The organism is Microtetraspora fusca (genome assembly GCF_001570365.1).
GTDB classification, from domain to species: Bacteria; Actinomycetota; Actinomycetes; order Streptosporangiales; family Streptosporangiaceae; genus Microtetraspora; species Microtetraspora fusca.
Map to the genome: position 1 here is coordinate 167,638 of NZ_BBYK01000044.1, position 54,656 is coordinate 222,293.

Annotated in this window: 57 protein-coding genes and 2 pseudogenes; 28 read left to right on the plus strand and 31 right to left on the minus strand. The window is 69.8% G+C overall.

Features of this window, described 5'->3' with window-relative positions; all coding sequences use genetic code 11:
• Window positions 1–328 precede the first annotated feature (328 nt).
• The 5 genes from AWQ68_RS46160 to AWQ68_RS13345 all read right to left on the minus strand — a co-directional run bounded on the left by AWQ68_RS46160 (window position 329) and on the right by AWQ68_RS13345 (window position 3,075).
• The gene (locus tag AWQ68_RS46160; protein ID WP_373281520.1) at window positions 329–610 is read right to left on the minus strand and encodes an aromatic-ring hydroxylase C-terminal domain-containing protein; all 282 of its coding nucleotides are present in this window, start codon (window positions 608–610) and stop codon (window positions 329–331) included.
• Window positions 586–792: a hypothetical protein gene (locus AWQ68_RS13330; protein WP_066939911.1), complete on the minus strand. Its 207-nt coding sequence runs from the start codon at window positions 790–792 to the stop codon at window positions 586–588. Before AWQ68_RS13330 ends, AWQ68_RS46160 begins: the two co-directional genes overlap by 25 nt.
• A 151-nt stretch (window positions 793–943) precedes the next feature.
• Complete coding sequence (locus AWQ68_RS13335; protein ID WP_066939914.1) at window positions 944–1,555, minus strand: TetR/AcrR family transcriptional regulator; 612 nt, start codon at window positions 1,553–1,555, stop codon at window positions 944–946.
• Window positions 1,556–1,598: 43 nt separating this feature from the next.
• Window positions 1,599–2,528, minus strand: a complete 930-nt coding sequence (locus tag AWQ68_RS13340; RefSeq protein WP_066939917.1) for an MFS transporter — start codon at window positions 2,526–2,528, stop codon at window positions 1,599–1,601.
• A gap of 46 nt (window positions 2,529–2,574) precedes the next feature.
• Window positions 2,575–3,075, minus strand: coding sequence for a DUF6653 family protein (locus AWQ68_RS13345; RefSeq protein ID WP_066939920.1), 501 nt, complete (start codon window positions 3,073–3,075; stop codon window positions 2,575–2,577).
• Window positions 3,076–3,713: 638 nt separating this feature from the next.
• Between AWQ68_RS13345 and AWQ68_RS13350 the strand changes: the two genes are divergently transcribed.
• From AWQ68_RS13350 to AWQ68_RS44875, 7 genes and pseudogenes are all read left to right on the plus strand, one after another.
• On the plus strand, window positions 3,714–4,421 hold the full coding sequence (locus tag AWQ68_RS13350) for a ubiquinone/menaquinone biosynthesis methyltransferase (protein ID WP_084463969.1): 708 nt from the start codon (window positions 3,714–3,716) through the stop codon (window positions 4,419–4,421).
• A gap of 183 nt (window positions 4,422–4,604) precedes the next feature.
• Complete coding sequence (locus tag AWQ68_RS13355) at window positions 4,605–5,180, plus strand: DinB family protein (RefSeq protein WP_066940270.1); 576 nt, start codon at window positions 4,605–4,607, stop codon at window positions 5,178–5,180.
• A 192-nt stretch (window positions 5,181–5,372) separates the two neighbouring features.
• Complete coding sequence (locus tag AWQ68_RS13360) at window positions 5,373–6,785, plus strand: sigma-70 family RNA polymerase sigma factor (RefSeq protein ID WP_174554103.1); 1,413 nt, start codon at window positions 5,373–5,375, stop codon at window positions 6,783–6,785.
• A gap of 125 nt (window positions 6,786–6,910) precedes the next feature.
• Complete coding sequence (locus AWQ68_RS13365) at window positions 6,911–7,501, plus strand: dihydrofolate reductase family protein (protein ID WP_066939925.1); 591 nt, start codon at window positions 6,911–6,913, stop codon at window positions 7,499–7,501.
• 236 nt (window positions 7,502–7,737) lie between these two features.
• The gene (locus tag AWQ68_RS13370) at window positions 7,738–8,727 is read left to right on the plus strand and encodes a lysylphosphatidylglycerol synthase transmembrane domain-containing protein (RefSeq protein ID WP_281217631.1); all 990 of its coding nucleotides are present in this window, start codon (window positions 7,738–7,740) and stop codon (window positions 8,725–8,727) included.
• Between the two features lie 165 nt (window positions 8,728–8,892).
• Window positions 8,893–9,399 carry a hypothetical protein gene (locus tag AWQ68_RS13375; RefSeq protein ID WP_157545264.1) on the plus strand — a complete coding sequence of 169 codons (507 nt, stop codon included), beginning with the start codon at window positions 8,893–8,895 and terminating at the stop codon, window positions 9,397–9,399.
• 383 nt (window positions 9,400–9,782) lie between these two features.
• Window positions 9,783–10,154 (plus strand): annotated as a pseudogene (locus AWQ68_RS44875) (HTTM domain-containing protein); the annotation flags it as partial.
• Window positions 10,155–10,229: 75 nt separating this feature from the next.
• Here the strand turns inward: AWQ68_RS44875 and AWQ68_RS40780 are convergent.
• From AWQ68_RS40780 to AWQ68_RS13400, 4 genes are all read right to left on the minus strand, one after another.
• On the minus strand, window positions 10,230–10,625 hold the full coding sequence (locus AWQ68_RS40780) for a thiol-disulfide oxidoreductase DCC family protein (protein ID WP_084463970.1): 396 nt from the start codon (window positions 10,623–10,625) through the stop codon (window positions 10,230–10,232).
• A gap of 108 nt (window positions 10,626–10,733) precedes the next feature.
• On the minus strand, window positions 10,734–11,567 hold the full coding sequence (locus AWQ68_RS13390; protein WP_066939938.1) for an isocitrate lyase/PEP mutase family protein: 834 nt from the start codon (window positions 11,565–11,567) through the stop codon (window positions 10,734–10,736).
• A gap of 178 nt (window positions 11,568–11,745) precedes the next feature.
• On the minus strand, window positions 11,746–12,960 hold the full coding sequence (locus AWQ68_RS13395; RefSeq protein WP_066939941.1) for a sensor histidine kinase: 1,215 nt from the start codon (window positions 12,958–12,960) through the stop codon (window positions 11,746–11,748).
• On the minus strand, window positions 12,960–13,613 hold the full coding sequence (locus AWQ68_RS13400) for a response regulator transcription factor (protein WP_066939944.1): 654 nt from the start codon (window positions 13,611–13,613) through the stop codon (window positions 12,960–12,962). The genes AWQ68_RS13395 and AWQ68_RS13400 overlap by 1 nt, the downstream gene beginning before the upstream one ends.
• Before the next feature lie 269 nt (window positions 13,614–13,882).
• On the opposite strand from AWQ68_RS13400, the gene AWQ68_RS13405 reads away from it, so the two are divergent.
• From AWQ68_RS13405 to AWQ68_RS13425, 5 genes are all read left to right on the plus strand, one after another.
• Window positions 13,883–14,431, plus strand: a complete 549-nt coding sequence (locus AWQ68_RS13405) for a hypothetical protein (protein ID WP_157545266.1) — start codon at window positions 13,883–13,885, stop codon at window positions 14,429–14,431.
• Window positions 14,428–15,564, plus strand: a complete 1,137-nt coding sequence (locus AWQ68_RS13410; protein ID WP_084463944.1) for a peptidoglycan-binding protein — start codon at window positions 14,428–14,430, stop codon at window positions 15,562–15,564. The genes AWQ68_RS13405 and AWQ68_RS13410 overlap by 4 nt, the downstream gene beginning before the upstream one ends.
• Complete coding sequence (locus AWQ68_RS13415) at window positions 15,561–16,298, plus strand: ABC transporter ATP-binding protein (RefSeq protein WP_084463945.1); 738 nt, start codon at window positions 15,561–15,563, stop codon at window positions 16,296–16,298. Before AWQ68_RS13410 ends, AWQ68_RS13415 begins: the two co-directional genes overlap by 4 nt.
• Window positions 16,295–17,506 (plus strand): ABC transporter permease, encoded by a 1,212-nt coding sequence (locus tag AWQ68_RS13420; protein ID WP_066939950.1) that lies wholly within the window; start codon window positions 16,295–16,297, stop codon window positions 17,504–17,506. Before AWQ68_RS13415 ends, AWQ68_RS13420 begins: the two co-directional genes overlap by 4 nt.
• A gap of 342 nt (window positions 17,507–17,848) precedes the next feature.
• Window positions 17,849–19,345, plus strand: a complete 1,497-nt coding sequence (locus tag AWQ68_RS13425; RefSeq protein WP_218006868.1) for an alpha/beta hydrolase — start codon at window positions 17,849–17,851, stop codon at window positions 19,343–19,345.
• A gap of 217 nt (window positions 19,346–19,562) precedes the next feature.
• Here AWQ68_RS13425 and AWQ68_RS13430 read toward each other — a convergent pair whose 3' ends face one another.
• Complete coding sequence (locus tag AWQ68_RS13430) at window positions 19,563–20,423, minus strand: MinD/ParA family ATP-binding protein (RefSeq protein WP_066939953.1); 861 nt, start codon at window positions 20,421–20,423, stop codon at window positions 19,563–19,565.
• 571 nt (window positions 20,424–20,994) lie between these two features.
• Between AWQ68_RS13430 and AWQ68_RS13435 the strand changes: the two genes are divergently transcribed.
• Window positions 20,995–21,519: an Imm21 family immunity protein gene (locus tag AWQ68_RS13435; protein ID WP_066939956.1), complete on the plus strand. Its 525-nt coding sequence runs from the start codon at window positions 20,995–20,997 to the stop codon at window positions 21,517–21,519.
• Window positions 21,520–21,703: 184 nt separating this feature from the next.
• On the opposite strand, the gene AWQ68_RS13440 is transcribed toward AWQ68_RS13435, so the two are convergent.
• Together AWQ68_RS13440 and AWQ68_RS13445 are read right to left on the minus strand one after the other, a co-directional pair.
• Complete coding sequence (locus AWQ68_RS13440; protein ID WP_066939959.1) at window positions 21,704–21,994, minus strand: hypothetical protein; 291 nt, start codon at window positions 21,992–21,994, stop codon at window positions 21,704–21,706.
• 34 nt (window positions 21,995–22,028) lie between these two features.
• On the minus strand, window positions 22,029–22,481 hold the full coding sequence (locus tag AWQ68_RS13445; protein WP_066939962.1) for a carboxymuconolactone decarboxylase family protein: 453 nt from the start codon (window positions 22,479–22,481) through the stop codon (window positions 22,029–22,031).
• A 63-nt stretch (window positions 22,482–22,544) separates the two neighbouring features.
• Here AWQ68_RS13445 and AWQ68_RS13450 point away from each other — a divergent pair, with 63 nt between their 5' ends.
• Window positions 22,545–25,430 carry an AfsR/SARP family transcriptional regulator gene (locus AWQ68_RS13450; RefSeq protein WP_066939965.1) on the plus strand — a complete coding sequence of 962 codons (2,886 nt, stop codon included), beginning with the start codon at window positions 22,545–22,547 and terminating at the stop codon, window positions 25,428–25,430.
• 160 nt (window positions 25,431–25,590) lie between these two features.
• Window positions 25,591–25,812, plus strand: a complete 222-nt coding sequence (locus AWQ68_RS13455) for a hypothetical protein (protein WP_157545268.1) — start codon at window positions 25,591–25,593, stop codon at window positions 25,810–25,812.
• A 125-nt stretch (window positions 25,813–25,937) separates the two neighbouring features.
• Here the strand turns inward: AWQ68_RS13455 and AWQ68_RS13460 are convergent, their stop codons facing one another.
• Window positions 25,938–26,909 carry a quinone oxidoreductase family protein gene (locus tag AWQ68_RS13460; protein WP_066939971.1) on the minus strand — a complete coding sequence of 324 codons (972 nt, stop codon included), beginning with the start codon at window positions 26,907–26,909 and terminating at the stop codon, window positions 25,938–25,940.
• A gap of 114 nt (window positions 26,910–27,023) precedes the next feature.
• Between AWQ68_RS13460 and AWQ68_RS13465 the strand changes: the two genes are divergently transcribed.
• Window positions 27,024–27,683, plus strand: a complete 660-nt coding sequence (locus AWQ68_RS13465) for a TetR/AcrR family transcriptional regulator (protein ID WP_066939974.1) — start codon at window positions 27,024–27,026, stop codon at window positions 27,681–27,683.
• Between the two features lie 129 nt (window positions 27,684–27,812).
• Entirely contained in the window at window positions 27,813–28,826 is a 1,014-nt protein-coding gene (locus tag AWQ68_RS13470) for a P1 family peptidase (protein WP_066939978.1), read from the plus strand.
• Window positions 28,827–28,950: 124 nt separating this feature from the next.
• Here the strand turns inward: AWQ68_RS13470 and mltG are convergent, their stop codons facing one another.
• The 6 genes and pseudogenes from mltG to AWQ68_RS46165 form a co-directional block, all read right to left on the minus strand.
• Window positions 28,951–29,889 (minus strand): endolytic transglycosylase MltG, encoded by a 939-nt coding sequence (gene mltG, locus AWQ68_RS13475; protein ID WP_066939981.1) that lies wholly within the window; start codon window positions 29,887–29,889, stop codon window positions 28,951–28,953.
• Window positions 29,886–30,398 carry a SigE family RNA polymerase sigma factor gene (locus AWQ68_RS13480; RefSeq protein WP_066939984.1) on the minus strand — a complete coding sequence of 171 codons (513 nt, stop codon included), beginning with the start codon at window positions 30,396–30,398 and terminating at the stop codon, window positions 29,886–29,888. The genes mltG and AWQ68_RS13480 overlap by 4 nt, the downstream gene beginning before the upstream one ends.
• A gap of 267 nt (window positions 30,399–30,665) precedes the next feature.
• Complete coding sequence (locus AWQ68_RS13485) at window positions 30,666–31,121, minus strand: MarR family winged helix-turn-helix transcriptional regulator (protein WP_066939987.1); 456 nt, start codon at window positions 31,119–31,121, stop codon at window positions 30,666–30,668.
• Window positions 31,122–31,380: 259 nt separating this feature from the next.
• Window positions 31,381–32,298: an alpha/beta fold hydrolase gene (locus AWQ68_RS13490; protein WP_066939990.1), complete on the minus strand. Its 918-nt coding sequence runs from the start codon at window positions 32,296–32,298 to the stop codon at window positions 31,381–31,383.
• Between the two features lie 195 nt (window positions 32,299–32,493).
• A complete protein-coding gene (locus tag AWQ68_RS13495; RefSeq protein ID WP_084463948.1) occupies window positions 32,494–32,961 on the minus strand; it encodes a class I SAM-dependent methyltransferase in 468 nt (155 codons plus the stop codon).
• A 31-nt stretch (window positions 32,962–32,992) separates the two neighbouring features.
• Window positions 32,993–33,337: pseudogene (locus AWQ68_RS46165) on the minus strand (erythromycin esterase family protein); the annotation flags it as partial.
• A gap of 77 nt (window positions 33,338–33,414) precedes the next feature.
• On the opposite strand from AWQ68_RS46165, the gene AWQ68_RS13500 reads away from it, so the two are divergent.
• From AWQ68_RS13500 to AWQ68_RS13510, 3 genes are read left to right on the plus strand one after another with little or no spacing between them, the layout of a single operon-like run.
• A complete protein-coding gene (locus AWQ68_RS13500) occupies window positions 33,415–33,957 on the plus strand; it encodes a hypothetical protein (protein ID WP_066939994.1) in 543 nt (180 codons plus the stop codon).
• On the plus strand, window positions 33,954–34,487 hold the full coding sequence (locus AWQ68_RS13505; protein ID WP_066939997.1) for an RNA polymerase sigma factor: 534 nt from the start codon (window positions 33,954–33,956) through the stop codon (window positions 34,485–34,487). Before AWQ68_RS13500 ends, AWQ68_RS13505 begins: the two co-directional genes overlap by 4 nt.
• Window positions 34,487–35,482, plus strand: a complete 996-nt coding sequence (locus AWQ68_RS13510) for a CU044_5270 family protein (RefSeq protein ID WP_066940001.1) — start codon at window positions 34,487–34,489, stop codon at window positions 35,480–35,482. The genes AWQ68_RS13505 and AWQ68_RS13510 overlap by 1 nt, the downstream gene beginning before the upstream one ends.
• Before the next feature lie 254 nt (window positions 35,483–35,736).
• Here AWQ68_RS13510 and AWQ68_RS13515 read toward each other — a convergent pair whose 3' ends face one another.
• The 6 genes from AWQ68_RS13515 to AWQ68_RS13540 form a co-directional block, all read right to left on the minus strand.
• Window positions 35,737–36,033 carry a hypothetical protein gene (locus tag AWQ68_RS13515; protein ID WP_157545270.1) on the minus strand — a complete coding sequence of 99 codons (297 nt, stop codon included), beginning with the start codon at window positions 36,031–36,033 and terminating at the stop codon, window positions 35,737–35,739.
• 4 nt (window positions 36,034–36,037) lie between these two features.
• Window positions 36,038–36,232: a hypothetical protein gene (locus AWQ68_RS13520; protein WP_066940007.1), complete on the minus strand. Its 195-nt coding sequence runs from the start codon at window positions 36,230–36,232 to the stop codon at window positions 36,038–36,040.
• A gap of 218 nt (window positions 36,233–36,450) precedes the next feature.
• The gene (locus AWQ68_RS13525; protein ID WP_066940010.1) at window positions 36,451–37,344 is read right to left on the minus strand and encodes an SAM-dependent methyltransferase; all 894 of its coding nucleotides are present in this window, start codon (window positions 37,342–37,344) and stop codon (window positions 36,451–36,453) included.
• 67 nt (window positions 37,345–37,411) lie between these two features.
• Window positions 37,412–38,482, minus strand: a complete 1,071-nt coding sequence (locus tag AWQ68_RS13530) for an isocitrate/isopropylmalate family dehydrogenase (RefSeq protein ID WP_066940013.1) — start codon at window positions 38,480–38,482, stop codon at window positions 37,412–37,414.
• Window positions 38,483–38,528: 46 nt separating this feature from the next.
• Complete coding sequence (locus AWQ68_RS13535) at window positions 38,529–39,059, minus strand: EF-hand domain-containing protein (RefSeq protein WP_066940016.1); 531 nt, start codon at window positions 39,057–39,059, stop codon at window positions 38,529–38,531.
• 520 nt (window positions 39,060–39,579) lie between these two features.
• The gene (locus AWQ68_RS13540) at window positions 39,580–40,245 is read right to left on the minus strand and encodes a hypothetical protein (protein WP_066940018.1); all 666 of its coding nucleotides are present in this window, start codon (window positions 40,243–40,245) and stop codon (window positions 39,580–39,582) included.
• Window positions 40,246–40,341: 96 nt separating this feature from the next.
• Between AWQ68_RS13540 and AWQ68_RS45955 the strand changes: the two genes are divergently transcribed.
• Window positions 40,342–42,696, plus strand: coding sequence for a GH1 family beta-glucosidase (locus tag AWQ68_RS45955; RefSeq protein ID WP_066940021.1), 2,355 nt, complete (start codon window positions 40,342–40,344; stop codon window positions 42,694–42,696).
• 22 nt (window positions 42,697–42,718) lie between these two features.
• Here AWQ68_RS45955 and AWQ68_RS13550 read toward each other — a convergent pair whose 3' ends face one another.
• On the minus strand, window positions 42,719–43,207 hold the full coding sequence (locus AWQ68_RS13550; RefSeq protein ID WP_066940024.1) for a thyroglobulin type-1 repeat-containing protein: 489 nt from the start codon (window positions 43,205–43,207) through the stop codon (window positions 42,719–42,721).
• A gap of 148 nt (window positions 43,208–43,355) precedes the next feature.
• Between AWQ68_RS13550 and AWQ68_RS13555 the strand changes: the two genes are divergently transcribed.
• From AWQ68_RS13555 to AWQ68_RS13565, 3 genes are read left to right on the plus strand one after another with little or no spacing between them, the layout of a single operon-like run.
• Window positions 43,356–43,961: a TetR/AcrR family transcriptional regulator gene (locus AWQ68_RS13555; protein ID WP_084463950.1), complete on the plus strand. Its 606-nt coding sequence runs from the start codon at window positions 43,356–43,358 to the stop codon at window positions 43,959–43,961.
• Window positions 43,961–44,713, plus strand: a complete 753-nt coding sequence (locus AWQ68_RS13560) for a maleylpyruvate isomerase family mycothiol-dependent enzyme (RefSeq protein ID WP_066940027.1) — start codon at window positions 43,961–43,963, stop codon at window positions 44,711–44,713. The genes AWQ68_RS13555 and AWQ68_RS13560 overlap by 1 nt, the downstream gene beginning before the upstream one ends.
• 26 nt (window positions 44,714–44,739) lie before the next feature.
• On the plus strand, window positions 44,740–45,414 hold the full coding sequence (locus tag AWQ68_RS13565) for a hemerythrin domain-containing protein (protein ID WP_084463951.1): 675 nt from the start codon (window positions 44,740–44,742) through the stop codon (window positions 45,412–45,414).
• 226 nt (window positions 45,415–45,640) lie between these two features.
• On the opposite strand, the gene AWQ68_RS13570 is transcribed toward AWQ68_RS13565, so the two are convergent.
• Together AWQ68_RS13570 and AWQ68_RS13575 are read right to left on the minus strand one after the other, a co-directional pair.
• The gene (locus tag AWQ68_RS13570) at window positions 45,641–47,605 is read right to left on the minus strand and encodes an FHA domain-containing protein (protein ID WP_084463952.1); all 1,965 of its coding nucleotides are present in this window, start codon (window positions 47,603–47,605) and stop codon (window positions 45,641–45,643) included.
• A 233-nt stretch (window positions 47,606–47,838) separates the two neighbouring features.
• Window positions 47,839–48,693 (minus strand): hypothetical protein, encoded by an 855-nt coding sequence (locus tag AWQ68_RS13575; protein ID WP_066940029.1) that lies wholly within the window; start codon window positions 48,691–48,693, stop codon window positions 47,839–47,841.
• A 148-nt stretch (window positions 48,694–48,841) separates the two neighbouring features.
• Here AWQ68_RS13575 and AWQ68_RS13580 point away from each other — a divergent pair, with 148 nt between their 5' ends.
• Window positions 48,842–49,921 carry a DUF5685 family protein gene (locus AWQ68_RS13580; protein WP_066940032.1) on the plus strand — a complete coding sequence of 360 codons (1,080 nt, stop codon included), beginning with the start codon at window positions 48,842–48,844 and terminating at the stop codon, window positions 49,919–49,921.
• Window positions 49,922–50,080: 159 nt separating this feature from the next.
• Here AWQ68_RS13580 and AWQ68_RS13585 read toward each other — a convergent pair whose 3' ends face one another.
• The 3 genes from AWQ68_RS13585 to AWQ68_RS13595 are packed head-to-tail and all read right to left on the minus strand — an operon-like array spanning window position 50,081 to window position 52,805.
• Window positions 50,081–50,632: a hypothetical protein gene (locus AWQ68_RS13585; RefSeq protein ID WP_066940035.1), complete on the minus strand. Its 552-nt coding sequence runs from the start codon at window positions 50,630–50,632 to the stop codon at window positions 50,081–50,083.
• Window positions 50,629–52,116, minus strand: a complete 1,488-nt coding sequence (locus AWQ68_RS13590; RefSeq protein ID WP_245655897.1) for an ATP-binding protein — start codon at window positions 52,114–52,116, stop codon at window positions 50,629–50,631. Before AWQ68_RS13590 ends, AWQ68_RS13585 begins: the two co-directional genes overlap by 4 nt.
• Entirely contained in the window at window positions 52,113–52,805 is a 693-nt protein-coding gene (locus tag AWQ68_RS13595) for a response regulator (protein ID WP_169808913.1), read from the minus strand. The genes AWQ68_RS13590 and AWQ68_RS13595 overlap by 4 nt, the downstream gene beginning before the upstream one ends.
• Window positions 52,806–52,985: 180 nt before the next feature.
• Here AWQ68_RS13595 and AWQ68_RS13600 point away from each other — a divergent pair, with 180 nt between their 5' ends.
• From AWQ68_RS13600 to AWQ68_RS13610, 3 genes are all read left to right on the plus strand, one after another.
• Entirely contained in the window at window positions 52,986–53,309 is a 324-nt protein-coding gene (locus AWQ68_RS13600) for a hypothetical protein (protein WP_066940038.1), read from the plus strand.
• A 1-nt stretch (window position 53,310) separates the two neighbouring features.
• Entirely contained in the window at window positions 53,311–53,976 is a 666-nt protein-coding gene (locus AWQ68_RS13605; protein WP_066940041.1) for a class F sortase, read from the plus strand.
• 153 nt (window positions 53,977–54,129) lie between these two features.
• The gene (locus tag AWQ68_RS13610) at window positions 54,130–54,612 is read left to right on the plus strand and encodes a MarR family winged helix-turn-helix transcriptional regulator (protein ID WP_174554104.1); all 483 of its coding nucleotides are present in this window, start codon (window positions 54,130–54,132) and stop codon (window positions 54,610–54,612) included.
• Window positions 54,613–54,656: the final 44 nt, after the last annotated feature.

Consider the following 54,656-nt stretch of genomic DNA (forward strand, 5'->3'; position numbering starts at 1 on the left):
AGAGACAGTGAGGACGGGCTTGCCTCTCCCCCGCCGGCCCGTTGCCGCTTCGCGGTAGGTCGCGGCAGACGGGATGGGATCTCGATCTCCTGTCACGACCGCTTCCCAGCAGCAGCCGCATGAACGCGAAGGTGGTCGTCACGGCGAGGTGGACCAGACGCGGCAGCATGACGGATCATCATGCCTCGGCGGCGTAAGTCGTGCGGCCCCCAAGATCGAACCATGTGATCATCGATCGATACCTGACGTGCACGGATGGATTTCCGGCACCCGCGGTGCGCGCGGCATCTCTCCGTAGTACGTGACAGAGCCGGGAGATGGTGGAGCCTCAGCCCGGGCTGAACCAGCGGGTGAGGGCTTTCTTCAGGCTGTCGGGGTCCGCGCCTGCCCAGGCGACGTAGCCGTCGGGTCGGATGAGCAATGCGGGTGCCGGGAAGTCGTCGGCGGTCGCGGTCACGCGGTGCACTCGGTCATTCCAGGACTCTGCGGTGGCGGCGAGGTCGTTCCCGCCGGTGAGGTCAAGGAGCAGGGGGCGGGCGTCGCGCAGGAGCTCGGCCAGGCGCCGCGTGTGCCCGTCGTCGGTGGTCAGGTTGATGGTGGCACGAACCAGCCGGTGGGGGCAGCGGGGTTTTCCTCGCCCATGTCGTAGCGGACATCTGCGCCCGCCATCAGGGCGGCGACCATGTGCATGTTCTCGGGGCGCTCGAGGAGTTCTGCGAAGAGCTGTCGTAGCGCGATGACATCGCCTCCCGGTGCCATCAGAGCGGTCGCGGCCTGGGTATGCATGAGCACGCGTTCGCCGCTCGCGTGGCGTTCGGTTTCGAGCTTCGGGCCAGCAGCAGCCGCCCTCCGAAACCGGCAGAGTCGATCTTGTCCGCCTCATCGTCCAAGGGCCCCCTGCAGGTACAGGCAGTCGGGGTTGTGCGGACCGTTTATGCGCGGGTCACTTTTGCTGGGTGAGACCTGAGGCGACGATGTCGACGAGCAGGTCGAGGGTCTTGCGGTAGAGATCGGGGTCACCGAGCCGGTCGGCGAACATCGGCACCAGCAGCACGCACTGCAGTACGCCGATGATCACGGCCGGGTCGGCGGGGACGAGCTCACCGCGACCGGAGCGGTCGGCGACGAACTCCGTCAATGCCGTGACAGGGTTGTCGCTCATGGCGGTGACACGTGCCGGGTCGAGCTTGCGAGCCACAGCCTGCATCTCTTCCGGGTGGGTCATCAGGCGGCGCCACAGCGGGTTCGCCGACAGCTCGGCGAGGGTGGCGTGCAGAAAGCGGCGCAGCCCCTCGCGCGGGTCGTCGGTGCTCAGCAGGCCGCCGTCGATGACCCGGCGCTTGACCTCGCCCGACTGGCGGATCATCAGCTCCAGATACAGCGCTTCCTTGGAGTCGAAGAAGACGTAGAAGCTGCTCTTGGCCACTCCGGTGGGGGCCATCAGCTCCTCCAACGAGGTCTTGCGCAGCCCTTGGGCGGTGAAGAGCTTCTCTCCGGTCTCCAGGAGCAGGGCGGTGATGTGGGCCTTTTCCTCGGCGGTGAACGCGGGCGGCATCGGAGACAACCTTCCTTCAAGCGAACGCTTTGTTCATATGTTTTCACGGTTGCGTGCGGACGTGGCCTTTGGAATGGGGACGTGGGCTGCGGCGGGCCGGGCCCGGATCAGGGACAGTGCGAGGACCGCGGCCGCCACCGACAACGCCGCACCGACCGCCATGCCCACGGACATCGACCCGGTGAAGGCCGCCCGCGCGGCGACGCAGCATCGGGGCGGGCGCCCGCAGTTCCCAGACCACGAAGACGGCCATGACTCCGAGCCCGAACGCCAGCACGCCCATGGTGGCGAGGCCGTCCCAGCCGTGCTCGGACGCGGCGATGACCGCGTACGCCACGGCCACCATCCCCACCGTGCACAACACTGCGCCGAGCACGTCGGCACGGCCGGCCCTACCGGTGGACTCGGGCATCAGCCACGCCGCGGCGGCGATCGCCACGACGGCGACGGGCACGTTGACCAGGAACACCGACCCCCACCAGAAATGCTCCAGCAGGAAGCCGCCCAGCGACGGCCCGATCAGGATGCCGGCCAACGAAACCGCGCTCCAGGCGGCGATGGCCTTGCGCCGCTCGCTCTCGTCGAAGACGGTGACCAGGATGGACAGGGTGGCAGGCATGACCAGCGAGCCGCCGACGCCCATCAGCGCCCGCCCGGCGATCAGGATGGCGGGCGAGGTCGCCCGCGAGGCCAGCAGGGACGCGACGGCGAACACGGCCAGGCCGGTGATCAGCATTCGCTTGCAGCCGTAGCGGTCCGCCAGTCCTCCCGCTGTCAGCAGCAGGCCGGCGAAGGCGAGCGTGTAGGAGCTGATGATCCACTGGATGTCCTGCGGGGACGCGCCGAGTGCGCTCATCAGCGAGGGGATGGCCAGGTTGAGAATGGTGTTGTCGATCACCAGGACGAGCAGGCTCAGGCAGAGCGCCGCCAGGATCCACCAGCGGCGCGGGTGCGCCGTCCCAGGGGTGTGCATGATGGTCTCTCATCTTCTTTCGGGCACGGTGCTGCGGTAGCAGGGGTTACGCAACGTCGCCCTCTGCGGCGGCCCGCCGCAGGCCCTCTTCATAGATGGCGACGAATCGGTCGATCTGCCACAGCTGGGAGATGAAGACGAGCGCCCAGCCGAAGACGGCGGGCCAGGCCTCGACGCGGACCAGGCCGTACACCATGATCGCGGCACCGACGGCGGCCATGGCGATCAGCCACCGAATCGCGGGCCGGTGCGCCTCGGCCGCCAGTGACCGGTCGGCGGCGTACATCTTCTCGCCGTAGATGCCCTTCTCCGCCCAACTGCGCGGCTCGTGGACCGGCTTGAACGCATGCGGGTTGATCCACATCCAGATCACGCCCGCCACGATCGGCGCCAGCGCCCACCAGCCGAGCTCGTCACGGAAGTAGATCGGCAGCAGGATCGGCGCCAGCCCGGCCATCCGAGTCCACACGCTCCAGGCGTTGGCGTGCCGCTTCCAAGAGTCGTCGTTGAGTCCGAACGTCGCAGCGGCGGCCTGGGTGAGCTTCATCGTTGCTCCTCGAAGGGGGGAATCGGCCGGGCACCTCCCGGCCATGCGTCCATAAAATCAGGTTGGAAATTTGTTTTCAAGCGACCATCCCATGCCGAACGCGCCCTGCTGGGCCAGAGAGTCTGCCTGCCGGGTCGCCGGGAAGAAGTCTCACCCCCGGCCACTTCTCCCCCACCCCGAGCCGGTCCAGCGCCGCCTGCGCGGTGGGATGGATGCCGAAGGCGGTGCCGTACCGCTCCACCTCGGAGCGCCGTTCAAGGACCCTCGTCGGCCGCGGGGTGGTGGTGCCCGCCGGAATCGGCTGGGGCCTCGCGGCGTGGTGTGTGGTGGGCGGCGTCCCTTCTCGTGCCGTTCCCGTTCTTCGCCGGAACGATCTCCGGGGCACTCATCATCGTGGCGGCGCGGAAGAAGGATCGGCCGGGAGCGGCCCGAGACCAGGAGACGGCCCCTGCGTGATTCGCCCGCCCCGCCGGGGGCTCCCGTTCAGAGGGTGGTCAACAATAGGACCCCTGCTGGGCCTGGAGGGACTGGCCGTCGTCGAGGTCAACACAGCCCCACCTTCGGGCCGGTGAGAGCGAGTCGCCGTCTCGCCCAGGCCGAGTCGACATTGAGCATTCCTGATGGAGGAGGTCTTAGAGGTGACGAATGACCGCACGCCCCGCGGCAAAGGCTCACAGGTACACGGGATCTTCGAGAAGATCGCCGGATACTACGACCGGATGAATTTCGTCATGACTCTCGGCCGCCATGGACAATGGTGCCGCGAGGTGGCCGCGCGTGTCGCGCCTGCCGCTGGCGGACAGCTCTTGGACCTGGCCACAGGGACAGGTGTGATCGCTTTGGAGGCGGCACGGAGATATCCTGCCGCCACCGTGACGGGCGTCGACTTCTCCGAGGAGATGCTGAGTCGTGCGATGGCCAAGCCCGGGGCGGACGCGGTTCGATGGCAGCATGCGGATGCGGCCCGCCTGCCGTTCGAGAACGAGTCTTTCGACGGGATCACCGTGGGTTATCTCCTCAGGAACGTCGAAGACCTGGACGGAGTGCTTCGCGAACAGTACCGAGTTCTCAAGCCTGGCGGCCGGATCGTGATCCTCGAAACGTGCCCCCCGAGCGGCCTGGTGAAGCCGGTCATGGAGTGGGGAGTTCGCGTTCTTGTTCCGCTGCTGGGGCAGGTCGTGGCTCGCGACCGATCGTCTTACAGCTATCTCGAATCCAGCACGCTCGCCTTCAAATCACCACAACATATCGCCGGCATTCTGCGTGGACTCGGGTTTCAGAACATCGGATGGCGCAAGAAGTTCTTCGGCACGAACGTCATACTGTGGGCCGCCAAGCCGAGGTGACGGAGTCGACGGGCCGAACCGAAATGCGGCCCTGACCTTCCCCGAGCGTCACCGTCCTTAAGCGGTTTCATTTCCGGGATCATCCCTGCCGGGCTGCTCATCCCGGCGAACATCACCGCCAGACGACAAGGTCTCCGACACAAGACCCCATAACGGGTGCAGTGACGCATGTACGCTGACGCCATGGCCGACAGCGACGCGAAATGGACACAGCCTCCATGGGAGCCGCCGCTCGCCGGCACGGAGGCGGAGCACCTCGCCGGTGCGCTGGACCGCCTGCGCTCGACCTTCCGGTGGAAGGTCGACGGCCTCGACTCGGCCGGGCTACGGGCCCGCGTCGGCGCTTCGTCGCTGACCCTCGGCGGCCTGCTCAAGCACCTCGCGTGGGTCGAGGAGCAATGCTTCAGCACCAAGCTCAGCGGCACACCGCTCGGCGCCCCGTGGGACGCTGTGGACTGGACGGCCGACCCGGACTGGGACTTCGCATCGGCCGCCGAGGACGCTCCCGCACAGCTCTACGCGCTCTGGGACGGCGCCGTCGCACGCTCCAGGGCGAAGTTCGACGCCGCCCTGCTCGACGGCGGGCTCGACCAGCTCGTCCACCTGGCCTGGCCCGATGGTCGACGGGCCAGCCTGCGGCGCATCGTGTGCGACCTGATCGAGGAGTACGGCCGGCATACCGGCCACGCCGACCTGCTGCGCGAGGCCGTGGACGGGCGCGTCGGGGAAGACCCGCCGCTCGCATGGCGCCCGGTCTGACGGGGCGTCCACGGAACGCGCCCGCCATCTCTGGTCGATCCGCAGGTCAAGCACCCTACGACGACTTCTGACTCGGCACAGTCCCATGGCAGGCCTGAAACGTCTCGGCGAAAGCCCGTAACGTATTAGCGCTTGCTGGGCGCGAGGGTTGATCGTAACGCCCACCCGGCGTGACGTAATGGAGTGCTGAGAATGTCCGAGGACGTGTGCCGCAGCTGCGGCAAGCCGCTGCCGAGCCGGATGGGCAAACCGGGTCGGTCGTCGGTGTACTGCTCGGGCGCATGCCGGCAGAGGGCGCACCGGTCGCGGCAGGCCGCACCAGGAGAGCAGGCGGTGCGCGAGCTGATCGCCGAAGTCCAACGGCGGGTCCAGCTGCTGGTTCCGCAACCACCGGAGGTGTTCTATTCCGAGGTGACGGCATTGTCGTCCTCGATCGGCAGGTTGCGCCGCATCGCCCGGAGCGCCCATGACGCCGCCCGGATCGCCGTGGTCGGGCGGAGGCCGCGTACGGCCGTCGAAATCGTCACGCCGGAAACGGTGACGAACTCGACGAACGACTCCGGGCCGCACATCCGACCGGACGAGGAGCAGGCCGCCGCGGCTTTCTCCGCCGTTCGCTCGGGGGACGAGTCGATGTTCGCCCAGGTGGTCGAGCCGTACCGGCCGGAGCTGCAGGTGCACTGCTACCGGATGGTCGGCTCCTACGACGACGCCGAGGACCTCGTGCAGGAGACGTTCCTCAAGGCCTGGCGCAGGCGCGACGGCTTCGAGGGGCGGTCCACCGTACGCGCGTGGCTGTATCGGATCGCCACCAATGCCTGCCTCGACTTCCTGCGGCGACACACGCGCCGGCCGCAGCACTACGAGGCGCTGCCGGGAATGGAGCACGGCAGCGGGGAGCCTCCCGCGCGCGTCACCTGGTTGCAGCCCTACCCCGACCGGCTCCTGGAAGGGGTGGTCGCGGACGAGGTGGGGCCGGACGCGGCGGTGGTGTCCAAGGAGACGATGGAGCTGGTGTTCCTGACCGCGATCCAGCATCTGCCGCCCCGCCAGCGTGCGGTACTGATCCTGCGGGACGTGCTCGGTTGGCCGGCCACCGAGACGGCGGAACTGCTGAAGCTCTCCGTCCCCGCGGTGAACAGCGCGCTGCAACGGGCTCGGCCGACGATACGCGGGCATCTCCCCGAACGCCGTACGGAATGGACGGCCTCGGAGACGCTCGGCCGTGAGGAACGCGCGATCGTGCGACGCTACATGGCGGCCGCCGAACGGGGCGATATCAGCGCGATGGCCGAGTTGCTCAGCGAGGACGCGCGGCTGACGATGCCGCCGAACCCGCTGTGGTTCGTGGGCCGTAGCGCGATCCTGTCCTTCGTCGCGCCGGTGTTCGATTCCGGCTCGCCTCAATATCTCGGACGCTGGCGGCACCTGCCGACCCGAGCCAACGGGCAGCCGGCCCTGGCCGGCTACGTGCAGCGGCCGGGCACGACGGTTTACCGCGCGCAGAACCTCGATGTGATCCGGATCGCCGACGGGAAGATCGTGGAGATCACCACGTTCGAGCCTCACCTGCTCCCCGCGTTCGGCCTGCCGCTGAAGTTGTGAGCTACGCCGCGGCGGCCGACACGACAGCGGACCGATGAGTTCTCCGGACCGGATGCGTCTCAACGTTCGACCTTCGCCCGCGGGGGGCACCTGTCACCCGCGGCACGTGAGAACGGAGAGACACCATGGCCACAGTGATCGCCAACATGTCGATGTCGCTGGACGGCTTCGTCGCCCACCCCTCCAGTGGGGTGGAGCGCCTGTTCGGCTGGTACTTCAACGGTGACGTCGCCGTCCCGACGGCCGTCCCGCAGTTCACCTTCCAGATGTCCGAGGCGAGCGCGGGTCTGTTGCGCGACGCGACCGCCGGGGTCGGCGCGCTGGTCTCCGGCCGCCGCACCTTTGACGACGCGAAGGGCTGGGGCGGCAAGCACCCGATGGGCGCCCCGGTCTTCGTCGTCACTCACACGGTGCCGGACGGCTGGCCGCAGGACGACCCGAACATCATCTTCGTCACGGACGGCGTCGAGAGCGCCGTCGAGAAGGCGAAGGCCGTCGCCGGCGAGAAGATCGTCGCGGTGGCGAGTGCCGACATCACCCAGCAGTGCCTCAACGCGGGCCTGCTGGATGAGGTTCACGTGGACCTGGTGCCCGTGTTTCTCGGTGAGGGCACCCGCTTCTTCGACAACCTCGACGGCATCATCGAACTGGAGGACCCGCTGACCGTCGCAGGGACCGGTGTGACACACCTGCGTTACCGGCTGAAGGGCCGCTGAGCGTCCCCGGATGGGTGGTCCTGCCCGCTCCCGAACTCCGGCGGGCAGGACCGCCACCACCTCTTTGGTTCCCGCCGCGTTGGGATCATTGCTCAAATGCGCAAGTCTGCGAGTATCCTTCCTTGAGACGCGACGGTGGATCGGCCCGGCGAATTGGGGACAGGGGCGGAGAATTGGCCTTGGAGACCATGCCGGCGGAGGTGACAGCGAGCCGCTCGTCTCTCCGCCGGACTGTGATGTCGCTGATCTCTTTGACTTTGGCGGCGACGCTCATCTTCTTCCTGCCGCACATCGCCGGAGTCACGTGGCAGGAGCTCTACCACCGCTTCTCGCGGATCGGCTGGGGCACGATGGCAGCGCTCACCGGACTGTGGGTGACCGGGCTGTGCGCCTACTCGGTTGTGCTCAGCGGCTCCCTGCCCGGGTTGAGCAAGCGTCGGGCGCTTCTGGTCAACTGTGTCGGCAGCGGTGTCAGCAACGTACTGCCCTTCGGCGGAGCCGTGGGCGTCGCCATGACGTTCACGATGACGGCCGGATGGGGCTTCAGACGGCGGCCCGTAGTGGTCTCGACCGTGGTGACGGGTGTGTGGAACATGCTCGCACGGTTCCTCCTCCCCGCCGTGGGGCTCATCTGCCTGGTCGGTACGGGGCGGGTGCCGGACAACCGGCTGGCCGTGGCCGCCGGCACCGGCGGCGCACTGCTCCTCGGTGTCGTGGTCGCCATGTCGGCCGCCCTCTACCGGGAAGGCGTGGCCGACATGCTGGGCAGGGGGCTGGATCGGGTGGTCGGACGGCTGCCGATCAAGTCCAAGCCCAGCCTGCGGGACGGCCTGATCGACCTGCGCCGCTCCACCATCGAGATCACCCGCACCAAGTGGCCACAGCTCACGCTCGGCATGATCGGCTACATGGCGCTGCAGTGCGTCCTGTTCATCGGCTGCCTGGAGGCGACCGGCGCCAGGATCCCCATCCCCGAAGCGGTCGCCGCCTTCGCGATCAATCGGGTGCTGACCACCGCCGTCATCACACCCGGAGGCTCGGGGATCAGCGAGTCGGCGACCGTGTTGGCACTGCTCGGCTTCGGCGTGGCACCCGGGGTGGCCACGGCCGCCGTGCTGCTGTTCTGGTTCTTCGCCCACCTGATCGAGATTCCGGTCGGCTGGCTGTCCTGGACCCTCTGGTCGCTGACCGCGCGGGCACAGCGGGTGACTCCGCAGGAGACTTAATAAGCGAGTTCCGCCTTCGCGGCGATCTGGAAAACGTCTCCAAAATTTCAACCTGGCTGCTTCTGCGAGCACTCACCCGCCGAGGAACTTGCCCGGAATTCACGCGTTTGCCGAGAAAGGTAAAGACGCGGCGCGTTCAGAACCGGCTGGGTAAACTCACCACTCATGATCACGCGAGGCGAACGGCCCGCCATGCCCCCCTCCGCCGAGCCCGCCGGCCCGCCCGTCACCAGGCAAACCTCCCTTTCCGCCCGAGCCAAGGGCGTACGGCTGATGGCTGCCGTGGTCGGTGTCGCGCTGCTCTGCGTCGGGACCTTCTGGGGGGACGACGACGCCTTCCCCTTCGGACCGTTCCGGATGTACTCCACCAGCACCCCGCCCAACGGGAACATCCATGTGATGGCGCTGGAGGCCCGGATGCCGGACGGCTCATGGCGGGAGGTGCCGCTCGACGCGCCCGTCGTGGGCGTGAACCGGGCCGAAGTGGAGGGCCAGGTCCCGCGTTTCCAGGCCGATCCCGCGCTCGTGGGCAAGCTCGTCGAGGCTCACGACCGGCTGCGCCCCGCGGAGCCGCGCTGGACGGGCGCCCGGCTCGTGATGCGCTATCTCAAGCTCCGCGACCGTAGGTTCGTCGGCACCGAGGAAAGGGTGGTGGCCCAGTGGCTGCGCTGAACCGCTGGTTCTTCGGGCCGGTTCCCCTCGCGCGAGTGGCGGTCTTCCGGATCGCCGCGTACCTGTTCATCCCGCTCGACCTGCTGGTGCTCCGCCCGCTCGGGTCCCAGCACGCCTCGGCGACCGACCTGTACAAGCCGCTGATCGTCGCCGAGCTTCTCCATCTGCCCCGGCCGACTCCCTGGTTGATCGTCGTCGTCACCTGGACGTTGATCCCGCTGGCCCTGGCCGCCGCGGCCCTCGCGCCGTCCGGCCGGTGGCAGCGCGTCCTCGGAACGGCCATCTTCCTGCTCTACTTCGAGCAGTTGATCATCAGTTTCTCGTTCGGGAAGGTCGACCACGACCGCATCGCGTACGTGGTGGCGCTGGCGGTCCTGCCGACGGTGGCGGGGGCCCGGTTGCGAGGCTCCGGCTCGGCCGAATCGGCCGCGTGGGCGCTCCGATGCGTACAGATCGCGGTTGTGGCGACGTACTTCCTGTCGGCGTTCGCGAAGCTCCGTTTCGGGGGCATCGAGTGGGTCAACAGCGCGACGCTGGTCCGCGCCGTGATGCGCCGGGGCACCGGGGTCGGCCGGTTGCTGCTCGACTACCCCTGGACGCTGCACTGGGCCCAGTGGGGGATCATGCTCATGGAGCTGAGCTCGCCCGTGGTCCTCGTCCTGCGCGGCCGGTGGCGGTACGCCGCCGTCGGCGTGCTGACCGCGTTCCATCTGATGGTCTACGCCACGATCTCGATCATGTTCTGGCCGCACGTGCTCTGCCTGCTGTTCGCCTTCCTGCCGACAGAGCGTCTCGTACGGCGCGGCGCCGCGGGCGCGGGGGCCGCGGGGTCAACCGCTCCGACGCTCGTCGGCGGACAGGACGCACATCGGGGTGCCGCCGGGGAGACGGTGCCGGTTGTCGGCGATGAGCCGGTACGCCCCGTGGGCCAGCCACCGGAAGGGCGGGACGCGCAGGAGCAGCCCCAGGGGTGACCACGGCAGTCCCGCCGCGATGAGGATCTTGGCCACCGCCTGGGCCCCGCCGTATATGCGGCCCCTGGTGTCCACCCAGAGCAGCTCGTACTCCGCCCGCTCCCGGGTGGTGCCGAGCCCGGCCAGGTCGGTGAACTGCCAGGCCCGAACATCGGCGGGAACATTCATGCGCCGCTCGATGAAGTTCGCCGCGGTGGTGCAGAAACCGCAGTCCCCGTCATAGACGATCAAGGATCTACCCACAACCCCCATCATGCCGTACGCCCCGGAAAGGCCCACGGAGACCGGCGATCAGACGACTTCCGGGGAATCACTTCACGGCCATCCCGCAGCCGCTCGCCGCGCATGCCATGCGGACGGTCAGGTGGTCGCCAGCAGTGCGTTGATCTCGGCGTAGGTGAGGCCGTCGGTCAGCGTGGTGTAGGTGCCGCTGCCGAGCAGTTCAAGGGCCGCCCTCCTGGCGACCGCGTAGGCCGCCTGGGCGACGGAGCTGCCCAGGCTGATCCGCGCGACACCCCGCTCCGCCAGCGCCGCCACATCGGGTGCGCCCGGCCCGGCGAGCACGTTCACCGGTACGGCCGCCTTCTCGACGAAGGCCGCGATCGTCGAGAGGTCGGCGAGACCGGGGATGAAGACGCCGTCGGCGCCGGCCACGATGTAGGCCGCGGCACGGGCCAGCGTCTCGTCAAAGCGGGTGTCGGGGTCGCCCACCGAAAGGAGGTACGTGTCGACGCGCGCGTTGACGAACAACGGAACCCCGCTCTCGTCCGCGGCCCGGCGAGCGGCGCCGATCCGGGCCGCCTGCTCCTGGACCGGCCGCAGCGGCGTCGGCCCGTCGTGGTGGGCGTCTTCCAGGTTGACCCCCACGGCGCCGGCCTCAAGCACGGCTCGCACGGTATCCGCGACCCCGTCGGCGTCGTCGGCGTACCCGGCCTCGATGTCGGCGGTCACGGGGACGTCCACGGCCGCCGCGACGCGTGCGATGAGGTCGAGGGCGCGGCGGCGGTCCAACCGGTTGCCATCTGAGGCACCGAGGCTCCAGGCCACCCCCGCGCTGGTGGTGGCGATGGCGGAAGCCCCGGCGGCTTCGACGATGCGCGCGCTGGCGGCGTCCCAGGCGTTGGCGAGCAGCAACGGACTGCCCGCGACGTGCAGGGAACGGAACAGCTGGGCCTTCTCAACGTGAGTCGTCATGGTGAGAGTCCACCAGTTCGCGCCGCACGGGGTCTAGCGGATTTCGGACATCACCGCAGGCCGACCCCGTGGGCGACGGCGTGCTCCTCGACGTCGACCGATGCGTGCGCGCCGTACGGTCCGAGTACGCGTGCTTCGACGGCCGGCTCTCTTCGCGCCAGAGCTGTCATCCGCACCGTCACGGGAAGGTGACGGTTACCGTGAGGCCGCCCTCGGCTCTGGGGGTCGCGGTGACGGCGGCGTCGTGGGCGGTGGCGATGGCGTGGACGATGGACAGACCGAGGCCCAGCCCGTCCGGGTGCCCCGTGCGGGCCGTGCCGAGGCGTTGGAAGGGCTGGAAGAGGCGTTCGACGGCGTCAGGGGGCACCAGGGGGCCCGAGTTACTGATCGTGAGTACGGCGTGGCCGTCCACGGTCCGGGTCTCCACCTCTACCCAGCCGGGCAAGGTGTTGTGGCACAGCGCGTTGTCCACCAGGTTCGCGACCAGGCGTTCGGCGAGAGGGCGGTGACCGGCCGCCGGGGCGGCGCCGAACGACTGGCGGATCGCCACACCCCGCCGGCGGGCTTCCGCGCGGCGGTCGTCCACGACATCTCCGCCGAGCCGGGCCAGGTCGAAGGCATGGCGGGCCTCGATGCCCGCCTGTCCGCGGCTCAGCGTGAGCAACGCCTCGATCAGGCGTTCCTGTTGGACTCCGGCGGCGAGGATCTCCTCGTGCGCCTCCCGTAGCGACTCCACAGTGGGCATGGGGTCGGAGAGGGCGACCTGGCCGAGCGCCCGCTGCCGGGTCAGCGGGGTGCGGAGCTCGTGAGAGGCGTTGGCGACGAACTGGCGCTGGGCCTGGAAGGACGCCTCCAACCGGGCCAGCAGGCCGTCGAAGGTGTCGCCCAGCGCCTTGATCTCGTCGGCGGGGCCGTCGAAGGCCAGGCGCCGGTGCAGGTCCGTCGCCGAGATCTCTCGGGCGGTCGCGATGATCGTACGGAGCCTGCGCAGGATGCGTCCGGCGACGACCCAGCCGAGCACCACCGAGATCACCGACATGAGGGCGAGCGCGAGCGCGGAATTGATCAGGAGCTGGTCCAGCGCCTCGGCCCGCTGGAGCTTCAGGACCTGCTGAAACTGGGCGGGGAGCAGCTCGACCGAGCGCGACTTGCCGGGCGGCGGCATGCCCGGAGAGGGAATGGGGGCGTTGTCCGGCGCGGGGATGAAGCTCTTGACCACCTGCCCCATGACCGCGTGGCGCACCAACACGTACGTGATCGCCAGCAAGGTGGCGCCGGAGACCAGAAACAGGCCTCCGTACAGAAGGGTCAGCCGCAGCCGCACGGTACGGCGGGGCAGGTGTGAACGGGCCAGGCGGCCGGCGAGCCGCGTGAAGGCCGACAGGAACGCCATCAGACGCGGTAACCGCGCCTGGCGACGGTCTCGATGATCGGTGGATCGCCGAGCTTGGTCCTGAGCCTGCTGACGGTGATCTTCACGGCATTCGTGAACGGGTCGGCGTTCTCGTCCCAGACCCGTTCGAGCAGTTCCTCGGTGGAGACCACCCGGCCCTTGGAGGCCAGCAGCAGTTCCAGCACACCGAACTCCTTGGGGGTCAGCTCCAGCGGCCGATCGCCTCGGCTGACCCGGCGCCGCGCGGTGTCAAGCGCGAGATCACCGTGGCGCAGCACAGGGGGCACCGCGGGATGGGCGCGACGAGCCAGCGCGCCGATCCGCGCCACCAGCGCGGGGAAGTCGAACGGCTTGGTGAGGTAGTCGTCGGCGCCCAGGCCAAGACCGTCGACCAGGTCCTCGGTCGTCGCCGCCGCGGTCAGCATCAGCACCCGGCTGCGGCAGCCCGCCTCGAGCAGTCGCGCGCACACGTCGTCGCCGTGTATCCCCGGCAGGTCGCGGTCGAGCACGATCACGTCGTAGTCGTTGAACAGCGCCCGCTCCAGCCCGCTGGGCCCGTCGAGCGCCACGTCCACGGCCATCTGGGCTCTGCGCAGGCCTACAGCCACCGTCCGCGCGGTCACCTCGTCGTCCTCCACCACGAGCACGCGCACCCACGGCTCCCTCCGCCGGGACAGATCATCTCCGCCAGCATCCTCCTCCCCCGGTTTCGGCGGCGTTTCATCCGCGGGTCAGGGGCGGTGAAACCGCGCCGAAACCGCAGCTCCCCTACAAACGATCGCATTCCACCAGACGCACCCTCTCGGCCCCGCGCGTACGGGCCGTCGGGACAAGAACCTCACCGGACGTGATGGAGAGCGACATGCGAAGCGTTGCAGGTACGAATACACGTGGGAAAGGCCGCGTGCGGCGGGACGGCGTGATGGCCGTCGTGTTGGCGTCCGTCGCGCTGACCACCGCGCTGACCACCGCCGCCTGTTCCGGCGACGAGGGGCCGGCCAGGACCGTCGCGTCCGCGGCGCCCCAGGCAGGCGGCGCGAAGTCCCCGGACGCGACCGCCACCGAGGGTGACGCGCTGGCCTTCGCCCGGTGCATGCGGGAGAACGGCATGCCGGACTTCCCCGACCCCAAGCCCGAGAAGGGCCTCGCCTTCTCGCCGGAGTTGGCCGACTCCCCGCAGTTCAAGGCGGCGGAGAAGAGCTGCGCGCGGTTCCAACCGCCGGCCCCGGACCGGCCACCCATGCCCGACGAGTCCTGGCCCGTGTCGGACAAGCTGAAGTACGCCGCGTGCATGCGGGAGAACGGCGTGCCGAGCTTCCCCGACCCCGACGACAACGGCGGGTTCATCTTCCCGCAGAACGGCACCGTGGACCCCGCCTCGGAGCAGTTCAAGAAGGCGGAGGGGGCCTGTAAGCAGCACCAGCCGCGGAACATGCCGGAGCCGGGGCAGATGAAGGGCGGCACCTCGTGAGTGCCGCCCAGACGATGGACGCCGGCCCGGCGAGCGCGAAGGGTCGGCGTCCGCGCTGCGGTCGGCTCGGCCGGCTCGTGGTGGTCCTCGTGGGCGGGGCCGTGATCGCGGCCGGTACGCGGTTCGCGCTGTCCGGACCGCTCGCCACCGGGACCAAGGAGACGCCGGCCCAGACCGCGGCCACGACGGCGCTGGCACAGGTGACCAGGGGGACTTTGTCGGCCAGGACGATGGAGAACGGCACGCTCGGCTACGCGGGCGACTATCAGGTGGTCAACAAGGCCGGCGGCACCGTGACCGGGCTGCCCGCGGTGGGCCGGGTCGTCCCCCAGGGCCGGGTGCTCTACCACGTGGACGGCAAGCCCGTGGTGTTGCTGCGCGGTGAGGTCCCGATCTACCGCGACCTGTCCTGGGGCACGCAGGGCACCGACGTACGGCAACTGAACACCGCGCTGGTGGATCTCGGATACGCCGCCGAAGGCGAGCTCGACCCCGGTTCCGATTACTTCGGACGGCGGACCTACTACGCGCTCAAGGAACTGCAGGAGGCGGTGGGACTGGAGCGGACAGGGACCCTGACACTGGGCCAGGCGGTGTTCGTGCCCGCCGGGCGGATCCGCGTCACCAAGGTCATGGCGGTGCGCGGTGGCATGGCGGCGACCGGGTCCGTGGTGCTGCGGGCCTCGTCGACGGCCCGCCGGATCACCGTCGAACTGAACGCGAGCCGGCAGTCGCAGGTCGCGACCGGCGACAAGGTGACCATCACGCTGCCCAATGGCACGACCACCCCCGGCGTGGTCTCCTCGGTAGGCAAGGTGGCCGTCAAAGCGGACAGCGGCACCACCGTCGAGGTTCGCGTCAAACCGCTCAAGCCGCAGGCGACGGGACGGCTCGACCAGGCGCCCGTGCACGTGTCCATCGTGACCGACACGGTCGAGGACGTGCTGTCGGTGCCGGTGAACGCGCTGCTGGCGCTGGCCGGAGGCGGCTACGCGGTCGAGGCCGTGGAGGCGGACGGCAGGCACCGGCTGATCCGGGTGGAGACCGGGCTGTTCGACGACAGCGCCGGCACGGTCGAAGTCGCCGGTGACGGCCTGGCGGCCGGTCAGAACATCGTGGTGCCGGGCACATGACCGGCGTTCAGGCGGAACCGCGGCCGCTCGGCGACCGGCAGGGCGGCGAGCCGGTGCTCCGGCTTGAGCGGGTGACCAAGATCTATCCCGGCGCCACCCCGGTGGTGGCTCTCGCCGAGGCCACCTTCACCGTACGGCGGGGCGAACTGGTCGCCATCGTGGGCCCGTCGGGCTCGGGCAAGTCGACCCTGTTGCAGGTGATGGGCACCCTGGACCGGCCCACCTCCGGGACGGTCCACATCGTGGGCGACGATGTCGCGCGCATGTCCGACCGGGCACTGGCCGGGCTTCGCGCGTCCCGGATCGGCTTCGTCTTCCAGCAGTTCTTCCTGGCCCAGCACGCCACCGCGCTGGAGAACGTGGCCGACGGGATGCTGTATTCGGGCGCCCGGCACCGGACGCGGACACGGGCCGCCGCAACCGCCCTGGAGCGAGTCGGGCTCGGCCATCGCCTCCGCCACCGGCCGCCGGAGCTGTCGGGCGGTGAACGGCAGCGCGTGGCGATCGCCCGTGCGCTGGCCGGCGACCCGGACATCGTGCTGGCGGACGAACCGACCGGGAACCTCGACAGCGCCTCCGGGAACGCGATCTTCGCTCTGTTGCGGGAGCTCAACGCCGAAGGCGCCACCATCATCATGATCACTCACGATCGGGAGCTGGCCGCGCGACTGCCCCGCCGCATCGAGGTTCTCGACGGCCGCGTCGTCGCCGACACGCGAAGGGACCGGCCATGACGCCCCCTCACCACGACGGGGCGGCCCCCGGCCGGCTGCACCCGGCCGACCTGGCCCGCACCGCCGTCGTCGGCCTGCGTACCCGTCCCATGCGCGCCGCCCTGTCCGCCCTCGGCATCGCGATCGGCGTCGCCGCGATGGTGGCGGTGCTCGGCCTGTCGGCCTCCTCGCAGGCCGGGCTGCTGGCCGAGATCGACAAGCTCGGCACCAACCTGCTGACCGTCACCCCCGGCCAGACCATGGGCGGCGCCGACGCCAGGCTGCCCATGGACGCCCCGGCGATGATCGCCAGGATCGGTCCGGTGGACATGGTCGAACACACCGGGAAGGTGGCGGCGAGCGCCTACCGCAGCCCGCACATCCCGAGCCTCAACACCAACTCGATCAGCGTCCACGCCGCCAGCTTGAACCTGCCCGCGGCGGTACGCGCCGCCGTCGCCCAAGGTCGCTACCTCAACGCCGCCACGGCCGAGCAACCGGTCGCGGTGCTCGGTGCGGACGCCGCCGCCCGCCTGGGCATCGCCGGGATCCACCCGGACGCGCGCATCTGGGTCGGCGGCCAGTGGTTCTACCTGGCCGGAATACTCAACCGGGCCGCGCTGACCCCCGAGATCGACTCCTCGGTGCTGGTCGGATACCCGGCCGCGCGGAAGTACCTGAATTTCGACGGCCATCCGTCCAGGGTGTACGTGCGCGCCCAGACCGAGCAGGTGAGCGACGTGCAGAAGGTGCTCGCCGCCACGGCCAATCCGCGCAACCCCGGTGAGGTAGGCGTCAGCCGCCCCTCGGCCGCCCTGGTGGCCCGCGCCGCGGCACAGTCGGCGCTGGGCGGCCTCATTCTCGGCCTCGGCGCGGTCGCCCTACTCGTGGGCGGCATCGGCGTGGCCAACACCATGGTCGTCTCCGTGCTGGAACGCCGGTCGGAAATCGGGCTCAGGCGCGCGCTCGGCGCGACCAAGGGACATGTACGGCTGCAGTTCCTGTCCGAGGCGATCCTGCTCGCCGCGCTCGGCGGGGCCGCCGGAGTGGTCATCGGGGTGGCGGCCACGGCGGTCTATGCCCATGTCAAGGCGTGGGCGACCGTGGTGCCATCACTCGCCTGGGGCGGCGGGCTCGGCGCGGCCGTCGCCATCGGAGCCGTCGCGGGGCTTCTCCCCGCGCTGTGCGCCGCCCGTATGCAACCCACGGAGGCGCTCAGGACCGTCTGAGCCCACCGCCCCGACCGCCACCCGGCGCCGCGGACGAACAGCGCGGCACCGGGCAGCCTTGGCATGCCTTGTGACCAGGCAGAACGCCCTGGCAGAGCTCGGCCGCCGCCGGACGCGCATGAAACTCTCCCGAAACCGCCGCTCCCGTATACCTGTCAGCTGTCGAGTTCGGCATCCGTCAAGCCGCAACGGCCACGACCGCAATTCGCGCGTGATGCCGCCCTTCGTTGCCGAACTCCTGATCCCCCGGCGAAAGGACGCCCAGTGAGGCTACGAGTCCACGAACATCATTCCTCCACCAGGTCTCGCACCGATCGCCTGACCGCCCTTCTCGGTGCCGCGTTGATCCTGGCAGCGGGCACGGCCGTCCCGGCCCACGCCACGTCCACGAAGAGCAAGATCAACTGGCATGCCTGCGAGGACGCCAGGGCGGTGGTCGAGTGCGCGACCATCAAGGTGCCGCTCGACTGGTCCCACCCGAATGGTCAGACCATCAAGATCGGCCTGGCCCGCCGCAAGGCCACCAAGCCGAGCGCCCGCATCGGCTCCATCCTCATGGACCCGGGCGGCCCCGGAGTCTCCGGTGTCGACGAGGTCAAGCGGAAGCCGAACCTGTTCACCTCGGCTGTCAGCGAGCGCTTCGACGTGATCAGCTTCGACCCACGCGGTGTCAACACCAGCACCCCGGTCAGGTGCGCCACGGAATTGATCTTCCAGGCGGACGAGGCCAAAAGGCGGGCCAGCCGGAGCGCGGCCGACTTCGCCGCCCTCAGACGCGCCAACCAGAAGCTCAGCCGGAACTGCCGCAAGCTCACCGGCCCGCTGTACGACCACCTCGACAACCTGCACGTCATCCGGGACATCGACGCCATCAGGACCGCCCTGGGCGAAGACAAGATCACCCAGGTGGGGTACTCCTACGGCACCCTCATGATCCAGCAGTACGCCGAGAAGTTCCCCCAGCACGTGCGAGCCCTGGCCGCCGACGGCAACGTGGACCGCAGCCTGCGATCCGTGTGGGACTTCCTGGACGGCCAGACTGCGGCGATGGAGAAGGCCTTCGTCCAGTGGGCGGACTGGTGCGACAAGACCTCCGACTGCGCCCTGTACGGAATGGACGCCAAGAATGTCTACGGTGTCCTCCGCGAGCGTGCCAAGAGCGGGAAGCTTGTGGACCCGGCCACCGGTATGAAGGTCGACTTCGGCATGCTGACCGGGAGAGCCCAGGCCGTCAGCGCGCCGGAGTACTGGAAGGATCTGGCCACGCTCTTCAAGTCGCTGCACGACGGCACGGATTCATCCTCATCCTCGCCTTCGCCGACGTCGCAGCAGCCCGACCTGCCCGAAACCATGACCTACCCGCGGCAGGGGATGTGGTGCCAGGACTGGACCTTCGAGATCAAGAACTACACCGAGCTCAAGAGCACCATCGCGCGGCTGTCCAAGCGCTACCCCAACGTCGAATGGAACCCCAACGCCACCGACGGCGCGCTGGACTGCGTGGGATGGCAAGGCAAGACCACCAACCCCCAAAGACCCCTGAGGGTGAAGGACGGCCTGCCGCTGGTCATGATCGGCAACCTCAATGACCCCGCGAGCGTGTACGCCTGGTCCAAGAACTCCGCCAAGCAGAGCGGAGCCTCCCTCGTGACCTACGAAGGCTTCGGGCACACCATCTACCCCTCCACCGTCGCCTTCGGACCGAGCACCTGCATCAACGACGTGATCGACGCCTTCCTCATCGACCTCAAGACACCCAAGGAGGGCACCAGCTGCCCGGCCATCGAAGTACCGGGCGAAGGCACCAAGCCGACACCCCGCCCCGCCTCGACAAGCTGAGCCCCTGCCCTCCCCCGCCGCTGCTGGGAGCCTTCGCCCATGGCAAGATCACTGGCTATCGGTGTGACGCCGACGACAAGTGCACAGACCCGGGCCTGGACAAGGCTCTCGCCCTGCTCAAATAGCGAGCAGCACCGCCGAGGAGGCGGAGAGTGGCCGTCGGTCAACGGGACCTGGCCCGGTTCCGAACGCGGAACCGGGCTTCGCCGCCCCTCTGTCAGTCGGCGACCACGGTCTCGCCCGGATGAACGACTTCGTCGTCGAGCTCGGATGGGTGGAAAAACTCTGACGGCGATGGAGTGGCGGGCTCCTCATGCTCGTCCAATGGATGGCTCTGCGGCGAGAAGGCCGCGCCCACCGTGGCGGCGAGGGTCAGGTAGGCCTCGTACGTCGCGGGATTCAGCCGGTCCAGCTCGACTTCGGAGTCCTCCTCCAGGTGCGGGTCGAACGGAACGCTGATCACGGTGCGGCAGCGCTCGCCGAAGTGGCGGCGCAGTGCGTCCGTGTCCACGGTGGACCTGCTCTCGTGGCGCACACCCGACAGGACCACGGTCGCCGATCGCGCCAGTTCGGCACGACCGTGGGCTTCCAGCCAGTCGAGGGTCGCACCGGCCGACCGGGCGGCGGCCACGGAGGGAACAGTCACCAGCACGATCTGGTGGGCCAACTCCAGGGTCGCGGACATGGCCGAATGCAGGAGGCCGGTGCCGCAGTCAGTGATGCAGATCGAGTAGTAGTACTCCAACAGCGTGGCGACGGCCCGGTAGTCGTCGGCACTGAACGCCTTGGAGACGGCCGGGTCACGGGACGATGCCAGGATCTCCAGCCTGCTCGACGCCGACTGCGACGTGAACGCGCGGACGTCGGCGTACCGCGGCTTGTCCATCGCGACGAACTTGGTGAGGAGGTCGCGGACGGTCGCGGTCGTCTCGAGTCGCACCCGGTCCGAGAGGGTTCCGCGGTCCGGGTTGGCGTCCAACGCGATGACGCGGTCGCCTCTGACGCTGCTGAGCATCGCCCCCATCCCCACGGCCGTGGTGGTCTTACCGACGCCGCCTTTGAGGCTGAGCACCGCCACGCGATGATGGCCACCTGCCACCGGCGTCCGCGCGAGGCCGATCAGACGGCGACGGTGCACCTCTTCCGGTGACTCGCCGGGACGGACAATCCCTCCGGTGACCTGGTAGAGCATGCGACGCCAGCCACCCGCGGGGGCGGCGTGTCGCCGGGGCCGGAGAAGAAGCTCGGGGGTGAGAAGGTCCGTCGGAGTGGCGCTGTCTCCGTCTTCCGGCACCGCCGATCCCGCTACTGAGCCTGATACCTGATCGTGGACCACAGCGACCTCCCCGATGATTACCTGTGTGAATCCCGGGCTCACCCGCGCACAGAGGCGAAGGATCGACCGGCTCCGTACCCTGTCGCGGCCGGTCGACAGCAGCAGGGCCGTGGAACTCCCGCTGAAATCGGCCGCAGACAGCCTTGATCTCAGGTCGCGTCCTACACGACACACATACGCTACGAAATCCACCTATATGACTACTAGCTGTGACATGTAAGCTTCGTGGAGATCGCCGATAACGATCCGCCGCGAGCAGGCATCGCCCGTACGGCGTCGATCTCCCGGCTCCTCCACGCGTACGCTGACCGCCATGCCGGGAACCGTCCCAAGGCAGGCGAAAGCGGCTGCCACCGCATGGGTGGCCACCTTGGGTGGCCCGCACATCCTCGTCCCCGAATCAGCGTGCCGGCACTGGCAGGGCGCACCGATGGACGATTCCGAAGGCGAGGGGGACTATGGCCGCGCGTGCTCAGTCGAGGGCTACATCGGGTTGATCGATGTCGGACCGGCACAGGCTCTGGTCCTTGGCGACGAGCCAAGCGACACGACGTACATACCTGAACGGAAGGCCGTCGTCCGATGGGTCGGCGGGAACTCCGTGGATGACCTCGTGGACGCGGCCGTCGAGATCATCGACTCAGCGGCGATTCCAGACGACGAAGAACTCATCTGGACGGTTCGCGAGCCGTTGATCCTCTTCGATTCCGCCTTCAGTCACAAGGAACTCGCCTCAGAGAAGCATCTGCGGATCGAACTCACACCAGGGCGATACACGGTCCGCGCAGCCTACGTGAACCGCCCGAATGCCTGCATGATCCTCATCCGCTTCACCTGAGGATGAAGCGCACGCCACACGTCTCACCTTGGGACAGGTGGCGCCGGCCGGCGCATCGCGCGGCAGGTGGAACCTGGGGGTCGCGCGACCCCCAGGGCCGGTCGGTGGGCTCCTGCGGCGGCCTCGGCGCCGGACGCCACGTGAAGGTCGCCGAGATGTCGGCGCTGAAGACGATCAGCGAGTCTCAGCGCTCGTCGACGACCTGGCCGTTCAGGGCGATGCCGTCCTTGGTGAAGGCCATGGTCAGCGGCGCCTCCGGGAAGGTGGGGAGGGCGGCGAGCGCGGCGCCCATCTGCTCGGCGGTCTCCCAGTGCCAGGTGTCGGTGTAGGCGCCGTCCTCGAGTTGGATCAGCACGACGTGGGTGAGCCCGGGGTGCCCCTCCCGGACGGTCGCGATCAGCGAGCTCCGGCGGGCCAGGAACTCCTCCAGGTCGGCATCGGCGACGGAGTAACGGTGCGAGCGGACGACGGACATGTCGGTGTCTCCTTGTGCGTGGGGGGTTCGCGGCTTACCAGCTGCCGGCGACCTGGCGGATCGGGGCGTTCAGGCGGTTGAAGAGGTTGGTGACGGCGGTCATCAGCAGGATCGACGCCAGCTGCCGCTCGTCGAAGTGGTCGGCGGCGTTGTTCCAGACGTCGTCGGGGACGGCGTCGGCGCGGTCGGCCAGCCGGGTCGAGGCCTCGGCCAGCTCCAGCGCGGCCCGCTCGGCATCCGTGTAGTACGGAGCCTCGCGCCACGCGGCGACCAGGCCGATGCGCTCGTCGCTCTCGCCGAGCTTGCGCAGGTTCTTCAGGCCGGCGTCGACGCAGAAGCTGCAGCCGTTGATCTGGCTGATCCGCAGGTGGATCATCTCCATGAGCTCCTGGGGGAGACCCTGCGACTGAGCGGCCTTGATCAGCTCCATGATCGGCTTCATCGCGGCGGGGATGATCGTGGCGGGGTTCTTCATCCGGGCTTCCATCGTGCTTCCTTCCGTCTCGGTTCGTGTGAGATCAGAGTGGCTGCCCGGATTGATACATTCGCTATGCGCGCACGATGCGACGGCGATGAGGAGACGATGCTGCGCTTCACCCTTCTCGGCCCGGTCCAGATGGTCGTCGACGGCGCGCCCCTCACAGGCATCGCCCCACGTCACCGGGCTGTGCTGGCCTACCTTCTGCTCAATGCCGGCCGGGTGATCAGCGTCGAGCGGCTGATCGACGCGATGTGGGGCTACGACCGACCGGACACCGCCCGATCGCAAATCCATGCCTCGATCACCGTGATCCGCAAGGCGCTGCGTGGCGCGGGAGCCGTACACCTCCTTGAGACGCGTGCCGGCGGCTACGTCGCGCAGCCGGAGCCCGGGCAGGTCGACGCGCAGGAGTTCACCGAGCTGGTAGCCGCTGGCGAGCTGCGCGAAGCGCTGGATCTGTGGAGCGGCGAGGCGCTGGAGGACGTGCACGCGCATTACGTCACCGGCGTCCGGGAGCTCTGGACCGACCGGCGGCTGTCGGCGTACGAGCGCCTGGTGGAGGGCGAGCTCGCCGCCGGGCGACACGGCGACCTGCTCGACGAGCTCGCCGCCCAGGTGACCGCCAACCCGCTCCGCGAGAAGCTCAACGGCCATCTCGTCGTGGCCCTGCACCGGGCGGGACGGCAGGCCGACGCCCTGGCAGCGGCGCGTTCTTACCGTACGGCTCTCGCGGACGAACAGGGCCTCGACCCCGGACACGCCTTCACCGAGCTGGAGCGGGCGGTCCTGGCGGACGATCCGGCCTTGCGCCTGGCTGACGCGGCGCCAGTGGTTCCCGGGCCGCCGCGTCGCTCCACCTTCCTGCCCTACGACATCCCCGATTTCGCCGGACGCGCCGTCGAGCTGGAACAGCTGGGCGAGCACCACGGGTCGGCGGTCGTCACGATCGACGGCATGGCCGGGATCGGCAAGACCACGCTCGCCGTCCACGTGGCCCACCGGCTGGCCGCCCGCTATCCGGACGGCCGGCTCTTCCTCGACCTCCACGCCCACACGGCGGGCCGGGAGCCGATCGACGCCGCCGCCGCGCTGGAGGCCCTGCTCCGCCAGCTCGGGGTGCCCGCGGACCGCATCCCGGTCACGCTGGTCGAGCGGAGCGCCCTCTGGCGCGCCGAGCTGGCCGATCGCCGCGTGCTCGCCGTACTCGACAACGTCCTCGACGCCGAGCACGTACGTCCCCTACTGCCGGGTCACTCCGACACCCTCCTCCTGATCACCAGCAGGCGGCGGCTCATCGACCTGGACGGCGCCCACGCGCTGTCGGTCGACGTGCTGGGCGAGGAGGACTCGGCCCGGCTGTTCGAGCGCATTGTGGGCGAACGTGCTCACCACGAACCGGACGCCGTACGCGACGTGCTGCGCCTGTGCGGGTACCTGCCCCTCGCCATCCGGATCTCCGCCGCCCGTCTCCAGCACCGCCCGCGCTGGACCGTGTCCTATCTGGCGGGCCGGCTGCGTGACCATCGCCGGCTCCTGGACGGGGTGTCGGCGGCCTTCAGCCTCTCCTACGAGCAACTCCATGAGGGCGAGCAGCACATGTTCCGCCTGCTCGGGCTGGTGCCCGGGCGCGACATCGACGCCTGCGGCGCGGCCGCGCTGGCCGGGATCTCGGAGGACGAGGCGGAGGAGCTCCTCGAAGGCCTCCTCGACGCCCACATGCTCCTGCAGCTCGAACCGGGCAGATACACCTTCCACGACCTGCTCCGCGAGCACGCGCGCTCGATCGCCGAGGACGACGCCGCCGTCATGCGGCTGCTCGTCTACTACCTGCACCGCTCCCGCGCGGCGATGGACCGGCTCTTCCCGCACAGCGTCAGCCAGAGGGAGGGCGTCCCCCAGCCGGCCGCGCCGATCGCGCCCATCCGCGACGCCGCAGAGGCGATCGCCTGGCTCGACGCCGAGCGCTCCAACATCATCGCGACCGCCGTCCACGGACCGGAGATCTGCCTCGGCCTCCTGGCTCTGACGATGCGCCCCTACCTCGACCGGCAGGCGCACCACGACGACGCGCTCACGCTGCACACCCTGGCGCTCCAGCGCAGCCGCAAGCTCGGCGACCGCGAGGTCCAGGCGCGAGCGCTCACCGACCTGGCGTGGACCTACTGGCGGCGCGGCGAGTACGAGCGGGCAGAGGAGCACGCCCACCAGGCCCTCGACGGGTGCGAGAAGGACCACGAACGGGCTCGGGCACTCCTCACCCTGGGAAACGTGGCCCTGCGACGCCGCCAGGACACTCAGGCGGAGCAGTACCTCAAGCAGGCACTCGACCTCACCCGGATCGGCGCCGACGTCTGGGCCGAGGCCCACGTGCTCGGCCTTCTCGCCCTCGTCCTCGACCGGGCCGGCCGTCCGGAGGAGGCCCGGCGCCATCTCGACCTGGCGCTGGCGCTCCACCGCAAGGCGGGCAACCCTGCCGGAGAGGCGGTGACCCTCAACCACCTCGGCGTCGTCCTCCGGCACCAGGGCGAGCTCGCCCAGGCACGCACCCGCCACGAGCAGGCCGCGGCTCTCCACCGCGAGCTCGGCAACACCACCGACGAGGCGGCCGCGCTCAACGGCCTGGCCGAGGCCGCGGACGACCCGGCTCGGGCGGTCGAGGAGCATGCGGCCGCGCTCGCGCTCGCCGACCTGACGCGCAACCGGCCGGAGCAGGCGCGTGCTCACGACGGGCTGGCGCGCGCCCACCTCGCACTCGGGCACCCGGAGCAGGCATGTGAGCACGGGCGGCTGGCCCTCGGCCTCTACGGGGAGCTCGGTGTTCCTGAGGCCGAGGAGGTCCGTACGTTCCTTGAGCACGCCGAAGAGTCCGCAGGGCGCCCCTGGGGAACCGCGTCCGACACGGACCGGTCATCGTCGAACGGCTCGATGGGCTCGCGCGCCGTACCACTTCCGTGATCGGGCGGGCCCGTGGTAGATCAGTCAGAGTCCGTTGTCAGAACCCTCTCCCCCTTCCTACGGCACTCTGTCGCCCAAGAGCGCTCCGAGCGCGACCGGGCCGATGAGAACAGCCCACAGTCCGACAGCCCCTCTGACGTGATGAGGAGCCGCTTTGTCGTTGTACGAGTTATCCATCCTTTTCGGCCTTGCCTGGGAGGGCGTCGCTCCTCTGCTCCTCGGCGTCGGCCTGGTCGTCGCCGCTGTCGGCGTAACCGGCGCGCTCATCATCGTCCTGTACGCCGTGGCGGACGCTCTGGTGCGTCGGTTCGTCGGCCGGCGGGGACTGCAGCTCCGGGACGCTCACGAGGAGCAGGGCTTCGTCACTGAGTGGCTGAGGTAACGCCCGACCGCCTGCGACTTCGTCGCGTGCCCTCGGGCGAAAGCGGCCCGTGGTCGACGGCGGATGCGCGGTCGATACACACCCGAGCCACCACGGAAGAAGGCGGCCTTGACTGCGGGGCGACGTCAGGGCACGAGGAGGACGCGCCCGAGCTGGGAGCGGCCCTCCAGGATCCGGTGCGCCTCGGCCGCCTCGGTCAGCGGCAGGCGGGCGTGGAGCGCGGCGCGCAGCCTGCCCTCCACCGCGTACCGCGTGGCCTCCTCCACGTCCTCGCGCGCCTGTTTCGGGGCGGCAGCACGCAGGGCGAGCAGCGAGAATCCGGTGACGGACCCGAGCGCGAACAGGCTGGTCACGGGGATGTCGGTGGGCTCGCCGCTCGCCGCGCCGTACACGACGGCCCGGCCGAACGGGGCGAGCAGGTCGAGGCTGCGGCGCAGCACGCCTCCCCCGACGGAGTCCAGGACGACGTCGACGCCGCCCGGTGCGGCCTCGCGTACCCGCTCGGGCCAGTCCGCGGCGGAGTAGTCGACGGCGGCGTCCGCGCCCATCGCGCACACGAAGTCGAGCTTGGCGGGGGAGCCCGCGGTGGCGATCACCGTCGCGCCGGAGATCTTGGCAAGCTGCACGGCCAGGTGGCCGATGCCTCCTGACGCGGCGTGGACCAGCACGGTTTCGCCGGGCGCCGTCCGCGCGGCGCGCAGAGCGCCGAGCGCCACCGGCGCGGCCATCGGCAGGATGCTGGCGGTGGCGTCGTCGATCCCCTCCGGCACGTGCGCGAGCCACTCGGCGTCGGCCACGACCTGGTCGGCGAACGCGTCCTCCGCGAGCGCGGCGACTCGACGTCCCATGAGACCGGGCTCGACACCGGGGCCGATGGCCTCGACCGTGCCCACCACGTCACCGGTCAGCACGGCCGGCAGGTCCCGCCGATAGATGCCGCCGGCGTCCGGGCCGCGGCGGAACTTCACGTCGACGAAGTTCGCGCCGATCACCTCGACGCGGAGCCGTACCTGGCCGGAGCCGGGGATCGGGGGATCGGTCTCCTCCATGACGAGCACCTCGGGGCCGCCGTACGCGTGATAGCGGATTCGGCGCATGATGTCCTCCTGGGTTCCGAATAAACTGGACCGATGGTCAAGTTAGGCGCAGAGCGTACTTGACCGACGGTCCACTTGTCTATGTGGAAGAGGTCCTCATGGGTGGGGAGCGTCATGACTGAGGGGCGGCGCGAACGCGCCGACGCGGCGCGGAACCGGGAGGCGATCCTGCGGGCGACCGAGGAACTGCTGGCCCGGTACCGGCCCGAGCAGGTCTCCATGGAGCGGGTCGCCGCCGCGGCCGGGGTCGGCAAGGGCACCGTGTTCCACCGCTTCGGCAGCCGGATGGGGCTGATGGTCGCACTGATGCGAGAACGGGCGTACGCGCTGGACGAGGCCGTCACGAAAGGGCCGCCGCCACTGGGACCCGGAGCCCCGCCGGAGGAACGGCTCATGGCCTTCCTGGACGCGGTCGCCGAACTCGTCGGCCGCAACAAGGGGCTGCTCGCCGCGCTCGGCCACGCCGCCACGGCTTCCTCCAAAAGCTCCTCCAGCAAGGAGCGGAGTGACGACTGCGCGGAGGGGTCGCCGGACGACAGCCCCGTCTACCGGTTCTGGCACGGCCATGCCAGCGGGCTGATCGCCGAGCGGCGACCGGACCTGGACGCGGAGTTGCTGGCCCACATCCTGCTCGGCAGCCTGCAGAGCGAACCGGTCCTGCGGCTGCTGGAGCGCGGAGAGTCGGCACGGCTGGCCGCCTCGCTGCGCGTCATGGCCGTCGGGATGCTCGCGGCCCCTGAGCGGCGGTCCCCCCGCGAGGCGGACGGAAACTGACGACCGCCGCACCGTTCGGTCTGGGACGACTGCCACAATTCGTCGATCATTTTCGGTCTCCGCGACCACACACGGACGCGGAGAAGGACCCAGAATCCAAGGGTCCGCACTACGAGAGGGTTGACTCAGATGCAGCAACGACGCCTGCGGGACTTCGGGCATGTGGTCGGTCGTCTGGAACCGGGGCCGCTCAACGCCATCACCGACGTGGCGGGGATCCTCGTGGGACAGACCACCCTCGTTGACGAGACCTTGGGTGTCTACTCCGGCGTCACCGCCATCGTGCCGACCTCTTTGACGTCCGGCCAGGCTCGTACCGTCTCCGCCGGGCTGCACGTCGGCAACGGCTATGGGAAGTTCGTGGGTGCCACTCAGGTCATGGAGCTCGGCGAGGTGGAGACGCCCATCCTGCTGACCTCCACCCTGTCCACGTTCCGGGTCGCCGACAGCCTGCTGAGCTGGCTCATCGACCGCAGCCGCGAGCCGATCGTCTCGGTCAACCCGGTGGTCGGCGAGGTCAACAACGGCTGGCTCTCGACGGGAGACCCGCGCCCGGTCACCGCCGAGCACGTCTATGCCGCCCTTGACGGGGCGTCCGACGGGCCGGTGGCGATGGGCAACGTCGGCGGTGGCACGGGTGCCTGCGCGCTCGGCTTCAAGGCGGGCATCGGTACGGCGTCACGCCGGGTGTCCCTACGCGACCGCGAGGCGACGGTAGGCGTGCTGGTCCAGGCGAACATGGGCGGAGACCTGCGGCTGCTGGGCCGCACGATCACTCCGGAGAGCCTGGATCTGAGGCGAGCGGGACCTTCCGGTGAGCGCGGCTCCTGCGTCGTCGTGGTCGCCCTCGACGTTCCGTGCAGTGCCCTGCAACTGTCCCGGATCGCGGCGAGGGGCGTCTTCGCCCTGGGCAGGGTCGGCGCCTCGTACAGCCACGGCAGCGGCGACTACGGGCTGGCCTTCTCCGCCGAGCCCTCCGACGCCCCCAGGACGCTGAGCCCGGTCGAGCTCGACGCCGTCTTCGCCGCCGTCCTGGACTCGGTGGAGGAAGCGGTCGTCGATGGGCTGCTGGCCGCGCGAACCGTCCGTGCGCCGAACGGCCGCGAAGCCGTCGCCCTCCCGCACGAGGTCCTCCACGCCTGAGTCACCTGGGCGTCCTCGACGGCACAGGGCCGCCTGCCACTGCCGACGCACCCCTCGCTCCGACCAGGAGTACCTGCCGTCATCGTGATTCGACGGCAGGTACGGGGTTCGTCCAGCGACCGAGTCACCTGGTCCTGCTGTGGTGTTCCTCCACCAGCTTCAAGTACTCGGATTCGGAGTCGGCGAACTTCGTGACGCCCTTCTTCGGGTCGGTCACCACGAAGTACAGCCAGCGGCCGGCGGCCGGGTTCAGGGCAGCCCTGATGGCGTCCTCACCTGGGTTGCAGATGGGACCGGGCGGCAGTCCGAGGCGCGCATAGGTGTTGTACGGCGACCGGCTCCTGAGATCCTCGTTCGAAGCCCTGATGCCGAACGTGTTCAGGCCGTACAGGACCGTGCTGTCCAGCTGCAGTCTCATCTCAGGCGTGCGGTTCAGCCGGTTGTAGACAACCCGCGCGACCTTGGGCATGTCGCGCTTGTCGTGCGACTCGGCCTGCACGATGCTGGCGATGGTCATGATCTCCAGTGGTGTACGGCCGAGACGCCTGGCGCCTTCCACCAAGTCGGTGTCCTCGGCGGCGCGGCCGAAGCGCGTCACCATCGCGGCGAGGATCTCCTCCGGGCTCGACGTGGGCGAGACGTCGTAGGTGCCCGGGAAGGCGAACCCTTCCAGCGCGCCCTTGGCGTAGGAGGGAAGGCCGAGCGCCCTACCGTCCTTGGCGGCCCGCTGGAACTCCTCCAGCGGCTTGCCGGTGGCGGCGGACAGATCCGTCAAGACACTGGAGAGCCGCAGCCCTTCGTTCACCGTGATCCGGTTCTCCGCGCGCGTCTCGCCGGAGCCCTGCCCGGTGAGAACCTCGGGAGCCGCCGTCCCGGAGGACAAGCTCTGGACCGTGAGCGTGGATCCGACCGCCAGCACGGTGACGGCTGCCGCCGCCGCCAGCGCGAGGCTGCGGCGACGGGATCGGCTCCCGTTGACGGGGAGGAACCGGCCAGGCGGGGGTGGCTGCTCCTCATGGGCCATGTCGGAAAGAGTCTCGCGCAGCAGATCCTCGATGTTCATCCGAACTCCCTCACGGTGCTCAGTTCGGGCGCCGCCTTCTTCAGACGCTCCAACGACCGGTAAATCTGGCTACGGACCGACCCCACCCTGAGGCCGAGCAGCCGGGCGATCTCGGTCTCGGACAGGTCTTCGAAGTAGCGGAGCACGAGCATGGTCCGCTGCCGGGGCGTCAGCCGGGCGAGAGCCGTACGCATCATCAGGCGAAGATCCACCATCTCGGCGTGCCCCCCGCTGATCTGGTCGGGCAGCCATCCGGTGGACACTTCCACGACGCGGGAACGGCGCCGCCACCGGCTCACCTGCTCGTGGTACATGACACGGCGGACGTAACCCTCGATGGACGCGGGATCGCGCAGGCTGCGCCACTTCGCGGCCGTCTTCGCCAGCGCCGACTGCACCAGGTCCTCGGCGGTGTGCCGGTCACCGGTCAGCAAGTACGCGGTACGGAACAGCGCCCCCGATCGATCGATGACGAACTCCCGGAAGTCCGCCTCAAATCCTGGATCCACCTGTCCTCCTCGCAGTTTCACCAAGCAAGGACGTGGACCGCGCGCGGATCTATGCCGACATCGCCGAACCGATCCGAATCAGAGCCGGGTGCCACCGGCCTGCGTCTTGGACGGTCGATTCCCTGAACCACCCGTCGACGCGGATGCCAGTGCGGCTTCCATAGGGAGAACGCCTGCCGTACGGCCCGCTTCGCTGGGCCTTCGCACCGGTCCTCGCTCTCCTCCGCTCCGCTCCCTCAACCCCGGTGAACGTTTGCGAACGGCGCATTAGAGACAGGAGCCGGGAACGGTGAGGTCGGCCATCCGTCCTTCGACGATGCGTTGCAGCAGTGTGCGGAACTGTTCCTGCTCGGCGGGTGTGAGATCGGCGAGGAGGTCGTCTTCCACCTTGATGACTGTCCGACACGAGCGGGTCAGGGCGCGGCGCCCGGCGTCGGTGATGGTGACGATGCGGGCGCGGCGGTCGTCGGGGGCGGGGTGCCGTTCGATCAGTTTCTGCTGTTCGAGGTGGTCGAGAACGGGAATCAGGGTGCTCTTGTCGAGGCCCGCCTTGTGGGCGATGGCAAGTTGGGTGGGTGCGCCCTCTGCGATGGCGGTGAGGACGGCGTGTCCGCGCACGCTCAGGCCCAGTTCCGCCAGGTGCTGCTCCTGGATCTGCTTGGAGACGTGGGCGGTGATCGCCAACAGCGAGATGAGGTTCTCGCGCAGCGGACGCACCTTCATCGTGTGTTCCCTCGGCCAATAAAGGTTGAGTTCAGATTTTCTGAATCTAGACTACCTCGGCGCGCGGGCGTGCGATGCGGGGTTTCGATGCAGCGGTCGCGTGCGGCGGCCAGTCCCATGTAGAGGGTGAACTGGCCGGCCCGTTGCGCAGGAGCGCTGCCGCTCTGCCGCGTTCGGTCCGCGGTTGTAGCTGCCGGCCCCTGTCGGCTCGGCGGGCCCGCCCCACATGTGATCGCGGGCGGGCCGACGGCGTGGTCGGTCAGAGGAAGAACTCGGTGAGTAGCTGGACGACGGCCTCGGGCTGTTCCTCCGCCAGGTAGTGGCCGCTGTCCTTGATCTTCACCACTCGCACGTCGGTGCCCTTGTCCGGCAGCACCGAGGCCAGGTAGGCGTAATTACTGCGGTCACCGCCGAGCGCCAGGATCGGGGTGGTCAACGGCCCATAGCCCTTCTCGTCCTCGATGTCCTGCATGAACGCCTGATACCAGGCGTTGCCGGCCCGGATCGCCTCCGGAGAGGAGTAGGCCTCGGCGTACAGGTCACGGTCCAGCTCGCCGATCGACCCGGGGTCGAGAAGCAGGTAGTCGAAGAGGGCATCGATCCAGTCACGCTCACGCCCGGCCAGCAGCCTTTCGGGCAGTTCGCGGACCTGGTTGAGGGCGAACCACCACAGGTAGGTCCGGGATCCGGCGGTGAAGTCGCCGTCAACATGCTGGTCGGGCTGCGGCAGCAGCGTCAGCCCGTACATGGTCTCGTCGGGGTGGTGGACGTCCAGCAGGGCGATCTTCTTGACGGCCTGCGGGTGGTTGGCCGCCATCGCCTGGGCGACCATGGCGCCGATGTCGTGGCCGGCGACGTACACCCTGTCGTGGCCGAGGTGCCGCACCAGTCCGTAGATGTCCTGGGCCATGGTCTTCTTGTCGTAACCGTTCGCGGGCGTGTCCGAGCCGCCCATGCCGCGAAGGTCGACGGCGATTACCCGGTAACGGCGTGCGAGCATCGGCATGACCTTGTTGAACTGCCACCAGGTCTGTGGCCAGCCACCCAGCAACACCAGTGGGTCACCCTGCCCCCCTTCCACATAGTGCAAACGGACCCCGTTGACCTCAGCGAGACGGCTGGAGAAGTCGCCCTCCAGGGAGTCGGCCAGGTCCACGTTGGACAGTGCTACCGCCATGACTACTCCTCAATATGTTCTGAGATGAGACCATCTGAAGTGAGACAGTATGGAGAAATCCTACTCGCGTCAAATAATCTGAAATGAGAACGTCTGGGAGTCGTGCGCCAACGGCGAATCGGGATGAGCCCCTATCGCCGTTCGGGAGTCAGGGGGCAGTGCAGCGTACGCGGGTTGCCCACCATGCAGGGCGATTCAGAGCAGGCCGGGTTTGTACGCGAACACCCAGCGGTTGCTCGCGAGGGCGTCGTCCGGCTCGGGGAGTGGACCGCGACCGTGGTGGCGGGCGAAGTCGAAGGGGGTGGCGACGGCGGTGGACCAGCCCCGCGCCTTCAGCGAGGCGACGGAGTCGGGGCGCGGCTCCCCGTCGAACAGGGCGAGCAGGTCGACGCCGATCTGCTGCCGGGTCGCGGTGTAAACAGGACTGGCGCGCACCTCCGGAGACTCCGCCCCGAGCTTGACCTCGAAAGCCAGCGCGCTGCCGTCGGCGCTCAGGCGGTCCACGGTGTCGATGAGCCGCCGCTCCGCGGCCGACGGGAGATAGAGCAGCAGGCCCTCGGCCAGCCAGGCGGTTGGCGCGACCGGGTCGAAGCCCGCGCTCACCAGCGATTCGGCCCAATCCCCGCGCTCGGCGCCCAGCCGATCGGCGAGGTGCATACCCATTGGGGGTCATCGGAGGCCTGCCGGGAATGGTGCCTGGTCGGCGTTGAATGTGGCCGTTGTGGGCGGCCAGGACGATGCGGTCCTCCCTGCGCAGGATCCACTCGACGGTGTCCGCGATCGCGGCGTCGCGGTTGCACATCGCTGCCTGCTGGTCGCCGCGGACCATGGCGCGGGCGACGCTGTCGAGCGTGACAGTGATACGCAGCGAACGGAGCGCACGTTCGTAGGCATCGACGGTGGTCTGCCGAATGTAGCCCAGGCGCCGGCTGGTCATACGCGCGGCGAGATCGGCAAGGCCCGCCGTGAGCGCGTCTTTGGTCTCGACTGCGAGCGCGCCATAGGCGGCGATGGCCGCAGGCGCGGAGAACGCGGACGGTTCCGGGGAGGCGGCGGCAGCGCACCCACACCACTGCCGACCTGTGCGCGCGGCTGCCTGATGTCCCGAAAACCACCGTGTACCGGCACGTCAGCCTCCTGGCCGAGGCGGGAGTGCTGGAGGTCGCGGGCGAACAGCGCGTGCGCGGCGCCGTCGAACGCCACTACCGGCTACGCCGGGAACAGACGAGGATCGACGCCGACGCGGCCGCCTCGATGTCCCTGGACGACCACCGCCGAGGGTTCACCGCGGCCATGGCCGCGGTGCACGCCGAGTTCAGCGCCTACCTGGACCGGGACGGAGCCGACCCGACCGCCGACCTGGTGGGCTACCGGCAGGGCGTGCTCTGGCTCAGTCACGACGAACTCGCGGAGATGATGGACGACATGCGCGAGGTGCTCGCGGCCAGGTGGGGCAACAAGCCCGCGCCTGGTCGCACCCCTCCACCTGGCCAGCGCGATCGTGTTTCCCGCCGAGGACCGGCAGGAAGGCCGCGACCCGGCGTCCCCCCGCTACTGAGGCACGGCACCTCAGCCTCCTGTGATCCCGGATGGAAGGGTCGGCCGGGAGCGGGCAATCACTGGTGTCCAGACGTTCCCGGCGAGAGTGACCCTGCATGACCACGTTCCTCGACGGAGCGGTCGCCGATCCTGAGCGATTCTCCGCCCTCTTCGACGCCCACTATGAGGAGATACGCCGCTATATCGGCCGGCGCCTCGACCTCGACATCGCCGAGGACCTCGCCGCCGAGACCTTCCTGATCGCCTTCCGCCGACGTGACAGCTTCGACGCCGCCAAAGGCGGCATCAGGCCCTGGCTGTACGGCATCGCCACCAACCTCATCGGCAGCCACCGGCGTGCCGAACTGCGACGCTACCGGGCGCTGGCCAGATCGGAGCCATCCGATGCCGACGACAGCCATGACCAGCGTGTGGTGGATCGGGTCACGGCGCGGGTGACCGTACAGAAGCTCTCGGCCGCGCTGGCCGGACTGTCGCGCGGTGAGCGCGACGTGGTGCTGCTCGTCGCGTACGGCGAGCTGACCTACGACGAGGTGGCCGCAGCGCTTGGTATCGCGTACGGCACCGTCGCCTCCCGGCTGAGCCGGGCCAGGACCAAACTACGTGATGCGTTGGGAGTTGAGGTGTGATGAAGGAGTTCCAGCTCATCGACGAGGTGATGCCGCAGGTGCCGCCCGCCGACTACGCCACGATGATGGCTGCCCGCGCCCGGATGCTGGGCGGCGCGCGACGGCAGCGCCGGCGGGTCTGGCCGAAGGTGGTGCTCGCGGCAGCGGCGGTCAGCATGGTGATCACCGGCGGCTTCGTGGCGGCGCCCCTGGTGGGCGGGTCCGACGGGTCCGGTATCCAGACGGCCGCGGTGCCGCCGGACGCGGTGCTCGCCGCGGCGGCGGACCGGCTGGCCGCACAACCCCCGGGTACCGGTGCTTGGTGGCGGCGGGACATGACGCAGGTGGAGTGGACCAGAACCCCGGCCTATACCGTCGAGCGCCGGCGCAGGGATGTGCTTTGGTTGAGCCGAGAGCATGGGGCGCGGACGCAGCAAGCGCAAATCTCCGCCAAACCACGCACGCCCGCCGATGAACAGGCGTGGAGGAACGCGGGCTCGCCCGATCTGTGCGACCGCTGCGAGATGGTCGGCGGGTACTTCACCCCGCTCAAGCTGACGGTGAGTCCCGCGATGGAGCTGCCTGCCGAACCGCAAGCGCTCAAGGCCAAGCTGCTGAGCGTCTACGTCCCCCAAAACGACAAGGACATCCCGGAGGCGATCTGGGGCGCCAGCCTAAAGGACACCCCGGAGACGTGGATCTGGGGCGCCAGCCCATGGCTCCTCCTCAACGCCGAGACCACCCCGGCCACCAGGGCGGCGCTCTACCGGGTCCTCGCCGGCCTGCCAGGCGTACGTGTAGAGGACAACGTCATCGACATCGACGGCCGCACCGGGATCGCACTGACATACGGCAAGGCGCCCACCCGCGAGCAGATCATCATCGACCGGGACAGCGGCGAACTCCTCGCCATCCAGAAGGAGCTGTCTGGCACCGGCGCGACATTCGCGGCATACGTGGTCAAGCGGCTGGGCTGGACCGACGACCCCGCACCCGCGCAGAGTTCATTCTCATAGCCGCCCCGCCAGTTCGGCACGTGTGCACGCCGGCCCAGGAGACGTGTCCGGTGGGCGAAATCGGGATGGAGGAAAGCCCGACTTCGGAACCACATGCTCTACGGACGACGTACCCCAACCGAAGGAACCGTTCCGCACGACAACGTCCGGCAGGCCACTCGGCACGAGCCACTGGAAGCCGAACGGAGAACATGGATGACGCAGCGGTCCGCCGGAGCTTGCGCCAGGACGGCCGGACCGCTGCGCCCGGCGTTCTAGTCGGTGAGCAGGATGTCGTCCAGGCACAGCGTGTACGGCGCGTCCGCACCGCCCAACTGGAACAACACCTGGGCCTCCCGGTCCGAGGTCTTGGCGGTGTTCTGGTAGGCGTAGGTCCTGGACCCGGTGCCGACCTCGGGGTAGCCGTCCACGATCGCAGTGTGCGTCTCACCGCTGCCCTGGACCACCGACCTGATCTTCACCGTCCGCGTCGCCGGCGCCTTGAAGCTCAGCCGGTACGTCTTCCCGGCCGCCACGGCGATGCCGCTCTGCCCGACCATCGCGGCCCACACGTTGTCACCCCCCCGTGGGGACCTGGGCGCATAACCGCCCGCCCGTCACGTTGATCGGGGTGTTCTTGGAGGCCCACCAGCCCTTGACCCCGTTGTCCAGCGAGCCGTTGACCACGACGTCGCCGGCGGGCGCAGCGGCGTACGCGGGAGTCGCCGCCGCGGCCATTGCCACGAAGGCACCGACGGCGATGAGACGCATCGAAAGAGGATTAGGCCAGGGCGTCACCATCAGGACAGAGCCATTTCGTAGTCGCGTAGTTGGGCCAACCTGCTGCAGGCGGCCATCTCAGCCTGCACCGCACTGATCCCCGGCGGCCCGGCCCACCGCGTCACCACCGAGCGCGCCCACGGACGGATCAACCGGTGGAGCACCTGGGTAACCGACGCCGCCGGCGTGGAGGGCCTGCGCAGGACGATTCAGCGGTCGGCGGGTTTGTACGCGAACACCCAGCGGTTGCTCGCCAGGGCGTCGTCCGGCTCGGGGAGTGGACCACGACCGAGGTGGCGGGCGAAGTCGAAGGGGGTGGCGACGGCGGTGGACCAGCCCCGCGCCTTCAGCGAGGCGACGGAGTCGGGGCGCGGCTCCCCGTCGAACAGGGCGAGCAGGTCGACGCCGATCTGCTGCCGGGTCGCGGCGTAGACGGGGCTGGCGCGGACCTCCGGGGACTCCGTCCCGAGCTTGACCTCGAAGGCCATCGAGCTGCCGTCGGCGCTCAGGCGGTCCACGGTGTCGATGAGCCGCCGCTCGGCGGCCGAGGGGAGATAGAGCAACAGGCCCTCGGCCAGCCAGGCGGCCGGCGCGGCCGGGTCGAAGCCCGCGCTCACCAACGAGGCGACCCAGTCCCCGCTCAAATCGACCGCGATCGGACGGCGCGTGGCCGTCGGGACGGCGGCGAGGCCGTCGAGCACGTCGTGTTTGAACGCCAGGACGCCGTCGCGGTCGATCTCGTAGACGGTGTGGTCCGGTGACCAGCCGAGCCGGAACGCCCGCGTGTCGAGGCCCGCGCCGAGCAGAACGACCTGCCGGACGCCCGCGTGGGCCGGGCGGACGAGGAAGTCGTCGAAAACCCGGGTACGCAGCCCGAAGTACCGTCCCAGCCTGCCCCACAACGGGTTCGCGTCGCCGTCCGGCACCTCCGCCGGGCGGACCGGCCAGGCCGCGGACGCCTCGGCCGCGCGGACGAAGTGCTCGGCGTAGGTGTCGCGGGCCAGGGCGTCGGGCCGGTGGGTCTCGATCGCCCGCGCGGCGGCGACCATGAGGGCGGTCAGGCCGACGCCGTCTTCGACACCGGTGTGCTGCGCGGCCGGCACGCGTCCTCCTCGACGCAGAAGTCGTTCTGCAGGTCTACGACGACCAGCGCCATGCTCTCCACGGATGTCACGGCTCCGTCACCAGGATCCGCTGCCCCTCCGGCTCCAGCACGTCGAGCAGCGCGTCCACCACGGCGGTGGTCGAGTGGCGTCCCCCGAGGTCCGGGGTGCCGATGCCGCGACCGCGGAGTGTTTCGAGACCGCGCTCCACCATCCGCACCGCCCCGGCGCAGCCCCCGTGCCGCTCGGCGATCGTCGCCGCCGCCCGTACGGTCGCCACCGGGTTGACCGCGTCCTTCCCCTCCAGGTCGTCGGCCGAGCCGTGCACGGTCTGGTACTCGACCAGACCGGCCACCTCGAAGTGCAGGTAGACGTTCTCGGTGCAGCGGTTCTCCTGGCGCTCGGCACCGAAGCGGTCCAGCAGGACCACGTGCATGATGTCGGCCCATTCGTTGCCCGCGATGATCAACGTGCGGGGGCGCGGACCGCGCTCGATCAGGTTGCGGTTCACCGTGTCCGGCTGGGACAGGCGGATCTCGACGCCGTGCCGCGCGGCACTCTCGGCCACCCACTCGTCCAGAGCGCCGTCGAGCAGGTGGAACTTGTAGGCCATGATGATCTCGTCGATTTCGCCGTCCGGCCACTCCTGTCGGGCGCGCCGTACCGCGAAGGCGATGACCTTCTCGGTGATCTCCCGGCTGAACGCCATCGTGCGGATGAGCGCACCGGGAACGTGGGTGTTCTCACCGGTGTAGAAGCCCTGGGCCTCGTCGCGGACCAGCAGCAGCGACGCGTCCGGGGCGGTGATGACGTCGGCCTTCACCGCCTGCAGGCGTCGGCGCACGAGGTACAGCGACTGGGCGTTGATCGCCGTGCGGAATATGGCCGGGACGCCGAGAGCGGCCTGCGCGCGGCAGAACTCGGCGTAGTGGTCGGCGTCCTCTCGCGTGAGCTCGCGGATCCGCTCGACCGCCGCATCGGCCTTCACCGACGAATACGAGTGATAGACCCTTTCCGACCGCGTGATGCCGATGCCGACCGAATACACGTCGGTGATCCGGCCCAATACGCGCTCGAAGACGGCCGCGAGTTCTGGGCCGGTTCCCCCGCCGACGGCGAGTCCGATGACTGGTTCCACCTGTGCTCCTTTGTCGAAGGCCGATGCGTCGGGGCGGCGGCCGCGATCAGCCCCGGACCGCGACCAGATGGTCGCCCGGGATTCCCGCCTTCTCCGGGCTGTAGTAGTCCTTGATGCCCGCGGCCCAGACCGAGACCTCGATCTGGTCGTCGTCGGACGGCTGGAACGCGTCGAAGAGCGCCTCGATGTTCGCCCGCTCGAAGCCGATGGCCGTCATGAGCGCCACGAAGAGGCCCCGCTCGATGAGGCCGTCGCCGTTCGGGTCGCCCAGTGCGGCCAGCGCCTCGGCGAAGTCGGTGAGCGCCGTGTCGAAACGCTCCGGGGAGAGCACACACGCGGTGTACTCCTCGAACGTGATCCGGCCGTCGTGGTTGGCGTCGAGTTCGGCGGCCAGGGTTGTCCAGTAGCGCCGGAAAGCGGCGAGCATGGCCGCCTTGGCCGCTTCGCCGGAGTCGGGGGACGCGGCCACCACGCGGGTGGCCATGAGCTCGAAGTCCTCGGCTTCGAGACTGCCGGTGCCGTCGGCGTCGAGCAGGGTGAAGATGAGCTTTACTCGATCGAGAGCCGCCTGCCGCATCTCTTGTCGCCTTTCTTTGGTCGCCAGCAGAAGTGACTCCTCCGCTCCTTGAAGGGAGCGGCTTCTCGCTTTCCTCGGCCGAGGTAGGCGACGGACAAGCCCCTGCCCGTTTCGAACAACAGAACCACATCGAGGAAGCGATTCCCCTGCCGGATGAACCCGGCAGGGGAATCGCCAGATCTGATGGAACCCGCAATCGGGATTCCGACTGGAAAATACCATGCCAAAAAATTACCCGCGCGTTCCTAGCGCGATTCCCCTTTACATCCCAAAATGCCACCAATACCGGCGAACAGAACAGATGCCATAAAGTCTGAAATATCTCGTCGATTCGCATCCCAGCTTCAGCCGAGCGCCACCCCGAGGGCGATGCGAAATGCGGCAAAATTCGCGATTCTGTGGATTTATATCCCGACCTCGTGAGCACCGGCCGGCCCCATGCGCGTCCGGACGCGAGCAGCCGGACGTCCAGATCCCGCGACGTACGCAGTCAGCGGGAGGGCCACCTTCCTGTGGCGGGTCAGGCGCCCGCGGTCCAGGCGGCCCGGAGGGCGTGGATCTCGTCGGGAGTGCTCTCCCTGGCGATGTAGGGGATGTCCAGCGCGTACCGGCTGTGCGGAAGCTGGTCGCGGACGACAGTGGCGTCCTTGAGGATCTGGCCGTACAGCGCGGCGCCGTCCATGCAGAACACGTCGATGAGAACGACGCGGCCGTCCAGGGCGCGCCGGACGTTGCCGGTGTTCAGGTCGACGCCGTCCCACCAGGGGACCGTCTCCCGCCGTTCGGCGTCGATCTCGGTCGCGGTGCGCCGCACCTCGGCCAGGGCCGCGTCGCCGCCACCGTCCCGCCACTGCCGTACGACCTCGGCCGCCGTGTCCAGCGGGGCGAGGAACTCCAGCACGACCAGCGTCCCTCCTCCGTCGAGCGCGGCCTCGACGGCGACCCGGGGCAGGTACGGGTTACCCGGGCAGCGGCGGCACAGCTCCAGGAAGGCCGCGTACGCGGGGTCGAACGGGCAGACCCGCGCGGCGAGGTGCCCGCCGGGAGAGCGCAGTCCCACGGCCCAGTCTCCGACGCCGCACGGGGTCCAGCCAAGCAGCACCAGCTCGGCCAGCGCCTGCCGGTGGGAGAGCTCCGCCCAGGGGCGGTCGCGCAGCGGCGTCAGGTCGTCGTGATCGGCCGTCATGCCCGCACCCTAAACGATCAGTTCGTACGGCCCGGCCTCACTTCGCGGTGTGGTGGCAGACTAGGCGCACCGAGTCGCCTGGAGGGTTTCGCGTAGATGCGCACCGCTTCGTTCCCGGAGGGTTTCGTCTGGGGAGTGTCCACGTCCGCGTTCCAGATCGAGGGCGCCACCGACCAGGACGGCCGGGGCCCGTCCATCTGGGACACCTTCGCGGGCGGGGCGTACGGCGACCCGGCCTGCGATCACTACCACCGCTACGCCGAAGACGTCCGACTCATGCAGGATCTGGGCATCGCCGCCTACCGGTTCTCGGTGAGCTGGTCGCGGGTGCTTCCGGAGGGGCGCGGCCGGGTCAACGACCCGGGGCTCGACTTCTACGACAGGCTCGTGGACGAGTTGCTGCGGGCGGGCATCGCCCCGTACGCCACCCTGTACCACTGGGACCTGCCCCAGGCGCTCCAAGACGTCGGAGGGTGGACCTCGCGCGACACGGCCCATCACTTCGCCGACTACGCCCGTGTCGTATACGACCGGATCGGCGACCGCGTGGACACCTGGTTCACGTTCAACGAGCCGCAGGTGGCCGCCTTCCTCGGGCACGCCTCGGGCGTGCACGCCCCGGGCCGGCGGTCGGCGGCGGACGCCTTCGTCGGCGCCCACCACATGCTGCTCGCGCACGGGCTGGGCCTGGAGGCGCTGCGCGCGCAGGGCGCCGCCAGGGCCGGCGTCGTGGTGAACCTCTCGCCCGTCCTCACTCCCGCGCAGCTCGCTGACGTGTCCCTCGACCTTCCGGAGGAGGACGCCGAGGCGGTGGCGCGGATCGACACCCTGCACAATCGGCAGTTCCTGGAGCCGGTGCTGCGCGGCCGTTACCCTGCCGACCTGCTGCCCCTGGTCGAGAAGGTCGCGGGGCTCGACCACATCCACGACGGCGACCTCGACGCCATCGGCGGGCCCATCGACCTGCTGGGCGTCAACTACTACACGCCCATCGTGGTGCGGGCCCAGCCCGGTGCTCCGGCGGAGCCGGCCTTCCCGGGCAGCGAGGGCGTCCTCTTCTGCAGCGTTCCCACGGCCGTCACCGCGATGGGCTGGCCCATCATGCCGAGCGGTCTTTCCCTGGTCCTGCGGCGCCTGTCGGAGGAGTACCCCGAGACCGACGTGATGATCACGGAGAACGGCGCCGACTTCGTCGACGTCGTGGCCGGCGACGGCGTCCACGACATCGACCGGATGAGCTTCCTGGAGGAGCACCTGCGCGCCCTGCGCGCCTCGCTCGACGAGGGCGCGCGGGTTCGCGGCTACCTGCTCTGGTCACTGCTCGACTGCGTCGAGTGGACGGACGGCTACCGGCGCAAGTTCGGCATCGTCCACGTCGACTTCACCACCCAGCGGCGGCTGCTCAAGGACAGCGCCCTGTGGTACCGCGACGTCATCAAGCGCAACGGCCTCGGCGCGGAGCGGCCGAGACGGCCCACGCTGGAGACCGTCGCCGCCCGTGCGGGCGTCTCCCGGGCCACGGTCTCGCGGGTCGTCAACGGCGAGGCGTCGGTCAGCCCCGAGGCGCGCGCCGCCGTGTTACGCGCGGTCCAGGAGCTGGGCTACGTGCCCAACGCCGCCGCCAGGAGCCTCGTCACCCAGCGGACCGACTCGGTCGCGCTCGTCCTGTCCATCCCCCGGAACGGCGGCGACGCGCTGATCTCCGCCGTCGTCCAGTACGTCACCGGCGTCCTGGAGGGGGCGGGCAAGCAGATCACGCTGATGCTCGCCGACACGGCCGAGAGCCATCGGCGCATCATCAGGCACGTGGAGGCGGGGCAGGTGGACGGGGTCGTCCTCGTCCCTCCGGACGGTCCCGACCCGCTGGCCGAGCGCCTCGCGCGTACCGGTGTGCCGATCGTGCTGCTCGGCCGGCCCGCCATCGCCTCCCTCGTGCCGTACGTGGACGTGGACAACGCGGGCGGCGCGAAAGCCGCGACCCGGCATCTCCTCGACCGGGGACGTCGCCGGATCGGCGTGATCTGCGGGCCGATGGAGCTCGTCGCCGTGCAGGACCGCCTCGCCGGGCACCTGGCGGCGCTCCACGAGGACGGGCTGCGGCCGGCGATCGCGCTCGCCGGTCCGGACAGGCAGTCGGGCGTCGCGGCGGCCCGCGAGCTCCTCTCCGGCCATCCCGACCTGAACGCCGTGTTCGCCACCTCCGACGAGCTCGCGATCGGCGCGCTGGAGGCGGCGCGCGAGGCGGGGCTGCGGGTGCCCCAGGACCTGGCGATCGTGGGCTTCGACGACGTCCACGCCGCCTCCTGCACGACCCCGCCGCTCACCACCGTCCGGGTGCCCACCGCGGACCAGGCGCTGGCCCTGGCCCGCCTGCTCCTGTCCCGCCTCGACGGCCGGCACACCACCTCCGTCGTGCTCCCCACTCGTCTGGTGGTCCGCGCCACGACGTGACCCACGCCTGCGCGCAGGCATCTCAGGGGCAGCTGAGAGTGCCGTCGTTCCGCACCGCGTTGCCGATCCTCTGGCCGGTCTTGGGGTCGGCACACCAGGCCATGCCGGTGGACGCGTTGACCTGGCGTCGGCTGAAGTCGCCGTTGCCGTCGCATTGCGGCCGGTACGCGCCGACGACAGGGTGTTCGTAGGAGGCCGCGAGCTGGGTCAGGCAGGTGCCGCATGACGGCCGGCCCCGCCCCGGTGCCACTTCTGTTCCCTCGATCTTCGCTCCGGTCACCGGGTTCACGCACCAGCTGTATCCGGTGGAACCGTGGTGCTGGATCACCTCGTAATAGCCCTTGCCGGTGCATTGCGGGGTGTACGTCCCAGGAAGGGCGGCAGTCGCCGCCAGTTCGGCGGCGCACGGCCCTGTTTCTCTCACTGACGCCGAGGCGTGGGCCGTAGGGGTGGTGAGCAGCAGAGCCGCCGCCGCGGCCGCGAGGGCGAACACGCGTCCCTGGATGACCATTGCGCTCCTTCTGCGATGACGGAGGACTGGACCCGGCCATCTTCGGCGGCGAGCCGGCCACGCGGCGGCGCTTCCGCGGCCTGGAGCCCCGACCCGCTTCCACCGGCGGCTCTTGACCATCTCCTAACGGCGTGTGATAGTCCTAATCGTGTTAGGAGAACCGACTCGCGATAGAAGAGCCGAACGACATGAGCGGACCAAGGCCGAGATCCTGGACGCCGCCTGGGATGTCGCTCGCGCCGACGGCCTGGCCGGGCTGACGCTGCGGGACGTGGCGCGCAAGGTGGGGATGCGCCCGCCGTCGGTGTACTCCTACTTCGCGTCCAAGCACGCCATCTATGACGCCATGTACGCCCAGGGCTGCCGGGAGTTCCTCGGGCGGGTGTCGCGGCTCGACCTCACCGGCGACGCTTTGACCGATCTGCGGGCCGGTGCCCGGATGTTCCTCGACTTCTGCGTCGAAGACCCGGCTCGCTACCAGCTGATGTTCCAGCGCACGATTCCCGGGTTCGAGCCGTCCACCGAGTCGTACGCCCTGGCGGTCGAGGGACTCGAGTCGCTCCGGGCGGAGCTGGTGAAGATCGGCATCACCGCCCCCGACGCGCTGGACATGCTCACCGCGCTCACCACCGGCCTGGCCGACCAGCAGATCTCCAACGACCCGGGTGGCGATCGCTGGCTCAAGCTGCTCGACGAGGCCATGGAGATGTTCCTCGCTCACATGAACACCCGTACGCGAAGGAAGGTCCGCTGATGCCCGACAGCGCGACGATGATCGAGTCGGTGCCGTTACTCGATCGCACACAGGCCGCCTCGCTGGCGGCGGCCGAGAACGAGCGTTTCGTCGACCTGGTCCGATCGCTGGACACCGGTGACTGGACCAGGCAGACCGACTGCCCGGCCTGGGACGTGCGCGCGATGGTCGCGCACGTTCTGGGCGCGATGGAGTCGATCGTCTCCCCGCGCGAGTTGGTTCACCAGCTCCGGGCGGGCGGCCGGGCGGCGGGCGGCCGTCCGCTCGTCGACGGCATGACCGAGGTGCAGGTCGCCGAACGCGCCCATCTGAGCACGTCCCTGCTGGTCGAACGGCTCGTCGCCACGGCGCCGCGTGCGGCCCGGGCCCGGCGCAGGCTGCCGGCGCCGCTGCGCCGGTTGCCGTTCAAGTCGGACGTCGCAGGAGTGACCGAGACCTGGCCGCTGGGCTACCTGTACGACGTCATCTACACCCGCGACACATGGATGCACCGCGTCGACATCGCCCGGGCGACGGGCCGCCCTCTGGTGCTCACGCCGGACCATGACGGCCGCATCGTGGCGGACGTGGCGGCCGAGTGGGCGCGGCGTCACGGCCGGCCGTTCCGGCTCCACCTGCACGGCCCCGCGGGAGGCCTTTTCATCGGCGACGGCGACGGCGAGGAGATCACCCTGGACGCCGTCGAGTTCTGCCGGATCCTCTCCGGCCGGGGCGAAGGAACCGGGCTGCTCACCCAGCCCGTGCCCTTCTGACACCGAGACACCGGACGGAGACCGGGATGCGAACGGATTCCCCCCAGGCGGACACGCGGATCATGGCGATCGTGCACGCCGCGCTTCGCCGCGACCTGGACCGGACGCGTGCGGAGCTGGCCGCGCAGCCGTACCCGCGCGGTCGGCAGCGGCGCGCGCTCGGCGAGCACGCGGTGTGGATGATGGAGTTTCTGCACGACCACCACACCGGTGAGGACGAGGGGCTCTGGCCCCTGGTACGCGAACGCGACCCGGCCGCGGGCCCGCTGCTCGACTCGCTGGAGGCCGAGCACCGCCGGATCGGCCCGGCGATCGCCGCGTTCACGGCCGCCGGGCGACGGTACGCGGCCACGACCGGCGACGACGCGCGCGTCGAGCTGGCAGAGGCGCTGGACGCGCTGACGGCCGTGCTGGTGCCGCATCTGGAACGCGAGGTGGACGAGGCCATGCCAGTGGTGTCGGCGAGCGTCACCCGGGCCGAGTGGCACGCGTGGGACCAGGCGTACAACGTCAAACCGAAGTCCTTCGTCCAGCTCGGGATGGTGGGGCACTGGCTGCTCGACGGCATCGACGCGGAGGGCTATCAGGTCGTCGTCCGCGAGGTCCCGGCGGTGCCGCGGTTCCTCCTGCTGCACGGGTTCGCCCGCCCGTATCGACGCAGGGCCGCCGCGCGATGGCGCCCGGAGGTCGGGACACCGTGATCCGCGTCCTCGGCAGTCGTCCCGGTACCGGCCGGGTCGGGCACGCGGTCCGCTTCGGCCTTCACGCTCGTCTTCCCAGTTCAGCCCGGCAATACCTATAACCGACTCCCAGGCTGGACAGCGTACGGACCACAGGAGGTCGTCGACTGCCGCCCATCACACGGCTCCACGTCGAACGGCGGATGGACGAGCGGCGCCCGTGCGGCTTCGCCGTACCGGGGAGGTGTCATCCGGGCGACGCCGCGTCGCCGGATCCTCCCGAGACCGCCTCGGTCCGCCTGTGCGGCCCTTCGCCGCGCGACGAGACCAGGCGTCTGTCCGGCAGGGGCGGGTCCGGCGAGACCGGCCGGTCGAAGATGTCGATGTCGACCTCTTCGCCGCCGACGACCAACGTGTCCCAGGCGCCGCTGACCAGCAGGGTCCGCACGGTCTCGCTCTTCAGCTTGCGCAGGTGCTCGACGAGGGTCGCGTCGTCGGGCATGCCGGCGATCCGCGGTGACAGGCGAGCGCGGATCTGCCGCAGTCGCTCTGTCAGGGCGTCGACGTCCGTGTCCTTGTCCGACCCGGCGTCGCCCTCGTCGATGCCCTGAACGATCTTGTCTTTGATCGCCCGGGTGACCCCGTTCTCGTCGGTCGTCACCATCGCGTTCCACGCGCGGCTCTTGTGCCGGTACTGCAGCATCGACATCGCCGCTTCGTGCCGGATGAAGTCCGCGTCGCGGAACGGCCTGCCACGCCAGTTGCGGTTGAGAGACCGCGCCAGCGAGATGGCCGACGCCAACCCGCTGTTGAGCCCGCGCCCCGGCCAGAAGTGGATCGCGTTGGCCGCGTCCCCGAGGAGGAAGCCGTACGTTCCGGGTGTGGTCGACGTCGGGGAGTGCAACTGGGCGGTGAACCGCGGGCGCTGCACCATGTCCAGCCGGAACGCGGTGACCGCGCTCACGTCGTCTTCCGTGATGCCGAAGAGCACCAGCCCTTCCTTCGCCCGCTTCCACAACGCCGATCCTCTGATCAGGGCGGGCAGGAAAAGCGTCCGGTGCGTCGAGCAGTGGAAGTCGCCGTCTTCGTTGCGCGCCATCAGGCACGGGCTGGAGGCGATGCATTCTTCGAACACGTGCCGGACGGGGTCGATGCCGACGACTTCCTTCGCCTCCTCGTCGGTGAGGCGCATGTTCAGGAATCCCTCGCCGCGCAGCGCGTTCAGGAGGAAACGATTCTGGGCCACGGTCAGCAGGACGGTCATGGGGTCCGACAGGCCGGACTTCACCCGTAACCCCAGCACGACGTCCTGGACGTGCGTGCCATCCAGCGAGTAGATCGATTTGTCGGCCTTGCCGAACTTGTCGGTGAAATGCTCGCGGGTGCGCGAGCGCCCTCCCTCGCAGATGGCCAACACATGGTCCCCCACCACGGCCTCGTGGTGTTTCACCGGATCGAAATTGGCGGGGATCAGGCGGATGCGGTCGGCTTTCTCGTTCGCCATCTCCAGCAGCGTGTCCTCGATGAACGCGATCCGGATGTTCCGCGGGCTGTAGCCGCGAATCGAATCAGGACCGGCCGGCCACATCTCCGTGTAGGAGCCGGCGGTGAACAGCCGCGCCTGGACCTCCTCCGGAAGGTTCAGGTACTGGCGGCTCTGGACGGTCACGACCTGCTGCCGCCGGTTGTTGCCCTGTGCCGCGTTCTTCCAGACGACGCGCGATCCGTCCTGGGTCCAGCGGCCGTCGTACATCGTGATGGCCACCCGCTGCCCCATGAGGTGGTCGAGCAGCAGGGCGAGGCTCAGCCCGACGGGGCCGCCACCCGAAACGGTGACGCGCATGACCTGCCCCGGCTCCACGCTCGGAACGGACCCGACGACCGTCTGGAGCAGGGAGGCGTCCATGACGGTCTCCGATTCGTCGAACGCCTCGAACCAGAACGCCTCCCCGCCGATGGTGATCACATCGCCGGGGCGGAGCACGTGGGAGGTGACACGTTCTCCGTTGACCAGCGTCCCGTTGCGGCTTCCGCGGTCGTGCACGACATAGCCGTCGGCCTCCCGGCGCACCTCCGCGTGAAAGCGCGACGCCCTTTCGCTCGTGATCACCACGCTGTTGTCGCCCCTGCGACCGAAGGTGATCGGTTTGTCGCTGATCGGAAACCGCTGTCCGGCAAGAGGACCTTCATGCCCGACGATCGCAGGCGGCATGGGCTGCACCCTTCCATCGGCTAACCGATGTTGACCATTTATCGTGTCACGCTTCGCGACTCCGGGAAATAGTCCGCAATACGGGTGTTTGCCGCCGAAAGCCCTGATCTCCGGCTCTTTCCTCCTGGCTTCAGGAACTACATGGACATCTTCGGCACGTACGGCGCGCTTGGCCGGCCGCACGACGTGGTCGCCGTGTTCGAGGAGCAGCGAACGTCCTGACCGGGCGCGTTTTAGGGGCGCACCGGCTTCAGGTAGCCGTGGAGAACCACCAGGCCCTTGCCGTACTTCTCGTCGACCTCGCGCTGGAGCTCCGGCCTGACCACCCAGACCCAGATCAAGACGTTGCCCGCCCGCCCGTCTTTCCGGGCGGAGAGCACGCCCTTGATCTCCTTGGTCGCCTTTTCTTGAAGGGCCTGGAGCTCTGCCTCGCTGTGAGGGGCCCGACTCAGGCACAACGCGCCGCCCCAGACCGCGCGGATCGCGGACTCACGGGCGGTCGCGTCGCCGGTGAACTGCAGGTTCAGCACGAGCCGCTTGGGATCGTTGGCGTATCGCTGCGCGTCTCGCGGGTCTGTGGAGTCATAGCCGTCGATCTCGTCCAGGTAGGCCTGGTCCACCCAGCTGGCCGCGTACCCGGGGAGCTCGCGGGCTCTGTCGAGCGCCGCGTCCAACGCCCTGTCAGTGGCCTTCTCCCGAGCGACCGGACGCCAGCCGCCCGCGGGCGTCGGACACGGTGTGGTGAAGTCGGTTTGACCGCTCCGGTCCGGGCGCGGCTTGGCCGGACGCGGAGGCTCGGTGAGCGTCAGGCGCGTCCCGTCCCAGGTGCCGACCACGTGGTAGTCGCCCCAGCTCACGCCGTCCTGGGCGGAGTGCTCGACCGCGTCCCAGTCCCACCCGATGACGTCGAGTCCGTCGCACTGGGGCGGCGCGGAGAGCATGACTATTGCGCAGAGCTGGGGACCGTGCCAGGTGTTGGAGAGCACCGTCCCGTCGGCCTGGTACCGCATTTTGGGAGCGATCGCGGCTGAGGCCGTCCCACAGGTGGCGAGCGCCACGAGCACGGCCGCGAGCCAGATGCCTCTCATGCCCCTGAGACGGCCCAAAACGCTCACGGGTTCACAATGATCGAAGACCGACAACCATTCGCATCGGAACCTGCCGCCGAAGATCGGTACGGGTGTAATATTCCTGCGATCACACGGATATACCGTTCCAAATCCCGGCGAGGTCCCCTTGTTCGGAATCATTCGCCCCTGCAGCGCGCACTCCTGTCCTTCGTTGCATGAGGCATGGCGGGCGCACCTCTGCGGGCTGTGTCTGACCTTGCGGGATGGCCAGAGTCAGGCGGCCCGGCTGGCCACCAACTACGACACGCTGATCATCTCGGTGCTCGCCGAGGCGCAGCTTCCCTCGGCCTCGCCGCATCGGACCGCCGGTCCGTGCGCGCTGCGCGGATTCCGTACGGCTGACGTGGTGGACGCACGAGCACGGGGTGCCCGGCTCGCCGCCGGGGTTTCGCTGGTGCTGGCCGCGAGCCGGATGCGTGACCAGGTGGCCGACGGGGATGTCGCCGCCGCCACGGTCGCGGCACGTACGCGCCTGGCGGCCCGCTGGCAGGAGGGCGGCGCCCGGCTGGCCGCCGGGGTCGGGTTCGACGTCGGCGTGCTGACCGCGACCGTGGACCGCCAACTGGAGCTGGAGCGCCAGGCGGGGTCGGCTTTCCCTCTCAACGGGCGGCCGATCGGACTGCTGGAGCTGACCGCCCCCACCGAGCAGGCCGTCGCGGCGGCGTTCGCCCACACGGCGGTGCTGGCCGAACGACCGGGCAACGCCGCGACGCTGGCCGAGGCGGGCGGCTTCTTCGGCCGCATCGCCCACCTGCTGGACGCGGTCGCCGACCAGGACGAGGACGACGCCCGGGGCGCGTTCAACCCGCTGACCGTCACCGGCACCGGTCGCGCCGAGGCGCGGCGGCTGTGCGACGACGCCGCGCACGGGCTGGCCCTGGCGCTGCGCGAGGTGGAGCTGGCCGACCGGCACCTGGTGGACGTGCTGCTCGACGCCGAGGTGCGGCGGGCCATCGAGCGCACCTTCACCGACAACGCGGCGACGGCCTCCTACGAGCAGCCGGGCTGGGTGCGCAAGTCAGCGGCCGGCGTGGGCACCTTCTTCACCTGCGGACTGTGGCGGCCCCGGTGGAGCAGGCGCAAGGGCCGTCCTTCCGAGGAGCGCTGCTACCTGCGCGACGGCAGTTGCTGCGATTGCTGCGAATGCTGTACCTGCTGCACCTGCTTGGAGTGCTGCAGCAACTGACCGCCGGAGGCGCGCCGCCCCGCCCGAGCGCATCGCCCATGTCGGCACCGCCACGGCCGTCCGCACGATTTGTTCACATGCAGCGGACATCCCCGAGTGAGCCGTGGTCGCGGTCCTGGATCTCGACGATGACCGGGACGCGCGAGAAAGCGGCGGAGTCTAGCCTCGGGGGAATTCCGAGCAGTGGAACGATTCGTTTTGGCCGATGCCCCTGTGCTGGAAGACGACGGTGACCGCGTCGGGGTCGATGTTCTCGCGCGCGGCCACGGCGCCCGCGGCGGTGCAGGTGAGCTGGCCCATCGACAGGTCGATGCGGGGGGCCTCGGCGGGGAAGAGTTCCGGCCTTGCCGTCGGATACGGCCGGGACGGAGGGAGCGTGATCAGAACTCTCGCACGGCCCGCGCTGACCTTGACTGGCCCGTGCACATCGGCGATCAGGTCGGTGCGCAGCCCCCGTTTGCGCTCGTCGGCGCTCGGGCCGTCCAGCAGCAGGTCGAGCGTCTCCTTCAGCGTGAGCGACGGGATGGGGCGGGTCACGGCCCGGAGCCGCGCGCCCGACACGAAGTACAGCCGGACGCTCGGGCGGAACCCCACCGCGGGCTCGCCTCCGTCCCTGACGCCGGTCGGGGCGATGCCGCAGCCGGCGGCCGCCATCGACGACACGACGACCACCGCGAGGGCCGCCGCCGCGCGGCGGGTACGGAAGATCACAGCTCGCCCCTCCCGATCGGCGAGGCGTCGTCGGGGTCGTTCTGGGGCGGCCGCGGGTGGCGGGGCAGCGTGAGGGTGAACACGGCTCCTCCTTCCGGCGGGTTGGCCACCTCGATCGTGCCGCCGTGCAGGCGGGCGTTCTCGCGGGCGATGGCGAGCCCGAGGCCGCTTCCGTCCGACCTGGTCCGTGCCTCGTCGGCCTTGGAGAAACGGTCGAAGACGTGCGGAAGGATGCGCGGGTCCACCCCGCCGCCCGCGTCCCGCACCTCGATGACGACGGTCTCGGGCTCGGCGCGGAGCCGTACGGTGACCGGGGGCGCACCGTGGCGGAGGGCGTTGCCCACGAGGTTCGCCATGATCACGTCGAACCGGCGCGGGTCCAGCCGGATCCGTACGCCCGCGGGCAGATCGAGGCCTACCCGGCCGGTCCAGCCGCGGGTCCGCAGGCAGGCGCGGATCGCGTCCGCCGCGTCGACGTCGTCCAGGACCAGCTTCGCCGCGCCGGCGTCGAACCGGGAGATCTCCATGAGGTCCTCGACAAGCCGGACCAGCCTGCCGACTTCGAGGTTCATCAGGCGGGCCGCCTGCTCCAGGTCCCCCTCCAGGTGGCCGGCCTCCTCCTCGAACACGTCGGCCATCGCGAGGATGGACGCCAGCGGGGTGCGCAGCTCGTGCGACACGTCGGCGACGAACCGGCGGGCCTGGACCTCCATGGTCCGCAGTTCCGAGACGTTCGCCTCCAGGGCGGCGGCCGTGGCGTTGAAGGTCTTGACCAGCCGCGCCAGTTCGTCGCCGCCGGTCGCCTTCAGACGCGTGTCCAGTTCGCCCGCGCCGAGCCTGCGCGCCGCCCGGTCCAGATCGCGGACCGGGCGCAGGACGCCGCGCGCCGCCACGAGGGCGAGCGCCACGGCGAGTAGCACGACGGGGATCGCCCCGTTCCTCGCGGCCGTGACCAGGAGCTCCTCCTCTCGCTGCTCCTTGGCGAGGGAGAGCACGAGGTACACCTCGACGCCCGACGAGGTGGCCTGCTTGCCGAGCACCACCGGCGTGCCGACCACCAGGTACGGCGTGCCGGACCTGACGACGCGCTGGTAGAAGAGACGGCCGCGGTCGAGGACGGTACGGCGCAGCTCGGACGTGATCGCGCCCGTGTCGTCACCCGAGGCGACCAGTCCCCCACCCCGGTAGGCGGCGGCCCCGGTCGCCTCCAGGAACGAGGGCGCGACGCCGTTGGCCAGCCGTTGCAGCGCCGGCCGGTCCGGCGGGTGCTGCATGTTCTCGGTGAGCGTCGCGACGCGCAGCCGGAACTCGTTGACGAGCGACCATTCCGTACGGGCCAGCATGAGGTCGCGCGCCTGGCGGTACACCAGCCCGGCGGCGGTCACGGCGCTGAGCACCGCGAGGAGCACGCAGACGATCATCAGCCGGGGGCGCAGCCCGCGCACCCAGACGGGGAGCCGGCCGTTCCCGCGATCTCGCCTCACAGGGGGCCGAACCGGTATCCGAACCCGCGCACCGTCTGGATGTACCGGGGCTTGGAGGGGACGTCCTCGATCTTCGCGCGCAGCCGCTGCACGCACGCGTCCACCAGCCGGGAGTCGCCGAGGAAGTCGAGCTCCCAGACCGACTCCAGGAGCTGCTGGCGGCTGAACACCTGGTTGTAGGCCGCCGACAGCTCCAGCAACAGCCGCAGCTCCATGGGCGGCAGGGCGATCGGGACCCCGGCCCTGGACACGGTGAGGGCGCCCCGGTCGATGGTCAGGTCGCCGTGGGTCTCCGGCCCGGCCGAGGCGGAGGCCGGCGTCTCGGCGGGCCCTCCGCGCCGCAGCACCGCGCGGATCCGCGCCTCCAGCACGCGCGGCCGGACCGGCTTCACCACGTAGTCGTCGGCGCCCGCCTCCAGGCCGCTGACCACGTCGAGGTCGTCGCCGCGGGCGGTGAGCATGACGATCGGCGTGGAACCCCCGGCGCGGATGCGGCGGCACACCTCGAATCCGTCGAGCCCGGGAAGCATCAGATCGAGCACCACGATGTCGGCGGGGGCGGCGGACAGGCGGCGAAGTCCTTCCTCACCGGTCCGCGCGGCCTCGACGTCGTGCCCGTTCCGGCCCAACGACAGACGCAGACTCTCCCGTACGGAGTGGTCATCCTCGATCAGCATCACCCGGGCCACTCGTCAAGTATCCGGTACGCCGGTTCTTCTTCCTGCGAATGCCGACATCCATTACATGCTCATGACATTCCGGTCATGGCCGGCGGACATTCCCCTGCCAGCATCGACGTCGTTCCTGATCAACGACCGGCGTGCGGGTCGCGGGGATCCTCCCGCCACGCCGCCACGCAAGGAGGACGCATGCGATTCATCCGTACCGCGCTGGCCGCCTCGGCGCTCGGCATCGCCGTACTGGCCGCGCCCATGACTTCCGCCGCCATGGCGGACACCCAGCCGGCGGCCGCCAAGCCGTCGCTCTTCCCCTCGCCCGTGCCGACCTCCCCGAGCGAGAAGAAGGCCGCCCCGATTCCGCGCCCTCGGCTCGTGCCGCGAGGCGCCCCGGAGACCGGCGGCGGCCCCTCGGACACCGCGAGCGTGCTGGTTCCTACGGGTGCCGCCCTTCTCGCCGCGGGGGCCGGGATGGGCGTGCTGACGCTGCGCCGCAGGTCGCGCGCCGGTGCCTGACATGCCGGGCGCGAGGACGGACGGCGGCCGTCGCGCCCTGGGCGTGGCGGCCGCCGCCGTCGTTGTGACCGGCGCCGTGTTCGTGGGCTGCGGGGTCCTCCCGGCCGACGCTCCTCCGGCCCCGCCGCCCGTGGCCGCCCAGACCGCACCGACCGCCGAGGGAACGGCGGCCGCGGCGGAGCGGATCTCCTCCACCGCGGCGCCCGTGCTCGGGCCGTCCGAGCCTCGCCGCCTGGACATCCCGAAGATCGGCGTCCACGTGGCGCTCGGCCGGCTCGGGCTCAACCCCGACGGCACGGTGCAGATCCCGCCGGTGGACCACCCCGAGGAGGCCGGCTGGTACGCGCACGGAGCGACCCCCGGCGAGCGCGGGGCGGCGGTCATCCTCGGCCACGTCGACGGCGGAGGCCGCAAGGGCGTCTTCTACGACCTCGGCCGCATGCGGACCGGGGACACCGTCGAGGTCGGCCGCGCCGACGGCTCGGTGGCCAGGTTCGTGGTCGAGTCGGTGGAGATGGTGCCGAAGAACCGGTTCCCCACCCGCCGCGTGTACGGCCCCCTGGACCACGCGGGCCTGCGCCTGGTGACCTGCGGCGGCACGTTCGACCGCCGGCGCGGCCACTACACCGACAACGTCATCCTCTACGCCCGTCTCATGACTCGATGACGGGGACAGGACGGTGATCGGGGTTCAGCCCAAGTAAGCCCGAACCCGACGCCGATCTCGAACAGCGTGCCGCGCCCGGCCGCCTCTCTCCACGCGCGGACATGCATAGTTCGTCGCACGAATTAAAAAGATGCCCGGTGTTATCCTGGCCGAATGGGTAAACCTGATGATGGCCCGATCGGGATTGTGGCCGCGCTGGTGCGGTCCTCGTTCCTGGTGAATGCCGTGTACGCCAAGTCGGCGCGGGAGTACGGACTGACTCCGCAGCAGGGGCAGTTGCTGTGTGTGCTGATGGCGCGTCCGCACGGCATGAGCGAGTTGGGGGCGATGCTGAGTCTCGCCAAGTCGAGCCTCACCGGCCTGGTGGACCGCACCGAGCGCAACGGCCTGGTTCGGCGTGAGCCGGATCCGCAGGACACGCGTGCGGTGTGGGTCGCGCTAACCGCGCAAGGCAGCAAGGTGGCAGGGGAGTTCTATACCGAGACGTGCAGGCGGATCGAGGAGTTGCCGGGGAGTCTCAATCCGGCTGAACGAGACACGCTCGCCGCCCTGCTGGGCCGCGTCGTGCTGGACAACGAGGTTCCTGCGGTCTTCCTGGAACCGGACGAAGGAGGCTCCGCCGCTCGCGAGCGCTGACGCGCGAAACCGCGCTCCCCGAGGGTTGCAGTTCGTGGCACGAA

Excerpts from the sequence above, each read along its gene's own strand:
- AWQ68_RS13335 (WP_066939914.1), bottom strand. The coding sequence starts at position 1,555 with ATGCCGCCCGCGTTCACCGCCGAGGAAAAGGCCCACATCACCGCCCTG.
- AWQ68_RS13340 (WP_066939917.1), bottom strand. The coding sequence starts at position 2,528 with ATGCACACCCCTGGGACGGCGCACCCGCGCCGCTGGTGGATCCTGGCG.
- AWQ68_RS13345 (WP_066939920.1), bottom strand. The coding sequence starts at position 3,075 with ATGAAGCTCACCCAGGCCGCCGCTGCGACGTTCGGACTCAACGACGAC.
- AWQ68_RS13355 (WP_066940270.1), top strand. The coding sequence starts at position 4,605 with ATGGCCGACAGCGACGCGAAATGGACACAGCCTCCATGGGAGCCGCCG.
- AWQ68_RS13360 (WP_174554103.1), top strand. The coding sequence starts at position 5,373 with ATGTCCGAGGACGTGTGCCGCAGCTGCGGCAAGCCGCTGCCGAGCCGG.
- AWQ68_RS13365 (WP_066939925.1), top strand. The coding sequence starts at position 6,911 with ATGGCCACAGTGATCGCCAACATGTCGATGTCGCTGGACGGCTTCGTC.
- AWQ68_RS13370 (WP_281217631.1), top strand. The coding sequence starts at position 7,738 with ATGTCGCTGATCTCTTTGACTTTGGCGGCGACGCTCATCTTCTTCCTG.
- AWQ68_RS13375 (WP_157545264.1), top strand. The coding sequence starts at position 8,893 with ATGATCACGCGAGGCGAACGGCCCGCCATGCCCCCCTCCGCCGAGCCC.
- AWQ68_RS40780 (WP_084463970.1), bottom strand. The coding sequence starts at position 10,625 with ATGGGGGTTGTGGGTAGATCCTTGATCGTCTATGACGGGGACTGCGGT.
- AWQ68_RS13390 (WP_066939938.1), bottom strand. The coding sequence starts at position 11,567 with ATGACGACTCACGTTGAGAAGGCCCAGCTGTTCCGTTCCCTGCACGTC.
- AWQ68_RS13395 (WP_066939941.1), bottom strand. The coding sequence starts at position 12,960 with ATGGCGTTCCTGTCGGCCTTCACGCGGCTCGCCGGCCGCCTGGCCCGT.
- AWQ68_RS13405 (WP_157545266.1), top strand. The coding sequence starts at position 13,883 with ATGGCCGTCGTGTTGGCGTCCGTCGCGCTGACCACCGCGCTGACCACC.
- AWQ68_RS13415 (WP_084463945.1), top strand. The coding sequence starts at position 15,561 with ATGACCGGCGTTCAGGCGGAACCGCGGCCGCTCGGCGACCGGCAGGGC.
- AWQ68_RS13420 (WP_066939950.1), top strand. The coding sequence starts at position 16,295 with ATGACGCCCCCTCACCACGACGGGGCGGCCCCCGGCCGGCTGCACCCG.
- AWQ68_RS13435 (WP_066939956.1), top strand. The coding sequence starts at position 20,995 with ATGCCGGGAACCGTCCCAAGGCAGGCGAAAGCGGCTGCCACCGCATGG.
- AWQ68_RS13440 (WP_066939959.1), bottom strand. The coding sequence starts at position 21,994 with ATGTCCGTCGTCCGCTCGCACCGTTACTCCGTCGCCGATGCCGACCTG.
- AWQ68_RS13445 (WP_066939962.1), bottom strand. The coding sequence starts at position 22,481 with ATGGAAGCCCGGATGAAGAACCCCGCCACGATCATCCCCGCCGCGATG.
- AWQ68_RS13450 (WP_066939965.1), top strand. The coding sequence starts at position 22,545 with ATGCGCGCACGATGCGACGGCGATGAGGAGACGATGCTGCGCTTCACC.
- AWQ68_RS13460 (WP_066939971.1), bottom strand. The coding sequence starts at position 26,909 with ATGCGCCGAATCCGCTATCACGCGTACGGCGGCCCCGAGGTGCTCGTC.
- AWQ68_RS13465 (WP_066939974.1), top strand. The coding sequence starts at position 27,024 with ATGACTGAGGGGCGGCGCGAACGCGCCGACGCGGCGCGGAACCGGGAG.
- AWQ68_RS13470 (WP_066939978.1), top strand. The coding sequence starts at position 27,813 with ATGCAGCAACGACGCCTGCGGGACTTCGGGCATGTGGTCGGTCGTCTG.
- mltG (WP_066939981.1), bottom strand. The coding sequence starts at position 29,889 with ATGAACATCGAGGATCTGCTGCGCGAGACTCTTTCCGACATGGCCCAT.
- AWQ68_RS13485 (WP_066939987.1), bottom strand. The coding sequence starts at position 31,121 with ATGAAGGTGCGTCCGCTGCGCGAGAACCTCATCTCGCTGTTGGCGATC.
- AWQ68_RS13490 (WP_066939990.1), bottom strand. The coding sequence starts at position 32,298 with ATGGCGGTAGCACTGTCCAACGTGGACCTGGCCGACTCCCTGGAGGGC.
- AWQ68_RS13495 (WP_084463948.1), bottom strand. The coding sequence starts at position 32,961 with ATGGGTATGCACCTCGCCGATCGGCTGGGCGCCGAGCGCGGGGATTGG.
- AWQ68_RS13505 (WP_066939997.1), top strand. The coding sequence starts at position 33,954 with ATGACCACGTTCCTCGACGGAGCGGTCGCCGATCCTGAGCGATTCTCC.
- AWQ68_RS13510 (WP_066940001.1), top strand. The coding sequence starts at position 34,487 with ATGAAGGAGTTCCAGCTCATCGACGAGGTGATGCCGCAGGTGCCGCCC.
- AWQ68_RS13520 (WP_066940007.1), bottom strand. The coding sequence starts at position 36,232 with ATGCGTCTCATCGCCGTCGGTGCCTTCGTGGCAATGGCCGCGGCGGCG.
- AWQ68_RS13535 (WP_066940016.1), bottom strand. The coding sequence starts at position 39,059 with ATGCGGCAGGCGGCTCTCGATCGAGTAAAGCTCATCTTCACCCTGCTC.
- AWQ68_RS13540 (WP_066940018.1), bottom strand. The coding sequence starts at position 40,245 with ATGACGGCCGATCACGACGACCTGACGCCGCTGCGCGACCGCCCCTGG.
- AWQ68_RS45955 (WP_066940021.1), top strand. The coding sequence starts at position 40,342 with ATGCGCACCGCTTCGTTCCCGGAGGGTTTCGTCTGGGGAGTGTCCACG.
- AWQ68_RS13550 (WP_066940024.1), bottom strand. The coding sequence starts at position 43,207 with ATGGTCATCCAGGGACGCGTGTTCGCCCTCGCGGCCGCGGCGGCGGCT.
- AWQ68_RS13560 (WP_066940027.1), top strand. The coding sequence starts at position 43,961 with ATGCCCGACAGCGCGACGATGATCGAGTCGGTGCCGTTACTCGATCGC.
- AWQ68_RS13565 (WP_084463951.1), top strand. The coding sequence starts at position 44,740 with ATGCGAACGGATTCCCCCCAGGCGGACACGCGGATCATGGCGATCGTG.
- AWQ68_RS13570 (WP_084463952.1), bottom strand. The coding sequence starts at position 47,605 with ATGCCGCCTGCGATCGTCGGGCATGAAGGTCCTCTTGCCGGACAGCGG.
- AWQ68_RS13575 (WP_066940029.1), bottom strand. The coding sequence starts at position 48,693 with ATGAGAGGCATCTGGCTCGCGGCCGTGCTCGTGGCGCTCGCCACCTGT.
- AWQ68_RS13600 (WP_066940038.1), top strand. The coding sequence starts at position 52,986 with ATGCGATTCATCCGTACCGCGCTGGCCGCCTCGGCGCTCGGCATCGCC.
- AWQ68_RS13605 (WP_066940041.1), top strand. The coding sequence starts at position 53,311 with ATGCCGGGCGCGAGGACGGACGGCGGCCGTCGCGCCCTGGGCGTGGCG.
- AWQ68_RS13610 (WP_174554104.1), top strand. The coding sequence starts at position 54,130 with ATGGGTAAACCTGATGATGGCCCGATCGGGATTGTGGCCGCGCTGGTG.